Raw genomic sequence first — 56924 nt, forward strand, 5'->3', positions numbered from 1 at the left:
GTGTCACTTTCGCTTTGGCAGCAATGTCTTGCCCGATTGCAGGATGAGTTACCAGCCACAGAGTTCAGTATGTGGATACGCCCGTTGCAGGCGGAACTGAGCGATAACACGCTGGCTTTGTATGCGCCAAACCGTTTTGTACTCGACTGGGTAAGGGATAAATACCTCAATAACATCAATGGACTGTTGAATAATTTTTGCGGCGCAGATGCCCCGCAACTGCGTTTTGAGGTGGGAACAAAACCCGTGACTCAGACGCTAAAGACGCCTGTTAATCATGTTGTTGCGCCGGCGTATGTTGCGCAAGTACAGCCACAACGCGCTGCGCCTGCGGCTCGACCGGGTTGGGACAATGTACCGGCCCCGGCGGAGCCAACCTATCGCTCCAACGTCAACGTTAAACATACCTTTGATAACTTCGTCGAAGGTAAATCCAACCAGCTGGCGCGCGCGGCGGCACGTCAGGTCGCGGACAACCCAGGCGGCGCCTATAACCCGTTATTCCTTTATGGCGGTACCGGTTTAGGTAAAACGCACCTGTTGCATGCAGTGGGTAACGGCATTATGGCGCGCAAGCCCAATGCAAAAGTGGTGTATATGCACTCCGAGCGTTTTGTACAGGACATGGTAAAAGCCCTGCAAAACAATGCGATCGAAGAGTTTAAACGCTACTACCGCTCCGTTGACGCGTTGCTGATTGACGATATTCAATTCTTCGCCAATAAAGAACGATCCCAGGAAGAGTTTTTCCACACCTTTAACGCCTTGCTGGAAGGTAATCAGCAGATCATTTTGACGTCGGATCGTTATCCAAAAGAGATCAATGGCGTTGAAGATCGTCTGAAATCCCGCTTCGGTTGGGGGTTGACGGTGGCGATCGAACCGCCGGAACTGGAAACGCGCGTCGCGATCCTGATGAAAAAAGCGGACGAAAACGACATTCGTTTGCCAGGCGAAGTGGCGTTCTTTATCGCCAAGCGTCTACGCTCTAACGTACGTGAACTGGAAGGCGCGCTGAACCGGGTTATCGCCAACGCGAATTTTACCGGCCGCGCTATCACCATCGATTTTGTGCGAGAAGCGCTGCGCGATCTGCTGGCGTTGCAGGAAAAACTGGTCACCATCGACAATATTCAAAAGACGGTGGCGGAGTATTACAAAATCAAAATTGCGGATCTGCTTTCTAAGCGTCGATCTCGCTCGGTAGCGCGTCCGCGTCAGATGGCTATGGCGCTGGCAAAAGAGCTTACTAACCACAGTCTGCCGGAAATTGGCGACGCGTTTGGTGGGCGTGACCATACTACCGTTCTTCATGCCTGCCGTAAGATTGAGCAGTTGCGTGAAGAAAGCCATGATATTAAAGAAGATTTCTCCAATTTAATCAGAACATTATCTTCGTGACGCTATGAAATTTACCGTTGAACGTGAACATTTATTAAAACCGCTTCAGCAGGTCAGCGGCCCGCTGGGTGGTCGTCCTACGCTGCCAATTCTCGGTAATCTGTTGCTGCAGGTTGCAGACGGTACGCTTTCTCTGACCGGCACCGACCTTGAAATGGAAATGGTGGCGCGCGTTGCGTTAATTCAGCCTCATGACGCAGGCGCAACCACCGTCCCGGCGCGGAAATTCTTTGATATCTGCCGTGGTTTGCCGGAAGGGGCTGAAATTGCCGTCCAGCTGGAAGGCGATCGGATGCTGGTGCGTTCAGGCCGCAGCCGCTTCTCGCTTTCCACATTGCCTGCAACCGACTTCCCTAACCTGGATGACTGGCAGAGCGAAGTCGAATTCACGTTGCCGCAGGCGACGATGAAGCGTCTGATTGAAGCGACCCAGTTTTCCATGGCGCATCAGGACGTTCGCTATTACTTAAACGGTATGCTGTTTGAGACTGAAGGCGAAGAGCTGCGCACCGTGGCCACTGATGGTCACCGTCTGGCGGTCTGTTCCATGCCGGTCGGACAATCGCTGCCGAACCATTCGGTGATCGTGCCGCGTAAAGGCGTGATTGAACTGATGCGTATGCTCGATGGCGGCGATAACCCGCTGCGCGTGCAAATCGGCAGCAACAACATCCGTGCGCACGTCGGTGATTTTATCTTTACGTCTAAGCTGGTTGACGGCCGTTTCCCTGATTATCGCCGCGTATTGCCGAAGAATCCGGACAAACATCTGGAAGCGGGCTGCGATATTCTCAAACAGGCCTTTGCCCGTGCGGCGATCCTCTCGAACGAGAAATTCCGCGGCGTGCGTCTGTATGTGAGCGAAAACCAGCTCAAAATCACCGCCAACAACCCGGAACAGGAAGAAGCGGAAGAGATTCTGGATGTCACTTATCTGGGCACCGAAATGGAGATCGGTTTTAACGTCAGCTATGTGCTGGATGTGCTTAATGCGCTGAAGTGCGAAAACGTGCGCATTATGCTGACCGACTCGGTTTCCAGTGTGCAAATTGAAGATGCGGCGTCTCAAAGCGCAGCCTATGTTGTTATGCCAATGCGCTTGTAGTGTTGAAAGGGGCTGGTTTACTTGCCATTTCGCCTCCCGGCAGTGCTCAAAATGCTCACGTACTTCGTGTACGCTCCGCTTTTTGCGCGCTGGCGGCAGACGAACTGCCTGCGACACCCACGCCCCTGGAAAACGTACTGAAATATGTCACTGACGCGATTACTCATCAAAGATTTCCGCAATATCGAAAACGCGGATCTCGCTTTATCTCCCGGCTTTAATTTTCTGGTGGGCGCGAACGGCAGCGGCAAAACCAGTGTGCTGGAAGCCATCTATACACTCGGCCATGGCCGGGCGTTTCGCAGTTTGCAGATTGGCCGCGTGATTCGCCACGAGCAGGAATCGTTTGTTCTTCATGGTCGTTTGCAGGGTGAAGAGCGCGAGACCTCCATCGGCCTGACCAAAGACAAGCAGGGTGACAGTAAAGTCCGCATTGACGGCACTGACGGCCACAAGGTCGCTGAACTGGCGCACCTGATGCCGATGCAGTTGATTACGCCAGAGGGGTTTACTTTACTCAATGGCGGCCCCAAATACAGAAGAGCGTTCCTGGACTGGGGATGCTTTCATAATGAGACCGGATTCTTCACCGCCTGGAGCAATCTCAAGCGTTTGCTTAAACAACGCAATGCGGCGTTGCGCCAGGTGAGTCGATATGAACAACTGCGTCCGTGGGATAAAGAGCTGATCCCGCTGGCGGAACAAATCAGCACCTGGCGCGCGGAGTACAGCGCCGGTATCGCTGCCGATATGGCGGATACCTGTCAGCAATTTTTACCCGAATTTTCTCTCTCTTTCTCTTTTCAGCGAGGCTGGGAAAAAGAGACGGATTATGCCGAGGTGCTGGAGCGGGGCTTTGAACGCGACCGCATGTTGACCTATACCGCGCACGGGCCGCATAAAGCGGACTTCCGCATTCGCGCCGACGGTGCGCCGGTTGAAGATACCTTATCGCGTGGGCAGCTAAAGCTGCTGATGTGCGCCTTACGTCTGGCGCAAGGGGAGTTTCTGACCCGTGAAAGCGGGCGGCGCTGCCTCTACCTGATAGATGATTTTGCCTCTGAACTTGATGATGCGCGTCGTGGGCTGCTGGCCAGCCGCTTAAAAGCGACGCAATCTCAGGTCTTTGTCAGCGCAATCAGCGCTGAACACGTTCTTGACATGTCGGACAAAAATTCGAAGATGTTCACCGTGGAAAAGGGTAAAATAACGGATTAACCCAAGATAAAATGAGCGAGAAACGTTGATGTCGAATTCTTATGACTCCTCCAGTATCAAAGTCCTGAAAGGACTGGATGCGGTGCGTAAGCGCCCGGGTATGTATATCGGCGACACGGATGACGGCACCGGTCTGCACCACATGGTATTCGAGGTGGTAGATAACGCTATCGACGAAGCGCTCGCGGGTCACTGTAAAGATATCGTGGTGACGATTCACGCTGACAACTCCGTGTCCGTTACCGATGATGGCCGTGGTATCCCAACCGGTATTCACCCGGAAGAGGGCGTATCTGCAGCTGAAGTTATCATGACCGTTCTGCACGCAGGCGGTAAATTCGATGATAACTCGTATAAAGTGTCCGGCGGTCTGCACGGCGTAGGGGTTTCCGTCGTAAACGCCCTGTCGCAGAAACTGGAACTGCTGATTCGCCGTGAAGGTAAAGTTCATCAGCAAACTTACGTACACGGTGTACCGCAAGCACCGCTGGCGGTGACCGGTGAGACTGAAATGACCGGAACCCAGGTTCGTTTCTGGCCAAGCCATGAAACCTTTACCAACGTCGTTGAATTTGAATACGACATTCTGGCCAAGCGCCTGCGTGAACTCTCCTTCCTGAACTCCGGCGTTTCTATTCGTCTGCGCGATAAGCGTGACGGTAAAGAAGACCATTTCCACTACGAAGGCGGCATCAAGGCGTTTGTTGAGTATCTCAACAAAAACAAAACGCCGATCCACCCGAATATCTTCTACTTCTCCACCGAAAAAGACGGTATTGGCGTTGAAGTGGCGCTGCAGTGGAACGATGGCTTCCAGGAAAACATCTACTGCTTTACTAACAACATTCCGCAGCGTGATGGCGGTACTCACCTTGCAGGCTTCCGTGCGGCGATGACCCGTACTCTGAACGCCTACATGGACAAAGAGGGTTACAGCAAGAAAGCCAAAGTTAGCGCCACCGGTGACGATGCCCGTGAAGGCCTGATTGCCGTTGTTTCCGTTAAAGTACCGGATCCGAAATTCTCCTCACAGACCAAAGATAAACTGGTTTCTTCTGAGGTGAAAACAGCGGTTGAACAGCAGATGAACGAACTGCTGAGCGAATACCTGCTGGAAAACCCGTCTGATGCGAAAATCGTCGTCGGTAAAATTATCGATGCGGCGCGTGCGCGTGAAGCGGCACGTCGTGCGCGTGAAATGACCCGCCGTAAAGGCGCGCTGGACTTAGCCGGTCTGCCGGGCAAACTGGCGGACTGCCAGGAACGCGACCCTGCCCACTCTGAACTGTACCTGGTGGAAGGGGACTCTGCGGGCGGCTCTGCGAAGCAGGGGCGTAACCGTAAGAACCAGGCGATTCTGCCGCTGAAGGGTAAAATCCTTAACGTTGAGAAAGCACGTTTCGACAAGATGCTCTCTTCTCAGGAAGTGGCAACGCTGATTACCGCGCTCGGTTGCGGCATTGGTCGCGACGAGTACAACCCGGATAAACTGCGCTATCACAGCATCATCATCATGACCGATGCGGACGTCGATGGTTCACACATCCGTACGCTGCTGTTGACCTTCTTCTACCGTCAGATGCCGGAAATCGTTGAACGTGGTCACGTCTACATTGCACAGCCACCGCTGTACAAAGTGAAGAAAGGCAAGCAGGAACAGTACATCAAAGACGATGAGGCGATGGATCAATACCAGATCTCTATCGCCCTTGATGGTGCCACGCTGCACACCAACGCCCACGCTCCGGCACTGGCGGGTGAAGCACTGGAAAAACTGGTTTCTGAGTACAACGCCACACAGAAAATGATTGGTCGTATGGAGCGCCGCTACCCACGCTCACTGCTGAAAGAGCTGGTCTACCAACCGACGCTGGCCGAAGCCGATCTGGCTGATGAAGCTAAAGTCACGGCCTGGGTTTCCCAGCTGGTTAACGTGCTGAATGAAAATGAAATGCACGGCAGCACCTGGAATAGCCTTGTGCGTAAAGACGCTGAGCTGAACCTGTTCGAACCGGTTATCCGCGTGCGTACCCACGGTGTCGATACCGACTATCCGCTGGAACATGAGTTTGTGACCGGTGGTGAATATCGCCGTCTTTGCACGCTGGGTGAGAAACTGCGTGGTCTGATTGAAGATGATGCGTTTATCGAACGTGGCGAGCGTCGTCAGCCGGTTGCCAGCTTCGAGCAGGCGCTGGACTGGTTGGTGAAAGAGTCCCGTCGTGGACTGTCCATTCAGCGTTATAAAGGTCTGGGCGAAATGAACCCGGACCAGCTGTGGGAAACCACCATGGATCCAGAAAGCCGTCGTATGCTGCGTGTAACGGTGAAAGATGCGATTGCCGCTGACCAACTGTTCACTACGCTGATGGGCGACGCCGTTGAACCGCGTCGTGCGTTTATCGAAGAAAACGCCCTGAAAGCGGCGAACATCGATATCTAATTACGTTTCAAATAAAAATCCCTGCTATAAAGGCAGGGATTTTTTTTGCGCTCAGGTCGCTACGCGCATTACTTTTTCGGCGGTAAAAAATCTTCCCGAATTGGTGTAAAAATATCCAACAATTTCCCTGCCTTCAAACAAACGCAACCATGCATAATATGAGGGCGTTTATACAATGTATCTCCCTGCGTCACTACCTGTGTCTCCTCTCCGATAGTAAATTCAAACTCACCGGCAAGCACATAAGTAAGCTGTTCATGGGGATGACTGTGCAACGGCCCAATAGCGCCTTCATCGAATTCCACTTCTACAGCCATCAGGGAACCATTATGGGCAAGGAGTTGCCGGGAAACGCCTTCTCCTACGTTGTCCTTCACCGTATTACTGTGTAACACGAACATTGAGTTTCCTCTCTCAGTATTGGTTATGCTAAAGGCATTAAATGAGCGGCAAAATCATTATGCGATACCGCCTATCGCATGGGTAAAGGGGAAGACAGAGACAATCCAGGAACACTGCTCACTCGATAGCCCTAATGTTTTCATCATCACAGGCGCAGCAGCACCGAGTGTACTTCTTGCCAGAGAGTTGGTAATGGTGCCCAACATACAAGGACGATGATATACCATCGCAGATTTTTAATTTTCATTGTTGGTCTTATATATACATCTGATGATTTTAAGACGCAGCAGACTTAAAAAATGAAACGATGTTTTGTATGCATAAGACTAAAATTTAATGTGAATTTCTGTGAGGAAATTCACATTTGCATGAAGCAAGAAAATGCGCAGGATATCTTGTGTATTGAAAAGTGAATAAATCGCACCGCTTTTACCATATTTTTCATCTGGTTGTATTTTTTAATGAAGAAGATTAATAATCAAATTTTAAAAATGGTGAAATGTATATAATTTTAATAAATGTAACACGCCAAAATATAGATAATTAATATTAAATTCCATGAGGGGGGCCGTGTTAATGGTTTTTCTAGATTAACGCTAAATGTTTTATTATCTGAAAATAGGTATGGTTGGTGGTCTAACATTTATTATAGAAATAATTCGGAGAGTCATGTGCAGTGGCAATGGCTAAACCAGCCAATTAAAGCTGTAGGCGTAGACGGCAATGAGGATTGTTTTGCTGTTATTCAGCCCCTTTTCGTTGCTGTTTTTTGAGCGGAATCGCGTTAGCATGAGGACGGACTCATTTAATCCGGGGAACTCATGGCTATCAAACTCATTGCTATCGATATGGATGGCACACTTCTGCTGCCCGATCACACCATTTCACCTGCGGTCAAAACGGCAATTGCGGCTGCGCGTGCCCGAGGCGTTAACGTGGTGTTGACGACTGGCCGACCGTTTGCGGGCGTCCACAGCTATCTGAAAGAGCTTCACATGGAACAGCCCGGCGATTACTGCATAACCTATAACGGTGCGCTGGTGCAGAAAGCGAGCGATGGCAGTACCGTTGCGCAAACGGCGTTGAGCTATGACGACTATCGTTATCTTGAGCAACTCTCCCGTGACGTCGGTTCCCACTTTCATGCGCTGGATCGCAACACGCTGTATACCGCTAACCGCGATATCAGCTATTACACGGTCCATGAATCTTTTGTCGCGACCATCCCTCTGGTGTTCTGTGAAGCGGAGAAAATGGATCCGGCAACGCAGTTCCTGAAAGTGATGATGATTGATGAACCCGCCATCCTCGATAAAGCGATTGCCCGCATTCCGGCAGACGTAAAAGAGAAATACACCGTGCTGAAAAGTGCGCCGTACTTCCTCGAAATTCTGGATAAACGCGTAAATAAAGGCACGGGTGTGAAATCGCTGGCCGATGCTCTGGGTATTAAACACGATGAGATAATGGCCATTGGCGATCAGGAAAACGACATTGCGATGATCGAATTCGCCGGCATGGGCGTGGCGATGGATAACGCGATTTCGTCGGTAAAAGAGGTGGCTAACTTCGTCACCAAATCCAACCTGGACGATGGCGTGGCGTACGCTATTGAGAAGTTTGTGCTGAATTAATCATTCATTGCCTGATGGCACAGCTATCCTCCGGCAAAAAACGCTTCCTGACCCGCATCTGCTGCGGGTTTAGGTCTATATCTCCGCTGCTGTATTGCCTGTCTGCTGATCCTGATTCTGTGGGATATGTGCGACGCCGCTTTGCATAATCCATTTTCTGGTTAATGCCGAGGTTAACATTCGGCTTTTGATAATCTTACCGTAGAGCTTCATTCGCAGTGTTCGGGTGGCGCTTCGATAGGCGTCATTCAGATTCTCGGTATCCCGCATAAAGACGGATTTCAGGATCTCCGCGCTGTCCAGCGCGTAGCTGATTCCCTCCAGCGAACTGGCGCTGATAAATCCTGCCGCTTCACCAATCAAAAACGCATTGTCTTTTCCGCAGACAAAATCTGCCCAACGCGAGGGGAACAGCACCGTGCATTTTTCGCTTTTTAGCGGTTGGCCAAACTGAAAATGGAAAGCTTCCATCTTTGCTTTCAGCGCGTTAAAGCGCGCCTGACCGTCTTTCATCGGGTAGGCGCCGCCAAAGATAAAATAACCGTCTTTGCTGATACTCCATGAGTAGCAGTCCGTGGCGTCGTTATCAAAAATGCAGGCGTAAAATGGCTCAGGGTGTTTTTCAGCGAACCATTGCTGAAGCGCGACGTATTTACGGATCTGATGCTCAGGATACAGATGGCGGCGAACCAGTGAATTTGCCCCGTCGGCGCCAACCAGATAGCGGGCGGTAATGTGTTGCTCCCAGCCGTCGGCGCGAAAAATCACGTGCCACGTGTCGCCTTCTTGCCAGATTTTCCGGCACAGACTGTCGTGGTAAACCGCGACCTCATCAGGGATGAGTGATTTCATCCATAAATCAAATGCGTGGCGGTTGATATTGATGTAACTGCGTTGATAGTTACGCGTCAGTGCGGCTGCCACATCCACTGTTTTAACGCTGAAAATCTGCGGGTTGGCGATCACATCGACCGGTAAGGTAATGCCATCGCGAATAAATGAACGCTGGGCATCCGGAGCCAGCAGGCCGCCGCAGGGTTTGGTGAAACCTTCCGTTCCGCACTGGCGCTTTTTATCCAGCGCAATGACACGCATCTTTCCACTCAAATGCCGCGCCAGCGCCGATCCTGCCGGGCCTAAACCGATAATTGCCACGTCAAAGTGTTCCATCTTTTTTACCCGCCGTCATTGAGATGGAGGCATGCTAAAACCTGAAAGTGAAGCCCTTGTGAAGTATGATGGCCGGAATTGTCTCGCATCAGGGTTTATGCAATGAAACAAATCACCTTTGCGCCACGTCATCACCAGCTTACCAATATCAATACCTGGACTCCGGATAGCCAGTGGCTGGTGTTCGATGTACGCCCGTCGGGAGCCTCTTTTACCGGGGAAACCATCGAGCGGGTAAACGTTGAAACCGGGGCCGTCGAGGTGATTTATCGCGCCACGCAAGGGGCGCATGTGGGTGTGGTGACCGTTCATCCGCAAGAGAATAAATATGTGTTTATTCATGGGCCTGAGAATCCAGATTCCGCATGGCACTACGATTTTCACCATCGTCGGGGGGTCATTGCGCATCAGGGGAGAGTTGCTAACCTGGACGCGATGGATATCACCGCCCCATACACGCCCGGCGCGCTGCGCGGTGGTAGCCATGTGCATGTCTTCAGCCCGAACGGCGAGTTCGTCAGCTTCACCTATAACGATCACGTCCTGCATGAGCGAGACCCGGCGCAGGATCTGCGCAACGTCGGTGTCGCGGCGCCATGGGGACCGGTCACGGTGTCGGGTCAGAATCCCCGTGAATACAGCGGTAGCCACTGGTGTGTGCTGGTCAGTCAAACGACACCCACCCCGAGCCCTGGCAGCGATGAGATTACTCGTGCCTACGAAGAGGGCTGGGTCGGGGATCATGCGCTGGCCTTTATCGGCGATACGTTGTCGGTGAAAGGCGAAAAGGTGCCGGAGCTGTTTCTCGTCGACCTGCCGCGTGAAGAAAGCGACTGGAAACAGGCGGGAGAGACGCCTCTGGCAGGAACAGAATCATTGATGCCCGCACCGCCAGTCGGCGTGACCCAGCGTCGTCTGACGTTTACTCAGGGGCGCGCTTATCCCGGACTGGTGAATGCGCCGCGTCACTGGGTGCGCAGCAATCCGCAGGCCACGGAGATTGCATTTTTGATGCGTGACGAGCACGGTGTTGTTCAGCTCTGGCTGATTGCTGCGCAGGGGGGAGAGCCGCGTCAGCTTACCCATCATGCAACGGATATTCAGTCGGCGTTTAACTGGCATCCGTCGGGAAAATGGTTGGGGTATGTGCTGGAGAACAGAATTGCCTGCTGCGACGCGCACAGCGGAGATGTATGCTTCCTGACGTCGGAGCATGGTAATCCGCCTTCTGCGGATGCCGTTGTTTTCTCACCGGATGGGCGGCAAATTGCGTGGATGGAAGACGTACAGGGTTTCCGTCAGCTGTGGGTGACGGAAACCGGGCGTTAAATCAGGGCGTGGACATTTCTGCCGGGGGGATAACGGAGTTCGTTATCTGCGTTCTCTCCTCGCTTCTTTCGACGCGGGATCTGACAGAGTTATCTTTGCGGAAGAGATCCCATGGCAGGAGTAAGGTGTCCATCACGGCGGTGAACGGCATGTCGAGTATTGCCAGAGACTTTGTACCCCAGTTTGTATCACTCTCACTGATCATCGTAGCGCTGGCGCGTGTGCCAGGATAAGTCCCTTCCTTGCCGCCAGTATGTGACATTACGCTTGAGCAACCACCCAGTAAAACCATTCCGCCGCACATCACCAGCGGTAACAACACATTTTTTATCATGATTCATTCATCTGTTGATCAACGGTGTTTGCATGCTGAGTTATAGCGTTCCATTGCCTGGAATAATACCCTCAGCATGTCGCACTGTGGTGCTTATCGCACTTTAACGATCCGTGCTTCCCCCCAGTCTATGCCATAGACAGCAAACTGCAAAAAAAGTCCTCTTTAAGCGCTTGAAAAGTTCGTATCAGGACCCATTTTTAAGTCAAGGACAAACGAAGAGCATGCCTGAGGGGTGTTCTGTCCGCCTGGCCTGTCCATGATGGAAGGTCTCATATTCTCGCTGATTTCAGGAGCTATTGATTATGCGTAATTTTGATTTATCCCCGCTGTACCGTTCCGCTATTGGGTTTGACCGTTTGTTTAACCTGCTTGAAAACAACCAGAGCCAGAGTAATGGCGGCTACCCTCCGTATAACGTTGAGCTGGTGGATGAAAACCATTACCGCATTGCGATTGCCGTGGCGGGGTTTGCGGAAAGCGAGCTGGAAATTACTGCCCAGGATAATCTGCTGGTGGTGAAAGGTGCTCATGCTGATGAGCAAAAAGAACGTACTTACCTTTATCAGGGCATTGCCGAGCGCAACTTTGAACGCAAGTTCCAGTTAGCGGAGAACATTCATGTTCGTGGCGCAAACCTGGTGAACGGTCTGCTGTATATCGAACTTGAGCGTGTGATTCCGGAAGCGAATAAACCACGCCGTATCGAAATCAATTAATTCTGTCGGGCCGCGTTGCGCGGCCTGTTATCCCCATGCTCGCCGTCAGGGAGCATATGCAAATCTGCGGATTTGCAGGTACTGCTATGCCCTAAACAATTCGCATTGCAGGAAGGTGGCAAGTGAGTGAATCTCCGGGAGCGTACAAAAGTACGTGACGGGAGTGAGCGAGCGCAGCCAGCGCATCTGCAACGTGAAGTGTGACGGGAATACTCGCTTCTTAGAAGGAGAAATGATTATGCGTAACTACGATTTATCCCCGCTGCTGCGTCAATGGATCGGTTTTGACAAACTGGCCAACGCCTTGCAAAACACCGGTGAAAGCCAGAGCTTCCCACCCTATAACATCGAAAAAAGCGACGATAACCACTATCGCATTACCCTTGCGTTGGCCGGTTTCCGTCAGGAAGATCTGGATATTCAACTGGAAGGCACGCGCCTGACGGTGAAAGGCAGCCCGGAGCAGCCGGAAAAAGAGACCAAATGGTTGCATCAGGGGCTGGTCACTCAGCCGTTCAGTTTGAGCTTTACGCTGGCTGAACATATGGAAGTCTCTGGTGCGACGTTTACCAACGGATTACTGCACATTGATTTAACACGCAATGTGCCAGAAACCCTCGCCCCGCAGCGTATCGAGATTCAGGAACGACCTGCGTTAAATAGCTAATTTACTGTTTGCCCTTGCCCCGCCAGAAATGACGGGGCTTTTTTGTGCTTTACCACCCATACATACCGCCTGTACTCTGCGAAAATCTGGTTAAAATAATAATGTTATTCACAGGGAAACGAAGATGAGTGAGATAGCATTAACGGTTAGCGTTCTGGCGTTGGCGGCGGTTGTTGGATTATGGATCGGCAACATCAGAGTTCGTGGGGTGGGGCTGGGCATTGGAGGCGTGCTGTTTGGCGGGATTCTTGTCGGGCATTATGCTGACCTGCTAGGCATCTCCCTTGGTGGCGAGATGCTGCATTTTATTCAGGAATTTGGCCTGATCCTCTTCGTTTACACCATTGGTATTCAGGTCGGTCCTGGTTTTTTTGCGTCGCTGCGCGTCTCAGGTTTACGTCTGAATCTCTTTGCTGTTCTGATTGTCATCATTGGCGGTCTGCTCACCGCTATTCTGCATAAAGTGTTTGCGATCCCGTTACCGGTGGTATTGGGTATCTTCTCTGGTGCGGTAACCAACACCCCGGCATTGGGGGCTGGTCAGCAAATTCTGCGCGATCTGGGCACACCGGCGGCAGTGGTGGATCAGATGGGGATGAGCTATGCCATGGCGTATCCTTTCGGTATTTGCGGCATCTTACTCTCGATGTGGCTGATTCGAATGATTTTTCGCGTCAATGTCGAGGAGGAGGCGCAACAGCATGAATCCACGCTCTCCCGCGGCCACTCGCTCATCCAGACCATGAACATCCGTGTTGAGAACCCGAATCTCAACAGTATGGCGATTCAGGATGTGCCCATCCTCAATAGCGACAAAATCATCTGTTCACGACTTAAACGCGATGAAACGCTGATGGTGCCCTCACCAGGGACGATTATTCAGGTTGGCGATCTGCTGCATCTGGTGGGGCAGTCAGGGGATCTGCACAATGCGCAGGTGGTGATTGGCCAGGAGGTGGACACCTCGCTTTCTACTCGCGGCACGGAGTTGCGTGTTGAACGTGTGGTCGTTACCAATGAAAAAGTGCTCGGAAAGCGCATTCGCGATCTGCGCCTAAAAGAGAACTATGATGTGGTTATCTCGCGGCTTAACCGGGCGGGTATTGAGCTGGTGGCAAGCGGTGAGATGAGTCTGCAGTTTGGCGACATTCTCAACCTGGTCGGACGGCCCTCTGCCATTGAAGCGGTAGCCAATGTCGTGGGCAACGCACAGCAAAAACTGCAACAGGTACAGATGCTGCCCGTATTCATTGGTATCGGGTTGGGCGTGCTGCTTGGGTCAATCCCGCTGTTTATACCGGGGTTCCCGGTGGCGTTAAAGCTGGGGCTGGCGGGCGGACCGCTGATCATGGCGCTGATTCTGGGGCGTATCGGCAGCATTGGTAAGCTGTACTGGTTTATGCCGCCGAGCGCCAACCTGGCGCTGCGCGAGCTGGGTATCGTGCTGTTTCTTGCCGTGGTGGGGCTGAAGTCTGGCGGTGATTTTGTCGATACCCTGATGCAAGGCGAGGGCCTAAGCTGGATTGGTTATGGCATTGTCATTACCGCTATCCCTCTCATCACGGTAGGGCTGCTGGCGCGTATCTTCGCAAAAATGAACTACCTGACGTTGTGCGGGATGCTGGCCGGGTCGATGACCGATCCGCCTGCGCTGGCGTTTGCCAATAACCTGCATGCCACCAGTGGGGCGGCGGCGCTCTCGTATGCGACGGTATACCCGCTGGTGATGTTCCTGCGTATTATCACCCCGCAGCTACTGGCGGTGATTTTCTGGGGATTAGGCTAGAGGGATTAATCCTGCTGACCGGCATCCTATGGGTGCCGGTTATGATGTTTCAACACCGCTGACGGCGCATAACCCCTGCTTTGCTGAGAGCATATCCCCACCTGACCCACGCAATCCCCTTCCTGCTTTCGTCGCGATAAGGCCAACTCAAGCCGGAGATCGTGACCCTTTCCGCACATATCCGTGGAGCCTGCAACCGCGTCCGGTGGCACGAGACTGCGTACGCAAAGTGTGAACGTTAAGGGGAAAAAGCCGACGTTCTGATGCACTATTGTTATTTCCTTCTCTGATCCTCTGAATAGGGAATGTCATTAAAAGGAGCCCTGATGAAGATTTCTCGCCTTGGAGAAGCGCCGGATTACCGCTTCTCGCTGGCAAACGAGCGTACCTTTCTGGCGTGGATCCGCACCGCGCTGGGTTTTCTGGCGGCGGGTGTTGGTCTTGACCAGTTGGCGCCGGATTTTGCCACGCCAGTCATTCGTGAACTGCTGGCGTTGCTACTGTGTTTGTTCGCGGGCGGTCTGGCGATTTACGGCTACCTGCGATGGTTGCGTAATGAAAAGGCGATGCGTCTGAAAGAGGACCTGCCGTACACCCACAGTTTGCTGATTATCAGTCTGATTTTGATGATCGTCGCGGTGATCGTTATGGCGCTGGTACTGTATGGCTGATAGCCGTAAAGCGCGCCGCATTGCCGATCCGGGACTTCAGCCGGAGCGCACGTCGCTGGCCTGGTTCCGCACGCTGCTGGGCTATGGCGCGCTAATGGCGCTGGCGTTGAAACATCACTGGCATCAGGCGGGATTCTTGTTCTGGGTTTCTATTGGCGTGCTGGCGATTGTGGCGATCATTCTCTGGCGCTATACCCGCAGTCGTAACCTGATGGACGTCGCCCATTACGATTTTTCTCAATCTCGCGCGGTGCGTGACAAATTTATGATCTCCCTCGCGGTGTTATCCCTCGCAATACTGTTTGCTGTAACACACGTTCGCCAACTTATCGTATTTATCGGGGATTTTGCATGACAGAGTGTGAGGACATGGATGTTAGTGAGGGAATTATTAAGGTGGTGGTAGATCACCAGGAATGTCAGCACCCGAATGATTTATATCGCAATGTACAACTAGCAGGCGTTCGTTCTGTGCAGTTTATTCCCCTGGTTGAACGCGATGAAAAAGGCTATCCGACCGCTGAATCCGTTACATCGGAAGACTGGGGGCGGTTTTTAAATACGGTATTTGATATATGGGTACGGGAAGATGTTAACCGGATATCCATTCAGCTGTTTGATAAAATCTTAAGGCAGTGGTGTGGTCTTTCTGATGCGGTGAATTTACAGGATATTTCGCATATCGGCGCAGATTGTCGGAACTGTTACGTATTGCACTTCTGTGCTGGTGAATGCCTGAAATATCGTGATAGCAGCGAAAAAAGCGCGCTTTGTGCCGGTTATAAAACCTTTTTTAACGACTCTTCGCCGTACATGCGGGTTATGCGCGATCTTATTAAACAGCATCGCTCACCGATGGAACTGATGGCGATGCTGCGTCAAACTTAGCGACCTTTAGCCAGGTACTGCGCCATTTCGGCTTCCGGTACCATTCCGCCGCCCGTCGCCCATACCAGATGTGTGGCGTGGTTTAACTGCTCAGCAGTGAACCCGTGCATCTGTTGGTATGCGGCTGAACCACATACGCGCTGAGGTCCGGACATTCCCGCCAGTGCAGACGGCTCCAGGCGAATGCCTTCTTCCTGCGCCAGCCAACTCAGCATGTCATACATGGTTTGATCGTCAAGGGTATACAGCCCGTCCAGAAAACGCTCCATCGCCCGGCCAACAAAACCCGATGCACGCCCCACCGCCAGCCCGTCCGCCGCCGTCAGGTTATCGATGCCAATCTCCTGAACGGAAATAGCGTCGTGCAGGCCAGTGTAAACGCCGAGCAGCATGCAAGGGGAGTGGGTCGGTTCGGCGAAGAAACAGTGAACGTTATCGCCGAACGCCAGTTTCAGGCCAAAAGCCACGCCGCCAGGGCCGCCGCCGACGCCGCACGGCAGATAAACAAACAGCGGGTGATCGGCATCCACTACGCGACCCTGCTGTGCGAACTGCGCTTTCAGGCGCTGTCCGGCTACCGCGTAGCCCAGGAACAACGTGCGGGAGTTTTCATCGTCGATAAAGAAGCAGTTTGGATCGGACTCCGCCGCCTTACGCCCTTGCTCCACCGCCACGCCGTAATCTTCTTCGTACTCGACCACCGTCACACCGTGGCTGCGCAGTTTGGCCTTTTTCCACGCACGGGCATCGGCAGACATGTGTACGGTGACCTTAAAGCCGATGCAGGCGCTCATGATGCCGATCGACAAGCCCAGGTTACCGGTCGAACCCACCGCGATGCTGTACTGACTGAAGAACTGTTTGAATTCAGGCGAGAGCAGCACGCTGTAGTCATCTTCAGTGGTTAGCAGCCCGGCGGCCAGCGCCAGTTTTTCTGCGTGGGTCAGCACTTCATAGATGCCGCCACGGGCCTTAATCGAGCCGGAGATGGGTAGGTGGCTGTCTTTTTTCAGCAGAATTTCACCGCAGATAGACTGCCCGTACTCTTTTTCCAGCCGTTTTTGCATCGCAGGAACAGCGGCCAGTTCGGATTCAATAATCCCGCCGGTGGCGGCGGTTTCCGGGAAGGCTTTCGCCAGATACGGCGCAAAGCGGGTCAGGCGAGCATGGGCGTCCTGAACATCCTGCTCCGTCAGGCCGACATACGGTAAACCTTCTGCCAGAGAGGTCGTGGCCGGGTTAAACCAGGTCGTTTCTTTGAGAGCGACCAGATCCTCCACCAAAGGATACTGGGCGATGAGATTTTGAATGTTTTCCATAGTACGTCTCTTTACGCTTAGATAATAAAGGAAAGCAGGAATGTGCAAGCCAGTGCAATAACCGACGCGATAAATGTCGCGGTCGTATAGTATTTAAACGTCTCATTCAGGGTGGCGCCGCAGTATTGCTTCACCAGCCAGAAGAGGGAATCTGTCACGATCGTGCAGCCAATTGCGCCAGAACCGATGGCAATAGCGATGATCTCTGGACTCACGTTGGGATAGAGCGGCAGCATCGGCGCGACAATCGCCGTTGCACCCATCATCGCGACCGTTGCCGAACCGACCGCAGCGTGCAGAATAAGCGCCACCAGCCAGGCCAGCAGGATGGGGTGCATATGCATATTGGAGAGGATCACCGCGAGGGTATCCGCCAGGCCGCTGCTCTTCAGGATGGCGTTGAACGCGCCGCCCGCACCGATAATCAGCAGAATGTTAGCAATGGAACCAAAACCGTTTTCGGTATGGGTGAGCAGCGTACCCATGCCGATATGCTGACGCAAACCGAGAATGTAATACGCCACGAAAACCGCGATAAACATGGCAGTAATCGGGTTGCCGATAAACTCCAGCAGGGTGTACAGCGTACTGCCTTTCGCCATGTTCAGTTCAGCGACGGTTTTCGCCAGCATCAGACCAATCGGCAGCAGGACGGTAAACAGCGTTGCGCTCAGTGACGGCAGCGTTTTTTCGTCACGGACTTTAAGGTCAGAAAACTCAGCGGGTACTGCTTTAAACGGAAGACGGTTGCCGAGTAACTTTAGGAACAGCGGTCCGCCGATAAGCGAGGCCATCAGCCCTACCAGCAACCCATAGACAATGACGGAACCCAGATCGGCGCCCAGTTTGTTGGCGACGAACAGCGCGGCCGGATGCGGCGGCACCACGCAGTGTACGGCCATTAGGGCGGTACATAACGGGATCGCCAGTTTCAGCAATGAGGTGTTGGTTTTTTTGGCGATGGAGAACGCCAGCGGAATTAACAGCACCACCCCCACTTCCACAAACAGCGTGATACCGCAGATCAGCCCCACCAGCACCATAATGACGTCGGCGGAGAGCCAGCGACAGCGCTGGAGCGTTAAGCCAATGCGTTCTGCCGCACCGGAAACTTCCATCATTTTGCCAAGAATGGTTCCCAGACCGATAACGGCGGCGAGGAAACCCAGCGTGCCACCGATACCACTCTCAATGGCGTTGACCATCTCCAGCGGGCCCATATCCATCATCGTGCCCACAAAGAAGCTGGCTAACAGCAGCGCCAGAAACGGGTGGAATTTGAACTTCACGATGGTCAAAACGATTAACACGATGCTGATTAGCAGCGTGCTCACAACCCAGATTTGAGAGTGCATATCTCACCTTGCCCTGTGATTAACGTGGTTATATTGGACAAAAAAACGGCGTAGGCTGACAAACGATATAATTCCCACTTAACATGAGCTAAATTGAATCAAAATGGTGATATGCGTCTAAAAATGACTGTTTTATGCAGTATGGTTCACGCTGATTCATCTTTGTGCTGATTTTTTCAGCGTATTTTTTTACACTGCGGGAAATAATCAGAGGCTCAGAGGTGGTTATGGATCCCCTTCGCGAAGTCAGAAATCGTCTACTCAACGGCTGGCAGCTATCAAAGCTCTACACTTTTGAAGTGGCGGCGAGACATCAGTCTTTTGCGCTGGCCGCAGATGAACTGTCATTAAGTCCCAGCGCCGTCAGCCACCGAATTAACCAGCTTGAAGACGAATTGGGTATTCAGCTGTTTGTTCGCTCACACCGGAAAGTGGAATTAACGCACGAAGGGAAGCGGGTGTTCTGGGCGCTGAAATCGTCGCTGGATACGCTGAATCAGGAGATCCTCGACATTAAAAACCAGGAGCTCTCCGGTACGCTCACGGTTTACTCGCGGCCTTCCATCGCCCAGTGCTGGCTGGTGCCCGCATTAGGTGATTTCACGCGCCGCTACCCGTCTATTTCGCTGACCATATTGACCGGTAACGACAACGTGAATCTCCAGCGCGCGGGTATTGATCTGGCGATCTACTTTGACGACGCCCCCTCTGCGCAACTGACGCACCATTTCCTGATGGATGAGGCAATCCTGCCTGTATGCAGTCCGGACTATGCCCGGCGTTTTGACCTGCAGGGTGCGTTGGTTAATCTGCGTCACTGTACGCTTCTGCACGATCGTCAGGCGTGGAGCAACGACTCCGGAACGGATGAATGGCACAGTTGGGCGCAACACTTTGGGGTTGATTTGCCGTTATCATCGGGGATTGGCTTCGATCGTTCGGATTTGGCGGTGATTGCCGCAATGAACCATATTGGTGTCGCGATGGGGCGTCAGCGGCTGGTGCAAAAACGACTCGACAGCGGGGAGCTTGTCGCGCCTTTCGGCGAGATGGCGCTGAAATGTCACCAGCATTACTACATGACCACGCTGCCTGGCCGGCAGTGGCCGAAAATAGAGGCCTTTATCGGCTGGCTGCAAGAGCAGGTGTGATGAGATTTATTACGCTTGCACCCTACACCAGGTGGCGAGGATTATGCTAAATACGTGATATCCCTCCCGGTTAATGACTGAGGACAACCGTGTTAAAACCACTCATCTCTCTCCTGTTGCTCGCCAGCGCTGTCGTGTGCGCCGCTGAACGGCCGCTCATGGCTTCGCATTATGCGCAGCTATTGGGGGCAGGAATGGATGTCGACTGGGCGCGAACCGACAGAGGCATCCGTGAATTTGATCCATTGGTGGTCCGCGATTTCAGGACAAAGGGATTAACCCACGTGCGTATCCGGGTCGCGGGTGAGCCGACGGAAGCGCGGTTGATTCACCTGCGTAAACTGGTTGAAGCCTGTAACCAGTATGACGTGATCCCCATTATTGCGTATCAGGCCGATGAGTATAAAAACGATCCCAGCGCCGGAAACGAAAAAGAGGTGGAAAACTGGTGGATTGCCGTAGCGCACTATTTCGCGCAAAGTTCGCCGTTGCTGGGTTTTGACTTAATCTATGAACCGGCGGAGAAACTCAACCGTAGTCAGGCTTCACTCAATCGGGTGTATGACAAAACCCTCCGCGCGATCCACGCCATTGACCCGCAGCGCATGATCTTTATTGCCCCACGCATGCGTGCCGCACCGGAGGCGTTGTCGGGTCTTAAACTGCCGCCGGGCAGTCAAAACTATGTGCTGGCACAGTGGCATATCTTTCCGTGGGGGCCGTTAAAGAGTAATGGCAAATACCCCTGGACCTCCGGCACATCGGCGGAAAAAGTCGCCATCCGCGCGCGGATAAACGCCGCCATACATTGGCAGCAGAAAACCGGTCATGCCAGTTGGGTCGGGGGCTGGTCGCCGGGAGAAACCATCAAAAATGCGCCATCGCCTTCACAGCTCGCCTTTGCCCGTTTTATGGCCTGTGAGCTGAAGAAAGCGAAAATTCCGTATGCTATCAACGCGGATACGCAGTTTTATGATGGGGAAGAGGGAGCGTGGCGGCCAGCGCTGGAACCGTTGCTGACCGCGATGATATCGCCGAAGTGTGAACAGCCCGGCGATAAGCCGGGCCATCATCTGATTAAACCGCCTGCTCCTGATGGGATACACGAGACGCCAGTGGGAGCCAGCACAGTAAAATCAACAGCCCCATAAAGGTCATCAACATCCCGAGGCTGGCTTGCCCGGTTTGCGGCATCATCGCGGAGAGCCACGCCAGCACGCCAGAGCCGATGTTTTGCAAGCCACCTACCAGTGCACCGGCTGTTCCGGCCAGGAACGGGAAAGGTTCCATCGCCCCGCTGGTTGCCAGCGGAAACAACATGCCTGCGCCGAAGAAGAACAGCGCAGCCGGGATCAACAGCGTCCAGACGTTCATCACGCCGAACCAGCCAGGGACCCACATCATCACGCCTGCCAGCAGGCAGCTGATCACCGATTGCCACATCAGCGTGGAGAAGCGTTTATTGGGACGACCGGCAAACCATGCGCCGAAAAACGCCGCCGGGATCGGCAGAATAAACAAGACGCTCACCACCATGCTGCTTAAACCTAATACGGCACCCATCAGTACACCGGAGCAGGCCTCGAAGACGGCAATCCCGGCCAGGCCGCCGATCAGCATCAGTAAATAACAGGTAAACGCGCCGTTGCTGAACAGGGTTTTGTAGCTGGTGATAAGCCGTGTGCGCGGTGCGCCCGTCGGACGGGTTTCCGGCATCCAGCGTGCCATGCTAACGGTGACACCTGCGCAGAGGACCAGCAGAAAGATGTAACAGGCGCGCCAGTTCCACATAGTGTCCAGCAGACCGCCGATCAGCGGAGCCATCAACGGGCTGACCAAAATCCCCATATTCAGCAAGCTGTTGGCGTGGCGCAGTTGTGTGCCCTCATACAGATCGCGCGGTAAGGTACGCGCCATCACCCCGCCAACGCCGGTCCCCATGCCCTGCATCGCACTGGCGGCAATCAGCACCGTCAGGCTGTGGGTGGTGATGGCGACCAGCGTGGCCAGCATAAAGATGGACATGCCGACGAGGATCACCGGGCGACGCCCGACACGGTCGGAAAGTGGGCCGTAAACCAGCTGTGACAGACCGTACGTCAGCAGGTAGGCGGCCATCACGCTTTGTACGGCCCCTTCGCGGACATTCAGTTCACGCGCCATATCGGCAATTGCCGGGATATAGATGGTTTGCGCCATCTGACCCACTGCGACAAGTAATACCAACATCAACAACAAATTGACGCTTTTCTGCCTTTTCATTTCGCTGATTACTTTTTAAAAAGAGAAAAAAATAAGAATAAGTGGCTATGTATTGCCATAAATGCGAGTGAAATCTACCACACCAGTAAAAGAAGGCCAGATAGACGACTGGAATGGTGTGTCGGCGAACGGCAGGATATGTAAACAAAAAACGGCAACAAATGTTGCCGGATTGCATCAAGCAAGGCGAAGCAGCATGGCGCCAGCGGCAATACCGCCTGCGGCGACGAGACGCAACCCGACGACCCGCTCTTTGAGCAATAGCCACGCGATAAGCGCGCCGAACAAAATAGAGGTCTCGCGCAGCGCGGCGACCACCGCCAGGGGGGATTGTGTCATCGCCCACAGCGCCAGTCCGTAAGAGCCCATGGTGCCGATGCCGCCAAAAATCCCCTTCTTCCAGTGCTGCACCAGGTAGCGTGCGGCCTCCTGGCGTCGGGCAATCATCGCCCAACTCAACAGGCAGGAGCCATTGAGGAAGAATGTCCACAAGGTGTATCCCAGCGCGGTTTCCGACAGTCGTACGCCCGTCCCGTCCACCAGCGTATATCCGGCAATAAAACAGGCGTTAATCAGGGCCAGAACCACGCCCTGCCGGGAACTGGCGTGGCCGTTGAAGGCCATACCGAGGATGGCAATGCAGATCACCACAATACCGACCCAGGCCAGTGAGGAGAGGCTGTCGCCGAGAAACAGTACGCTGATTATCGCGACCAGCAGCGGAGCGGAACCGCGCATTAAGGGATAGGTTTGGCTCATATCCGAAACCTGATAGGTTTTGGCGACCAGAACGGTATAGACCACCTGTAACACGGTAGAGGCGGCTAAAAAGGGGATGCTGGCAACGGCAGGCGGCGGGGCAAAAGGTAAACAAACCAGCGCCATTAATGCCGCAGAACCGCTGACGCCAATCGCCGAGTAGAGCTTGTCGTTTCCTGCTTTCACGATGGCGTTCCAGCTGGCGTGCAGCAGCGCGGCGAACAGCAAAATGCAGAAAACGGAAAGGGTCATGGCGACAGGTGTCTTAAGGGATGTAATAAAAATGTAACATACTCTTGAGGTACACGCACCAGGCAGAGGGTGAAAGGGGAGCGGTTGTCCGCTCCCCTTTGGTGCGGCTTGAATCTGAATTACTTGAGGTATTTCAGAACAGCATCAAGCAGTTGCAGTGCAGCAACAATGAGTTTCAGGATAAGAATAGCGATATCCACGAGGCTCATACGCGTCTCCTGTGGTGAAGGAGCACTGCCAGCTGACGTACCTTTCCGCTGCCTGTTGCCAGCTGTTGCGCACGCGATCTCTCTTGCGAGAAATGTTGTGCTTGTTGACGTAACACAGTGTGCTCACATGGGGTTAAGGCGCTGACGGCACCACCCGTTTCAGCCAGGGCTTTGTTGCGCCGGTTTACGATGCGGCCCCGCATAACACATTGCGTACAGTGATATTATAGATGAATTACTGTATAAATAAACAGTAATTTTTAGACAAAACACCCTCTCTGTACCATACTCAAAAGCGTCAAAATTCGTGCCGAAATTGCGTGTTTTTCGTGGAATGCGTATACTTCTGGTGTTGACATAACACAGTGTGCTTTGCGGTTACCAGCCGTATAACGCTGATAAAAACCTCGCTTCGGCGGGGTTTTTTGTTTTTACATCGTTATCAGTGATAACGTGATCGCTGACGCATTTTTGCACAGATGAAATTTTTTCCATTGTCACATCTAAAAAGCTGTGCTTGTATAAATCCTGTTAATCAATAAACAGACAAGGTCCCTAATGAACCCTTCCATGCTAACCGCGACCCTACTAAAAACTGCGCAACCTGCCGCAGTGGTCGTCGTGCGTGTGGTGGTGGTCGTCGGCAATGCGCCGTAGGGTCCGGAACACACGATTCCAAAACCCCGCCGGCGCAAACCGGGCGGGGTTTTTCGTTTAAGAGCCCCTCCCGGAGCCTCGGCCCAGAATAAAAGGACTGGAGCATGGCAAGTTCGGGTACAACATCCACACGTAAGCGCTTTACGGGCGCAGAGTTGATCGTTCATTTACTGGAACGCCAGGGTATCACCGTGGTGGCCGGGATCCCGGGCGGTTCGATTCTCCCCGTCTACGACGCCTTAAGCCAAAGCACGCAAATCCGTCATATCCTGGCGCGTCACGAACAAGGCGCGGGGTTTATTGCGCAGGGTATGGCGCGAACTGATGGCAAACCCGCTGTTTGTATGGCCTGTAGCGGACCGGGGGCGACGAACCTGGTCACCGCCATTGCCGATGCGCGTCTCGACTCCATTCCGTTGGTGTGTATTACCGGTCAGGTACCGGCCTCCATGATTGGTACCGACGCTTTCCAGGAAGTGGACACCTACGGCATTTCTATCCCCATCACCAAGCACAACTATCTGGTCAGAGATATTCACGAATTGCCGCAGGTGATGAGTGATGCTTTTCGCATTGCCCAGTCGGGACGCCCGGGGCCGGTGTGGATAGACATTCCTAAGGATGTGCAGACCGCCACGATCGAGCTGGAAGCACTGCCGCCTGCGGCAGAGAAATCGCCCTCGCCGGAATTCAGCGCTGAAAGTATTCGTGACGCCGCCGCGATGATTAATGCGGCAAAACGCCCGGTGCTGTATCTCGGCGGCGGTGTCATCAATGCACCTGCCCGTGTGCGCGAACTGGCGGAAAAAGCGCAGTTACCGACCACCATGACCTTAATGGCGCTGGGTATGTTGCCAAAAGCGCACCCGCTGTCGTTAGGCATGCTGGGTATGCATGGCGCACGCAGCACCAACTTTATCCTGCAAGAGGCGGATTTGCTGATTGTTCTGGGCGCGCGTTTTGATGACCGGGCGATTGGTAAAACGGAGCAGTTCTGCCCGAACGCCAACATTATTCATGTCGATATCGACCGCGCGGAGCTGGGGAAAATCAAGCAGGCGCATGTGGCGATTCAGGCCGATGTGGATGATGTTCTGGCCCAGTTGATCCCATTCATTGACGTGCAACCGCGTGAGGAGTGGCACCGGACGGTGGCGGATTTGCAGCGTGAATTTCCGGGGGCGATCCCGCAAGAGAGCGATCCGCTCAGCCATTATGGGCTGATTAATGCCGTGGCTGCCTGCGTGGACGACTGCGCGATTGTCACCACCGATGTGGGGCAGCATCAGATGTGGACGGCGCAGGCGTATCCGCTCAACCGTCCTCGCCAGTGGCTGACCTCTGGTGGACTGGGCACCATGGGCTTTGGCCTGCCGGCGGCGATTGGCGCCGCGCTGGCGAACCCTGACCGTAAGGTATTATGTTTCTCCGGCGATGGTAGCCTGATGATGAATATTCAGGAGATGGCGACCGCCAGCGAAAATCAGCTGGATGTGAAAATCATTCTGATGAACAACGAAGCGCTGGGTCTGGTCCATCAGCAGCAGAGTCTGTTTTACAAGCAGGGCGTCTTCGCCGCCACCTACCCAGGGATGATCAACTTTATGCAGATTGCTGCCGGATTTGGTCTGGAAACCTGTGATTTAAATAACGAAGCTGACCCGCAGGCGGCGTTGCAGGCGATTATCTCCCGTCCGGGACCGGCGCTGATTCATGTGCGTATTGATGCGGAACAAAAAGTGTATCCGATGGTGCCGCCGGGCGCGGCAAATACAGAGATGGTGGGGGAATAAACCATGCAGAAACAGTCACATGAAAACGTCATTCTGGAACTCACCGTGCGTAACCATCCGGGGGTAATGACCCACGTCTGCGGCCTGTTTGCCCGTCGCGCCTTTAACGTGGAGGGCATCCTCTGTTTGCCGATCCAGAACAGCGACCAAAGCCGTATCTGGCTCCTGGTCAATGACGATCAACGTCTTGAACAGATGATTAGCCAGATTGATAAACTGGAAGATGTCGCGAAAGTGGTGCGTAACCAGTCAGATCCGACCATGTTTACTAAGATTGCCGTCTTTTTCGAGTAATGTTAATCACCCTCTGAATCTGGGGTGATCACTTTGACGGAACCGTTCCGGCAGTGGGTTGCATAATCTGCCGGTAACGGGCGATCGCTTATCAATACATCGAAGGTAGACAGTGGGCCAATGCTGGCAGGAGCGACCTCATCAAACAGGGCGTGGCGCGTCAGCAATATTTTACGCAGTCCGCGTTCCATCGCTTTACGCTTGGTGGCAAGGTCATCCGGGTTAAACCAGCTAACGCCAAAATGCTCATGCACGCCGCTGGCGGAGATAAATACTTTACGTGGGTTGAGCGAGTCGAGTGCTGAAGGGTTGCTGGCATCGTAAAACGCGTCACTCTTGGCCCGATAAGTTCCACCGCAAAGGATTGCCGTGGCGTTGGGCTTTTCATTCAGCGCTATAAACACGCGGTGCGAGTAGCAAATTCCGGTAAATGTAATGTCGTCAGGGATCATGCTGATCACCAGCGGCATTTCCGGGCCGTTATCAAAAAACACCAAATCGTTTTCATTCACCAACCCGGCAGCCAGGATGGCAACGGCTAAATCATCATGGTGGTGAGTCTTTTTCACCGGGAGTGGTGCGTGAGTTAAGGTCGCGGGTTTATTCACCATGACGATATAGCCGCCGAGCAGCGTCAGTGGTAACGGTTCGTCGTCCTGGCTGAGATCCCGGCGAATGGTCATCACAGAAACTTCCAGCATCCGCGCGGCGTCTTTCAGATGGATTCGGTCGGTCTTCTTTAGCAGTTCCATCAAACGTCGAATACGTTCTTTTTGCTTCGTTTCCATGCGCTTCCTCCACGAACGATGTTGTGAATGTTCTTTAAGTAACATTTGTGTGTTTCTGAGAACATCACATTGCTGCATTACTATACTTCTGGTGCCCTGGAAATAAAAGTCCGTTTTTTCACGTTTTCTTGATTGTAAACAGTTAAATTTCAGTGGATTGAAATGGTTTTGATGATTCTGTGTGCAATAAAGAGGTAACGTTGCGTTTAATTAATAAACAATAAAAGGATCCTCCAACCGCGATCGTAGTCACAAATGATACTTAAATAACATGATAATGTTACTTTAATATCATTCTTGAGCGATTGTTTCTGAGAGGAAGTAAAATGGATATTGCGGTTATCGGTTCCAACATGGTGGATCTCATCACTTACACCAACCAGATGCCCAAAGAAGGGGAGACGCTGGAAGCACCGGCATTCAAAATTGGCTGCGGCGGGAAAGGGGCGAATCAGGCTGTTGCGGCCGCTAAGCTCAATTCAAAAGTGCTGATGCTGACTAAAGTTGGGGACGATATTTTTGCGGATAACACCATCCGTAATCTGGAATCCTGGGGCATCAATACCACTTATGTGGAAAAAGTACCGTGTACCAGCAGCGGTGTGGCGCCTATCTTTGTGAATGCCAACTCCAGTAACAGTATTTTGATTATTAAAGGCGCGAACAAGTTTCTCTCACCGGAAGATATCGACCGCGCCGCAGAAGACCTGAAAAAATGCAAACTGATCGTCCTGCAACTTGAGGTTCAGCTTGAGACGGTTTACCACGCGATAGAGTTTGGTAAGAAGCACGGTATTGAAGTGTTATTAAATCCAGCTCCGGCATTACGCGAATTAGACATGTCTTATGCCTGTAAATGTGATTTCTTTGTGCCTAATGAAACCGAACTGGAAATATTAACTGGCATGCCGGTCGATACTTACGATCATATTTGTGCTGCTGCCCGCAGCCTGATTGATAAAGGACTGAACAACATCATTATTACCATGGGTGAAAAAGGGGCGTTATGGATGACGCGTGACCAGGAAGTCCATGTTCCGGCGTTCAAAGTGAATGCTATCGATACCAGCGGTGCAGGCGACGCCTTTATTGGTTGTTTTGCACATTATTATGTCCAGGGCGGTGATGTTGAAGCCGCGATGAAGAAAGCCGTCCTCTTTGCCGCCTTTAGCGTTACCGGAAAAGGCACTCAGTCATCTTATCCGAGCATTGAACAATTTAATGAGTTCCTGACGTTAAACAAATAACTCTTCTGCACTGTAAAAGGTAGCACTATGAACGATAAAAACATCATTCAGATGCCCGATGGGTATCTGAATAAGACCCCTCTGTTCCAGTTTATTTTGTTATCCTGTTTATTCCCATTGTGGGGATGCGCAGCCGCATTAAATGATATTCTGATTACACAATTTAAAAGTGTATTTTCACTCAGTAATTTTGCTTCGGCATTAGTACAAAGCGCGTTTTATGGTGGTTATTTTTTAATTGCGATACCGGCATCCCTGGTCATTAAAAAGACCAGTTATAAAGTGGCGATATTAATCGGTCTGACACTGTATATCGTTGGCTGTACGCTCTTTTTCCCGGCATCACACATGGCAACCTACACCATGTTCCTGGCGGCGATTTTTGCGATTGCGATTGGTCTTAGCTTCCTCGAAACCGCTGCGAACACCTACAGTTCGATGATCGGTCCGAAAGCGTACGCCACGCTGCGTCTGAATATCAGCCAGACCTTCTATCCGATTGGCGCGGCCTCCGGCATTTTACTGGGCAAATACCTGATCTTTTCCGAAGGTGATAGCCTGAAAAAACAGATGGCGGGGATGAACGCCGAACAGATCCATAATTTTAAACTGTTGATGCTGGAAAACACCCTTGAGCCGTACAAGTACATGATTATGGTTCTGGTGGTGGTGATGGTGTTATTCCTGCTGACCCGCTTTCCGACCTGTAAAGTGGCGCAAACCGCCAGCCATAAACGCCCGTCAGCGGTAGATACGCTACGCTATTTGGCCAAAAATTCCCGCTTCCGTCGCGGGATCGTGGCGCAGTTCCTGTATGTCGGCATGCAGGTGGCGGTCTGGTCGTTCACCATCCGTCTGGCGCTGGACCTGGGGGATATCAATGAACGCGATGCCTCCAACTTTATGGTCTATAGCTTCGCATGCTTCTTTATCGGCAAATTTATCGCCAACATACTGATGACGCGCTTTAACCCGGAAAAAGTGTTGATTCTGTATTCCATCATCGGCGCGTTGTTCCTCGCCTACGTGGCGCTGGCACCCAGCTTTAGCGCGGTGTACGTTGCGGTGCTGGTGAGCGTGCTGTTTGGTCCCTGCTGGGCGACCATTTACGCCGGAACGCTGGATACGGTGGATAACGAACACACCGAAATGGCTGGCGCAGTGATTGTGATGGCGATTGTGGGGGCGGCGGTCGTTCCGGCGATTCAGGGTTATGTGGCGGATATGTTCCACTCGCTGCAACTCTCGTTCCTCGTCTCAATGCTGTGTTTCGTTTATGTCGGTATCTATTTTTGGCGTGAATGCAAAGTGCGCAGCAACCTGGTTGAAGCGACCGCCTCCTGAGGAGAAAAACGATGACAACACGTATGACTTTGTGGCGGGAACTCTTTGGCGAACACCCACGCGTCCTGCTGGAAAATGGTGATTTCACGGTAACGGCGTTTCGCTACCCTAGCGGGGTGGAAGGGCTGCGGGTACAAAATAGCCGTGGCCATCTGGTTATTCTTCCCTGGATGGGGCAGATGATTTGGGATGCACAATTTGACGGTCATGACCTGACCATGCGTAACATGTTCAGCCAGCCGAAACCCGCCACAGAAGTGGTGGCCACCTACGGTTGCTTTGCTTTCCACTCCGGGCTGCTGGCGAATGGCTGTCCGTCGGCGGAAGATACCCACCCGCTGCATGGCGAGATGTCCTGTGCTGCCATGGATGACGTGTGGCTGGAACTGGACGGTGACAGCCTGTGTGTGACGGGACGCTACGAATATGTGATGGGATTCGGTCACCATTATCAGGCTCAGCCTGCGGTGAAAATGCGTAAGGCCAGCGCGCTGTTTGATATTCAGATGACGGTTACCAACCTGGCCTCGGTGGCAATGCCGCTGCAGTACATGTGCCACATGAACTATGCCTATGTGCCAGAAGCCACTTTCAGCCAAAACATCCCGGATGAGGCGCTGAAGCTGCGTGAGTCGATTCCCGCGCATGTGAAGCCTACTGAGCCGTGGCTGGCATTCAATCAGCGTATTCTACAGGGGGAAGCCTCGCTGGCGACGCTCAATGAACCCGCCTTTTACGATCCGGAAATTGTCTTCTTCGCAGACAAGCTTGATACGTATACGGATCACCCAGAATTCAGCATGATTGCACCAGATGGCACCACATTCGTCACCCGTTTTGCCAGTTCGGAGCTTAATTACGTTACCCGCTGGATCCTCTATAACGGCGATCAGCAGGTCGCGGCGTTTGCTCTGCCTGCCACGTGTCGACCAGAGGGCTTCCTGGCGGCGCAGCAAAATGGCACGTTACTTTACCTCCCGCCACAACAAACCCGTAGCTTTACGGTGACGACCGGCATCGCCTGAAACATTGGGTATCGCTCAAGGCTTGAACAGCAACGCGCGGGTACACAAAATCATTCAAGCTGCATCAAGGCGGCAAGTCTGAGACAAATTCGTAGGAACGAATTTGAACAGCCGGAGGCTGCCTTCGGTGTGGGACATGGATGTCCCACATTAATCCCCAGGAGCTTACTCAAGTAAGTGACTGGGGTGAGCAGATGTAGCCAACGCAGAGGCAGCTTGAAGGATGAAGTGTATGTCGTTAAGGTAAGCGCGTTTTTTTATACTTGCCAGGACAGAACCATGATCACCGTTGCCCTTATTGACGATCACCTGATCGTTCGCTCCGGCTTTGCACAGTTGCTGGGGCTGGAGCCTGATTTGCAGGTTGTCGCCGAGTTCGGATCGGGACGAGAGGCGCTGGCGGGACTGCCGGGGCGCGGCGTGCAGGTCTGTATTTGCGACATTTCCATGCCGGATATCTCCGGGCTGGAGTTGTTAAGCCAACTGCCAAAAGGGATGGCGACCATCATGCTCTCTGTTCACGACAGCCCGGCGCTGGTGGAGCAGGCGTTGAACGCAGGTGCCCGTGGTTTCCTCTCCAAACGCTGTAGCCCTGATGAACTGATTTCTGCGGTCCATACGGTGGCGACAGGCGGTTGTTATTTGACGCCGGATATCGCGGTAAAGCTGGCGGCAGGGCGTCAGGATCCGCTGACCAAACGCGAACGTCAGGTGGCGGAAAAACTGGCGCAGGGTATGGCGGTCAAAGAGATTGCCGCTGAACTGGGGCTGTCGCCGAAAACAGTACACGTGCATCGCGCCAATCTGATGGAAAAACTGGGCGTCAGCAATGACGTTGAACTGGCTCGCCGTATGTTTGATGGCTGGTGATGAGCACCTTTTTCTCCCGGTTAATTACCGTTATCGCCTGTTTTTTTATCTTCTCCGCCGCGTGGTTTTGCCTGTGGAGCATCAGCCTGCATCTGGTTGAGCGCCCGGAAATGGCGGTGCTGTTGTTTCCATTTGGTCTGCGTCTGGGGTTAATGCTGCAATGTCCGCGCGGCTACTGGCCGGTATTGCTGGGCGCAGAATGGCTACTTGCCTACTGGCTGGCGCAGGAAGTGGCGCTTGCTCATCTTCCCCTTTTGATGATCGGAAGCGTGCTGACGCTGCTTCCGGTGGCGTTAATCTCCCGCTATCGCCATCAACGCGACTGGCGCACGTTGCTTTTGCAAAGCGCGGCACTTACGGCTGCGGCATTGTTACAGTCTTTACCGTGGATGGGGCAAGGCGAAGCGGCCTTTACCGCGCTGTTGTTGACGCTCACCGGCGGACTGACGTTGGCCCCCATTTGCCTGGTGTTCTGGCATTACCTCACCAGCACCACCTGGCTGCCGCTCGGTCCGGCACTGGTTTCGCAGCCGGTAAACTGGCGCGGTCGCCATCTGGTCTGGTATCTGCTGTTGTTCACCGTCAGTCTGTGGCTGCAGCTTGGGCTGCCGGACGAACTTTCCCGTTTTACGCCGTTTTGTCTGGCGCTGCCGATTATCGCGCTGGCCTGGCACTATGGCTGGCAGGGGGCGCTGATCGCGACCCTGATGAACGCCATCGCGCTGATTGCCAGCCAGACCTGGCACGATCACCCGGTGGATTTATTGCTCTCATTGCTGGCGCAGAGCCTGACCGGGCTGCTACTTGGTACCGGGATCCAACGCCTGCGCGAGCTTAACCAGTCGCTGCAAAACGAGCTGGCGCGTAATCACCGCCTGGCGGAACGCCTGCTGGAAACCGAAGAGAGCGTACGCCGAGACGTGGCGCGTGAGCTGCACGACGATATCGGTCAGACCATCACCGCGATCCGCACCCAGGCCGGTATCGTGCAACGACTGGCTCCGGAAAATGCGGGCGTGAAGCAGAGCGGAGCGCATATCGAACAGTTATCGTTGGGCGTGTATGACGCGGTGCGCCGCCTGTTAGGGCGCTTGCGCCCCCGCCAACTGGACGATCTGACGCTGGAGCAGGCCATTCGTTCGCTGATGCGTGAAATGGAGCTGGAAAGCCGCGGTATCGTCAGTCATCTCGACTGGAAAATAGACGAATCAATGCTCAGTGAAGGTCTGCGGGTGACCCTGTTTCGGGTGTGTCAGGAGGGGCTAAACAACATTGTGAAGCATGCCAGTGCCAGTGCGGTGACGCTCCAGGGCTGGCAGCAGGACGACCGCCTGATGCTGGTGATTGAGGACGACGGTTGTGGGCTGCCGCCAGGCTCTGGTCAGCTGGGTTTTGGTCTGACCGGAATGCGTGAGCGTGTGACGGCGTTGGGGGGAATGCTGGCGATTTCCTGCACCCACGGCACGCGCGTGAGCGTCTCATTGCCCGTGCGCTATGTGTAAGGAGAGGGAATGCTGACGTTTCTGAAAGCCCCGGTGAATGCGCCGTTACTTAACGATAAATGCGAAATCGACGCCCGTTACCGCTACTGGCGGCGACATATTCTGACCACCATCTGGCTCGGTTACGCGTTGTTCTACTTCACCCGTAAAAGTTTTAACGCCGCGGTGCCGGAAATCCTCGCCAGCGGCGTATTGACCCGCAGCGACATTGGTCTGCTGGCCACGCTGTTTTACATCACTTACGGGCTGTCGAAATTTGTCTCCGGTATCGTCAGCGACCGCTCCAACGCCCGCTATTTTATGGGGATGGGGCTTATCGCCACCGGGGTGGTGAACATTTTGTTCGGTTTCTCCACCTCGCTGTGGGCGTTTGCCCTGCTGTGGGCGCTGAATGCCTTCTTCCAGGGCTGGGGCTCGCCGGTGTGCGCCCGTTTGCTGACGGCGTGGTACTCGCGCACTGAACGCGGTGGCTGGTGGGCGCTGTGGAACACGGCGCACAACGTCGGCGGCGCGCTCATTCCTATCGTGATGGCCGCTGCCGCCCTGCATTATGGCTGGCGCGCCGGGATGATGATTGCCGGGTTACTGGCGATTGCGGTGGGCATTTTTCTCTGCTGGCGACTGCGCGACAGACCGCAGGCCATCGGTTTACCGCCCGTAGGTGACTGGCGGCACGACGCGCTGGAAATCGCCCAGCAGCAGGAGGGGGCGGGGCTGACCCGTAAAGAGATCCTCACCAAATATGTCTTGCTGAACCCTTACATCTGGCTCCTTTCGCTCTGTTATGTGCTGGTGTACGTCGTGCGCGCTGCGATCAACGACTGGGGCAACCTGTACATGTCGGAGACGCTGGGGGTTGACCTGGTGACCGCCAACACGGCCGTGACCATGTTCGAGCTGGGTGGGTTTATTGGCGCGCTGGTGGCGGGCTGGGGCTCGGATAAACTGTTCAATGGCAACCGTGGGCCCATGAACCTGATCTTCGCTGCGGGCATTTTGCTTTCCGTTGGCTCACTGTGGCTAATGCCGTTTGCCAGTTACGTGATGCAGGCCGCCTGCTTCTTCACCACCGGCTTCTTCGTCTTTGGGCCGCAGATGCTGATCGGTATGGCGGCGGCCGAGTGTTCGCACAAAGAGGCGGCGGGGGCGGCCACCGGATTTGTCGGATTGTTTGCCTATCTTGGCGCATCGCTCTCCGGCTGGCCGCTGGCGCAGGTGATGGAAACCTGGCACTGGACCGGGTTTTTTGTGGTGATCGCCATTGCCGCCGGGATATCCGCGCTTCTGTTGTTGCCTTTTCTGAATGCTCAGGCGCCGCACGAGGTCAATGAAGCGTGACGCACCTCACCTTTTTATGCCGAGTCGGGCAAAACTAGGAAATTTTCCCGGTTCCGCCTGGACGCTGTCTCAGGCCGGGTTGGCTGCTGATTTTTACAATGACTGCCATAAAGCAGGTATAAAAATCAGGAGATATCCATCCCATGCTGGCCTTCCTAAACCAGGTGCGTAAACCGACCCTCGATCTACCGCTCGATGTGCGGCGCAAAATGTGGTTCAAACCGTTCATGCAGTCCTACCTGGTGGTCTTCATTGGCTACCTGACCATGTATCTGATCCGCAAAAACTTCAACATTGCGCAGAACGACATGATCTCCACCTACGGGTTGAGCATGACGCAACTGGGGATGATTGGGCTGGGTTTTTCGATCACCTACGGGGTGGGTAAAACGCTGGTCTCCTATTACGCCGACGGCAAAAACACCAAGCAATTCCTGCCGTTTATGCTGATCCTCTCCGCTATCTGCATGCTCGGCTTCAGCGCCAGCATGGGTACCGGCTCTACCAGCCTGTTCCTGATGATCGCGTTTTATGCCCTGAGCGGTTTCTTCCAGAGTACCGGCGGTTCGTGCAGCTATTCCACCATCACCAAATGGACGCCGCGCCGTAAGCGTGGCTCTTATCTTGGCATGTGGAACATTTCCCACAACCTTGGCGGCGCGGGCGCGGCGGGCGTGGCGCTGTTCGGTGCGAACGTCCTGTTCGACGGTCATGTGATCGGCATGTTTATCTTCCCGTCGATTATTGCGCTGATTGTGGGCTTTATCGGCCTGCGCTATGGCAGCGACTCCCCGGAATCTTACGGCCTCGGTAAAGCGGAAGAGCTGTTCGGTGAAGAGATCAGCGAAGAGGACAAAGAGACTGAAGAAAATGAGATGACCAAATGGCAGATCTTTGTTGAATATGTGCTGAAAAACAAAGTGATCTGGCTGCTGTGCTTCTCCAACATCTTCCTGTACGTGGTGCGCATCGGTATCGATCAGTGGTCCACCGTGTATGCCTTCCAGGAGCTGAAACTCTCCAAAGAGGTGGCGATTCAGGGCTTTACCCTGTTTGAAGTGGGCGCGCTGGTGGGTACGCTGCTGTGGGGTTGGCTGTCTGATCTGGCGAACGGGCGTCGTGCGCTGGTGGCCTGCGTTGCGCTGGCGCTGATCATTGGCACGCTGGGCGTCTACCAGCATGCCAGCAACCAATACGTTTATCTGGCTTCCCTGTTTGCCCTTGGTTTCCTGGTGTTTGGTCCACAGTTGTTAATCGGCGTCGCGGCGGTCGGTTTTGTACCGAAAAAAGCGATCGGCGCCGCCGATGGTATTAAAGGCACCTTTGCGTATCTGATTGGCGACAGCTTCGCCAAACTGGGACTGGGGATGATTGCTGATGGCACGCCGGTCTTCGGCCTGACTGGCTGGGCGGGCACCTTCGCTGCGCTGGATACGGCCGCCATCGGCTGTATCTGCCTGATGGCCATCGTGGCCGTATTTGAAGAACGTAAAATCCGCCGTGAGAAGAAAATCCGAGAATTGAAAGTAGCTTAAGTGTGTATTTGGTAACGCTTTGCCCGGCTTAATGCCGGGCTTTTTTATGCCTGAAGTGAGTCAGTCTCCAGGGATGTAAATGCAAATTTTTCGCCGTCAAAAAGCCCCTGGCTGGTGAGTTTTAATGCGGGGATGACCGGCAAAGAGAGAAACGCCATCTGGATAAACGGTTCGTCGGGCAGTGAACCGCACTCGCGACCCGCCGCCTTGAGCGCATCAATCTGCTCCGCCAGCGATTCCGCGGTGTCGGTGCTCATCAGACCGGCAATCGGTAGCGCTAAATGGCTCTGTACGTGCCCGCGACGAACTACACATAACCCGCCGCCATCGGCGATCGCCTGATTCACCGCGAGGGCCATCTCTTCGGCGCTGCGACCAATCACCACAATATTATGGCTGTCATGGCTGACGGTTGCCGCCAGAGCCCCTTCACGCAGACCAAATCCGCCCAGTAAACCGCAGGCAGCGGGGAGCTGGCGACCATAGCGCTCAAGGACGGCGATATAGCAGATATCATCGCGATCGAAGCCATCCGGGGTACACAGACTGGTGCTGGCCTGAGTAATTAATTCGTTAGGGATAACATCAATGACCCGATAGCGTTTTCCGGGCGTGAAATGCAACGGGAAGTCAGCGGCGGATACCGGTTGCCGCGCAATGGTGTTGCCATACGGTGGCGTGGTTCGCGCCAGTCTTGCGGGTTCTTCTGCTTTCAGGGCATCGGCGTTGATGGGCTCTCCTTTGACAAACACCTGCTGTACCGTCACGTGACGGGCATCGCTGAGCAGAACGATATCCGCCTGTTTACCGGGAGCCAGTAGGCCAAGATGGTGCAGGCCAAAATGCCGCGCGGCTGACCAACTGGCAACGCGGTAAGCAACGTGAAGCGGTACGTTATGTTGTAAAATCAGTTGCCGAATAAGTGCGTCAATATGTCCTTCGTGAGCAATTTCCCACGGGTTGCGATCGTCAGTACAAAGCATGCACTGCGGGCTGTTCATCTCATTGATCAGCGGCGCCAGCGCGTTGAGGTTGCGGGCGGCGGAACCTTCACGAATCAGCAACGCCATCCCCAGCTGCAGTTTGCGGCGGCCCTCCTCCAGACGATAGCTCTCGTGGCAATTCTCGATTCCTGCGGCAATGTAGGCGTTAAGCGCTTTACCGCTAAGTCCCGGGCAGTGACCATCCAGCGTCAGGTGGCGAAAGGCATCCAGTTTATCGAGAAGCGCATTCTGTCCGGCAATGACGCCAGGATAGTCCATCACTTCCGCCAGCCCGGTCACCAGAGGGTGATCGCGCCAGGCGAGCATTTGCTCGAGGGTGAAAGAGGCGCCGTTCACATCACATCCCGCCAGTGCCGGAACGCAGGAACTGACCTGAAGGTACTGATTTTGCTTTGCCTGTTCCGCGCAGCGGACAAACCAGGAAAATCCGGTTTCACCCATTACATTGACGATTTCGTGCGGATCGCAGATGACCGTGGTGAGTCCGCGCGGCAGCGTCGCCGATTCAAAGGTCACGGGCGTCATCATGCTGGATTCAATATGCAGGTGTGAATCGATAAAACCAGGCACCGCCGTTGCGCCGTGGGCATCCACACGATGCAATGCCGGGGCATCGATATATTCCGGGCCGATGCCCGCGATATGCTGTCCTTTAATAACAATCGGCCCTGCCATTTCTCCGCCGTTGATGAGGTCGAGAAGCAGGACATTATCAATAATATAATCGGCGACGGCTTCGCCACGAGAAACCGCCAACAATTCCTGCTGTTCCTGGCGGCTAATGTAATGAAACTTATAGCTAATAAAAGTATTCATATTTTTCTCATTTTGATTTTATCAATTTGATTGTTATTTATCATTAAGAAACACCAAATGATTATTTAAAGTTTATCGGCTTACGCACAATTGCAATGTGATAATTATCACTGAATTAAGTATGGAAGATGTTTAAAAAAGAGACAGGTTAATATTCTCGTTAATGGATGAAAAAAATGAATAATGGGATCAGTGATGACATAAGAGAGGATTCAGGTGGCCTTTCGCGATTCTTTAAAATTCACCAGCACGGTACAACCGTACGTACTGAAATGATCGCCGGTATGACGACATTTTTAACGATGGTGTACATTGTTTTCGTTAACCCTCAAATATTGGGGGCCGCACAGATGGACCCCAAAGTGGTGTTTGTGACGACCTGTCTGATTGCCGGTATCGGCAGTATTGCGATGGGGGTGATTGCCAATCTGCCCGTCGCGCTGGCGCCCGCAATGGGGCTGAATGCGTTTTTCGCGTTTGTGGTCGTTGGGGCGATGGGCGTGAGTTGGCAAACCGGTATGGGCGCAATATTTTGGGGGGCCGTGGGACTGTTTTTGCTCACGCTCTTTCGCATTCGTTACTGGATGATTTCTAACATTCCTGTCAGTTTACGTATTGGTATCACCAGCGGTATTGGATTATTTATCGCGATGATGGGGTTAAAAAACGCAGGCGTCATTGTTGCGAATAAAGACACGCTGGTGGCGATCGGTAACTTAAGCTCACATACAGTATTACTGGGTATTTTAGGGTTTTTTATTATTACCATCCTGTCATCCCGACATTTTCATGCCGCCGTGCTGGTTTCAATCGTGGTGACATCCTGTTGTGGATTATTTTTCGGTGATGTCCACTTTAACGGCGTATATTCTGTTCCGCCCAATATCAGCGATGTGATGGGCGAGGTAGATTTGAGCGGTGCATTATCGCTTAATTTGGCCGGTATCATTTTTTCCTTCATGCTAATCAATTTATTTGATTCATCAGGGACGTTAATTGGTGTAACGGATAAAGCAGGCTTAATTGATCAAGACGGTAAATTTCCTAACATGAATAAGGCGCTGTACGTCGACAGCCTGAGTTCGGTCGCTGGGGCGTTTATCGGCACCTCTTCCGTTACCGCCTATATAGAAAGTACCTCTGGCGTGGCGGTGGGTGGACGTACGGGCCTGACGGCGGTGGTGGTGGGGATATTATTCCTGTTGGTGATGTTCTTTTCACCGCTGGTAGGGATGGTTCCCGCCTATGCGACGGCAGGGGCGCTTATTTTTGTTGGCGTACTGATGACCTCGAGCCTGTCTCGCGTTAACTGGGACGACTTTACCGAATCGGTTCCCGCGTTTATCACGACGGTGATGATGCCGTTTACCTTTTCCATCACCGAGGGGATTGCGCTGGGTTTCATGTCGTACTGCATTATGAAAGTGTTTACCGGGCGCTGGCGTGAGCTAAACCTCTGTGTCATTGCCGTGGCGGTGCTTTTTGCGTTGAAAATCATTCTGGTGGATTAGTATTCACAGACGGTTTCCAGATATCATGAGTGCTGATAAAGCAGGAGAACTCATGGTCTGGATAATGCTGGCCACACTGGCGGTGGTGTTTGTTATCGGTTTTCGGGTACTCACGTCCGGGTCCCGACGGGCGATTCGCCGTCTGAGCGAGCGTCTTGGTATTGATGTGGTGCCGGTGGAATCGATGATCGATCAAATGGGCAAAACGCAAGGCGAGGCGTTTTTACAGTATCTGCATCGCCCCGATGAATCGCATTTACAAAATGCCGCACAGGTGCTGCTGATCTGGCAGAACGTGATTGTAGACGGCAGCGATCAGAGCCTGCAGCAGTGGCACCGTTTACTGCAAAAAGCCCGGCTGGCGGCACCGATTACCGATGCGCAGGTGCGCCTTGCGCTGGGTTTTCTGCGCGAAATGGAGCCCGATACGCAGGAGATTAACGCCTTTCAGATGCGCTACAACGCGTATTTTCAGCCTGAAGACGGCGTTCACTGGCTGCACTGATATCAATATTCGTGATGATGATTATCCTAAATCGTCATTATTTTTATACCCCCCGCGCATGATGCTCCTCGTTACGCTTACGACGAGGTTCATCATGCACCAAGCGATTCACCAAAACGCAATGACCTGGTCCGCACGGTACCGAATCCGATGATTAACGGACATCAGGAGTGGAGCATCGGCTGCAAGCGTGTAAATAGTGTGATGAGATAGATTGATTTAATAGCTAATAGGCTATAATTTACCTATAGCTTATTGGCTATGAGGGATCGCTAATGTGGGATGTTGAAACAACGGACGCTTTCGACAGGTGGTTTGACGAACAGACTGAAGCACTCAAGGAAGACATGCTCGCTGCTATGATGATTTTGTCCGAATATGGCCCCCAATTGGGAAGACCGTTTGCGGATACGGTGAACGACTCTGCTTTTTCGAATATGAAAGAGTTACGCGTTCAGCATCAAGGTAGCCCAATTCGGGCGTTCTTCGCGTTTGATCCTTCTCGTCATGGCATCGTGTTGTGCGCTGGAGATAAAACGGGGTTAAACGAGAAGAAATTCTATAAGGATATGATTAAGTTTGCAGATGCTGAGTACAGAAAACATCTTAATAAGTAAGGAAAAATTATGGCTACCCTCAAAGAGTTGATGGCTAAACAAACCCCGGAAAGTCAGGCGCGTATTGCTGAAAAAGTCGAGGAGATGCACCAGGCTATTGCGTTAAATATGTTAAGGGAAGAACTTAACATGTCCCAGGCAGAACTGGCCGCGGCAATGGGCGTTAAGCAGCCAACCATTGCAAAAATGGAACAGGCTGAAAATGATCCTCGTCTCTCTACGTTGAAACGTTACGTAGCAGCGCTGGGTGGCGAGTTAAGTATTGATGTTAAGTTGCCCACCGGTAAGAGAGTTGCGTTCCATATTTAATGAGCCGGGATGACTTATAATTTCGGTGTAAGGCGTTTTAGTTGCTAAAACGTTAATTGGGTCACATTTAAAATGTTACACTGCGTAACTTTTCTACAAAAAATCGACGCAGGTAACAAAATGAGTGAATGTATAGCTGAAAAATCCCGCGCTGGAGAAATGGCCCGAGCTAACTGGTCTGCGGTATTTGCTGTGGCGTTCTGCGTCGCCTGTCTGATCACCGTGGAATTTCTGCCCGTTAGTCTGCTGACGCCGATGGCGCAGGATCTGGGGATCTCTGAGGGGGTTGCCGGTCAGTCGGTGACCGTAACCGCCTTTGTCGCTATGTTTGCCAGCCTGTTTGTTACCCAAATTATCCAGGCGACCGACCGTCGCTACGTGGTGATCTTGTTTGCCGTCCTGCTGACGCTTTCGTGCCTGCTGGTCTCGTTTGCCAATTCCTTTACATTACTGCTCATGGGGCGAGCTTGCCTCGGACTGGCGCTTGGCGGGTTCTGGGCGATGTCTGCGTCGCTCACTATGCGACTGGTTCCGGCACGTACGGTACCGAAAGCGCTGTCGGTGATTTTCGGCGCGGTCTCCATTGCGCTGGTGATTGCTGCGCCATTGGGCAGTTTTTTAGGCGGCGTTATCGGCTGGCGCAACGTCTTTAACGCGGCGGCGGTGATGGGGGGGCTGTGTATTCTCTGGTTGCTGAAAGCGTTGCCTTCTCTGCCTGGCGAACCGTCTCACCAAAAGCAAAACATGCTTAGCCTGCTGCAACGTCCAGGGGTGATGGTTGGAATGATTGCCATCTTCATGTCGTTTGCTGGCCAGTTCGCGTTCTTTACCTACATTCGCCCGCTGTATATGAATCTGGCGGGCTTTGACGTTGATGGTCTGACGCTGGTGCTGTTGAGTTTTGGTATTGCCAGCTTTGTCGGCACGTCGATCTCTTCCGTTATCCTCAAACGCTCGGTCAAACTGGCGCTGGCCGGTGCGCCGCTGGTGCTGGCAGTGAGCGCGTTGGTGCTGACATTATGGGGAAGCGACAAAGGGGTCGCCGCAGGGATCGCCATCATCTGGGGACTGGCGTTTGCGCTGGTACCGGTAGGGTGGTCAACGTGGATCACGCGTACGCTTGCCGATCAGGCGGAAAAAGCCGGATCTATTCAGGTCGCGGTGATCCAGCTAGCGAATACGTGTGGCGCAGCGGCAGGGGGCTACGCACTCGATAACCTGGGTTTACTGTCACCGTTGGTGCTATCCGGTATTTTGATGCTGCTGACGGCGCTTTTGGTCGCCTCGAAAGTGCGCATAAGTGCGCATTCTCATTAAAAATATCCCGTGAGCCCTCTGGTGCGATATCTGCCCAGAGGGGTTGTTGGACGTTAATCTACGTGTTTAATCAGCATAATCAGTCCCCCTCCTGCCAGCGCGACAACGGCCAGAACAGGCAGGATAGGCAGATACTGGTTCCCCACCACGCTGAACAGAATCGCGCCTAATACCGGCCCCAAAATTTGCGCGCCGGTATTCGCGAAGTTCAGGATACCGAGGTCTTTTGCCGAGTTATCGGGATTAGGCAATACCTCCAGATTCAATGCTTGATCGACAGAGAAGAAAATTCCTGACCCAATGCCTGCGACGATTCCGTACCAGATCATCGCGGCGGGATGCTCGTAAATAAACGGGATCACTGTACCGGCGGCAATCAATACTGCGGCGAGAAACACCGGTTTTTTGCGGGTGCGCAGTTTGTCGGAAATCGGGCCGGAAATAGGGGCAAAGACTAATGCAGTTATCATCGTGGCTACCCCGGCCAGGGAGATATACTTCCCGGCATCAGCGCTATTGAGCCCCATTCCGCTGGTCAGAAAAAAGAGCTGATAAACGCTAAACGCGGTAATGGTGATGGCAATCAGCATCTTGCCAAACAGCGCCAGGTAAAAGTCACGCGCATTACGAACCGGAAAAATAAAGTACTGAACGAAGTTGCTGCGATCGATTTTTTGTCGTGGCATACCGAGGCTGGATTGCTCTTTGATAATGATCGCCGCAACCGGGCCGGAAAGCAGCATAGCCACCGCAAGGACGTAATAACCGGTATTGACCAGCACCGGGTTGCTATCGCTAAGAAAGAATCCGCCAACCACCGGACCACCGTACTGACCGATGATAAAACCCGCCGCATAAATGGAGGAGATTAATCCCCGGTGTTTTGGCGCAATGCGATCGGCGATGATGGCAATCAGCGGCGCGACGACAAAGTTAATAAAGGTCTGTAATAAACACCAGAGAACGATAAAAATCCAAAGCTGCTCTTTGGTCTCAATCATTCCCAGACCCACCATCACTAATGCGGTCAGGAGCGAACCGGATAAAATCCACGGCGTCCGGCGGCCCCAGCGGGAGCGCGTAAGGTCAGACAGCGCGCCGATAACAATAGTGGTAATCGTTGAAGTGACCGCACCGAGTGTGCCCAGCAGAGCAAGAAAGTGATTAACCTCTGACCCCCCTCCGATAATTTTACTGAGCTTAGCCGGATTCAGAACGGAATTGAGTCCCATGAACGGGGCCAGCCACAGCAGTGCGCCGATTCCGACGGCGAGACCTAAAAGTATTGGGGGGTTCGGCTGTGTTTCATTACTAACTGACGCAGACCACCCACCCAAATTAATGGTTTTGACGGTGCTATTCGTGTTCATTAGAGTAAACCTTATATCTTTAAAGGTAATGTTTATTAAAATTCTTGAGGCGACTTTTTAAAATTTAAGTGCTACTGGAACGACTGCTTTTATCCGGAATGAGATTTGTATAATTATTTCTGTATCGGCGAGGGGAGACCCCGCAGTGGCGACGAAAAATTTTTGAGAAGTAAAAGGCATCGTTATATCCGCTTAATTGTGCAATGTCAGATATAGACAGTACGGTATTTTGCAGCATATTTTTGGCGCGATATATCCGCTGTTCTTCTTTCCATTCATTAATGGTCTGCCCGGTTTCTTTGCGGAACAGATGAGACAGACGAGACGGTGACAAACAGACCTGTGCGGCCAGGTCGGAGATGCTCAAATCCTCCGTGATATGCCGGTTCAGATAGAGGCACACCTCTTCTATTCTGATGTCGCGCGTTTTCTTACCCCTATCTTCCTGTAGTTGATAGCAATTCAGAATGATACGTTCGAGAACGTTCATCGATATTGCCTCTGACAGCGCATCGCCTTCAGAAAAGAACGTAATCGCCTCGGTGAACAGCGTCTTCATTAATTCACAGTCGTGTTCATTTTTTAGCGTAAGTTTGCCGGGTTCACCCTCGTTGCCTTGCCAGGTTAGCCAATTATGCCAATAAGGGCGGGGAATGAAGTAAATCCAAAAGTGATCCCAGCAATCGCTGTTTTCATCCCGCCCATAATGATGCGGTACGCCGGGTGGAAAAATAAGTAAATCATTTTTTTCACAGGTAATAAATGTGCCTTTTTTGGTTTTTATCCACGCTTTTCCCCTCACGGTAATATTAATAATATACCCTTCCATTCCGTCCGGACGGTCTATCGGGGTATCGAGAGGACCGCTACGGATAACCGGTGTGAATCCAGCCACCAGATACGCATCAAAGGTAAAACACATACACTACCTCGCGAAAATTACCGTAATTTCACAAACAACCGCATGCCCCAGGCATCAATTTCAACGCGTTCTCCCTGATGATACCGCTTCCCGGTCAGCGGTTCCGTCACTTCGGCCTCAGTACTGATTGTTGTAGGCGTGGAACAATAATTGAAAATAAATTGCACCGCCTCACCGCGACTGTTGGTGGCGCGGCGAACCACCAGCGGCCACTGATACACTGGCGTGGCGGAGACCAGTGCCATATCAGAGGTGAGCGTACTAAACAGGTCAAATATCACTTTGCTGGAGGGGAGGAATCCGACATAAAGCGCTTGCCCTTTACCATAATTCGACAGCGTAGCGGCAGCATATTTTCCCCAGACCGGGTGGTCATAGCGCAGCAGAACGGCGGTCTGTTCTGTATCCGGCGTGAGCAGCTCCATCCACATTTCAGGGCGTTCATCAGGTGCGCAAATCAGCGCCTGAGTTTCGGATAGTAGTCCCACGTTTTCTGGAATGACGAACTGGCTGTAGCTGGAACCGCAGCATTTATTTAGTATCGCGGGCTGGGTTTCTGCGCGCACCCTGACATTCTCATCACAAAATCCGGATTTAAATCCAATCAGCGCTTTGCCGCCGTTTTCAACAAACTGATTGATACACTCAAGCTGTTCATCGGTTGCACAGTAGAGCGCCGGGATAACGACGACCTTGTATTTACTATTCTGTGGGTCGAGGGCGTTGATGATATCTACGGCAACATTATTGTCATAAAGCGCATCCCAGAACCGTCGCAGAATATCGTTGTAGACGTAATGACCATGGTTGTTCAGCCCGGGCTGCGAAGTATCGGGTTTAAACCAGTTCATGGCTTCCATCGCATCATTGCTGACCAGGATCGCCACATCATTTTCCACGCGCAGTTCGTCGAGAACGCCGGACAACTGAGCCATCTCCTGACCGATAGTTATCGCCTCCTGGTAAGTGGGGCCAGGGGCGAAATCATGGCTGATAAGCCCTTTCCAGTAGGTTTCATAGGAGTTGTGGATGGAATGCCAGTGCCAGTAAGCAACCATGCTGGCACCGCTGGCGATATGACTAAATGCCTGCAGGCGCAATTGGCCAGGCCAGGGCGTCCATTTGGCAAAGCCCTGGGCCTGCGTCTCCATGACATAATAATTGCGCCCATTTTTCAGGTTTCTCGCCACATCGCCGCTGAAGGCTATTTCCCTCCCGCTAAGATGATCCTGACCAGGATGATAAACGTCAATGCTGACAACGCTCATTGCCTGCGCGGCAGAAAAGTGGTTGACCTGTGGCTGAAGCCCAAATGAATAACCGCGCCATTCAAAATCGAAGTTTTGCGTGACAAACTGCTCTGGCCGCGCGTATTCCTGCACGATATCGGCCTGCCAGGCCAGATAGTCTGCGACCTTCTCCCGACGAAAGCGGGCAAAAGCGCAACCGAGGCTGGCATTGATAGTGCTGTTGATAGGGGGAAAATCTTCCCAGCAATCAATGCGATTACTCCAGTACTCAAGGCCGAAGGCATCGTTCATCTGGCGAATATCTGGAAACTGTTTTTTCAGCGATGCGATAAAAGCTGCCTGAATATATTCGCCGGTATTGTCATAATGTTTTGTTTCATTATCAACCTGATAACCAATAATAGCGGGATGATGGCGAACATGATTAAGCAAGGCGCGAATGACATTTTCGGCATGCTGAAGAAAATGAGGGTTAATGATATCCATAATCTGCCGACGGCCATATTTTTCATGCCCGCCTGGCGTAGTGACCAGCGCATCCGGATGCTTACGCGCCAGCCAGCTAGGGATGGCGTAGGTTGGTGTGCCGATAATGACGGAAATACTCGCGCGGTGCATGGCGTCGAGCACGCGATCGATATGGTAGAAATTAAACGTATTCTCTTCAGGCTCCAGCGTGCTCCAGGTGGACTCCGCAATTCTGACAACATTAATGCCAGCGGCAACCATCATCTCAATATCTTTTTCCAGGCGTTCCTCACGAATGTACTCATCGTAATAGGCCACACCATAATAAAGACCTGCCATTTAAGCTTTCTCCGTGATTTCGTTATTCGCCAATCCTGGTGACTGGAATAGGGTTAATATATTCCGGCTATAGCGAAAAAAGCTTAATGATCCCGCTGTCTTTCCTGAACAAATCGGTTGAGCGATGCAAAGTGTGATCGGCATTGCAGGATGCCAACTTATGCTAAGTCGTGCTGCTTTTTGCATGACAATCTCGGGGGTTGTATACCCCCGATGATTTTTTGATCAGAACCACGCTTCCCACATCGCGCCGATGTTGAAATCGCCCAGCGTTTCGTCATCCGTATCGTTCACGTGCGCGGTGCGGTCGTTGTCCATCTTGCCGCCGTTGCCTTCGTTGCCCAGACGACCAATGGCGGATGCGCCGTTATAGGAACCGTCAACGGCAACGAATTTCTGAGCGCCGCTCTGGAAGTGCGCGCCGTAACGCGCATAGCCGCTGAATTTTACGCCGAATGGGATGGCCATATCCGGCGACTGCGCGCGCTAACAGCGACGTCATTAAGTGATCCTGCGCATGTACCATAATTAATGTCATGGGTTGCCGGGCTTCCCCGGCATCCTGTTAGATCAATTTAGTTTGCATGTGGTGAGCCTGACGGGCGTAGCCATCAGCCTCACAAAGCAGGCTTTTCGCCTCATTAATGTCGCCAGCGCGCGCGGCATGCGATGCTTCGAAGCACAGGCTGCGGGACTGTCCGGCATTGACGATAACTTCCATTACTGCTTCTTCTAATGCAATCATTGTGAATATCTCTTAATCGAATCCGTTGTGTTCGGCGGTATTCGCAAACCATTTGCCGCTCTGTTTAATGGTGCGTTGTTGAGTCTCTAAATCTAACTGCACAAAACCGTAGCGGTTTTTATAGCCGTTCAACCATGACCAGTTATCAATAAAGGTCCACATGTGGTAGCCAAGGCAATTGCAGCCTTCGCTAATCCCTTTGTGTAGCCACTTCAAGTGTTCACTGACAAATTCAATGCGGTAATGGTCGTTAATGTGGCCATTCTCGATAAAGCGCTGCTCGTTCTCGACCCCCATGCCGTTTTCAGAAATAAAGCAACGCGGGTTGCCGTAATGATCGCGCAGGTTGGTAATAATATCGTAAATACCCGGTTCATAAATTTCCCAGCCGCGGTAGGGATTCATTTTACGCCCCGGCATTTCGTAGTAATCAAATAATGTTTCCGGCATAAAGGGGGCGTCAGGATTGACGGCAGAATCCCGGCACTTCACACGGCGTGGCTGGTAGTAATTGATCCCCAGCAGGTCAATCTTGCCATCGGCAATCAGTTCTTTGTCGCCAGGCTGACATGCGGGTAGCTGATCATACTCTTTCAACAATGCGATCAAGTCGGCGGGATATTCCCCTTTTAGTACCGGATCAAGGAAGCTACGGTTAAACAGCAAATCCGCATGATGTGCGGCTTTAACGTCTGCCGGATGCGCCGAGCGCGGGTAAGACGGCGTTAAGTTGAGCACCACGCCAATTTCACCGTCGTGGCTTCCGGCACGATAAGCGCGAACCGCTAACGAATGTGCCAGCACTGTATGATACGCCACGGTAGCCGCGCGTCTGAAATCCACCACGTTGGGGTAATGGAAGTCATATAAATAACCCCCTTCGACCGGGACAATCGGCTCGTTGAAGGTAAACCAGTGCTTAACCCGGTTGCCGAACAGATCGAAACAGATTTGTGCATAGCGACAAAAAGCCGCCACCACATCACGGTTTTCCCACCCGCCTTTCTCCTGCATCACCATCGGCATATCAAAGTGGAACAGCGTAATAAACGGCGTGATGCCTTGCGCCAGTAACTCGTCGATCACATGACTGTAGAACTCAACGGCTTCGGGATTGACCTCGCCGGTACCGTCGGGAATGAGACGCGACCAGCTCAGCGAGGTACGGAAACTGTTATGTTTTAGCTGTTTTAGCAGTGCGATGTCCTGTTTCCAGTGCTGATAAAATCCAGAGGTATTTTCTGGACCAATTCCTTGATGGAAACGACCTGGCTGGCGCGCAAACCACACATCCCATGTGGTCTGGCTTTTACCGCCGTTCAGGCTGTCGCCTTCGGTTTGCAGCGCCGAGCAGGCACTGCCCCACCAAAAGTTTTCAGGAAAACGGTATCGCATTGTTTTTTCTCCTTGGTCAGCAACAAATGTCTGTTCCAAAGAGAATAGGTGAATTTAGAAAAAAGAAACCGGTTACAGCGCCCGTTTTCAAGGTATCGCGGGTGAAATAAACAGCGCAGTGCTGCGTGCTACATATCCGGGCATTCAACCTTGCCCAACGCTTCCCAGTAGTTGTTCTGGTTATTTCGCTCGATGGCGATAATTGCCTCCCGGATATGCTGCTGATTTTCTTCACCTGACATAATACTTTTTTCCCATGCTTCATCCGACAGTGAGGCCTGCGGCGTACAGATTTTGCGTAAGTCGTTCAGTACCGTCGTCTTTTCATTCGCCGTCTGGAGCCCGCCGTAAGCCGAGTTGGCCTGCGCAATACCCGGCAATACGAGCAGGGCGGTCACGAGCGGTAACATGGTTCGTTTCATAGTCATCATCCTTTTATTTATGCGCATCATCACTAGAGTAAGTGTAGACAGTTCCGTGCTCTCTCATCAGCCTGTGCTACCTTCAATAATGCGTTCAACCATAAGTTGTAGTTTTTCAGAGGGATAAAATGCAGATACAGATTACCGATACGGTGACCGAAGATGACCAGAATGCGCTCTTTAAGGGGCTGCGAGCCTATAACGCACAGTATATTAAAACCACGAGTTTCGGCGAACTTGCCGTCTACTGGCGGGATTCGCAAGGTGAGATGCAGGGTGGATTAATTGCGAAAATCAAGGGCGACTGGCTGAGCATTGAGTATTTGTGGGTGAGTGAATCCTTACGTAAAGCGGGTTATGGCAGCAAGCTGATGCAGGCGGCGGAGCAAACTGCGCAGGCGCGGGGTTGCCTGCATGCACTGGTAGATACCTTCAGCTTCCAGGCGCTGCCGTTTTACCAGAAGCACGGCTATACACAGCAAATGACGTTGCCGGACTTCCCGGAAAAAGGCATTTCCCGCCACTATTTGTCGAAAACATTTTGATGACCGGATGGCGGAGCCAGAAGAAAAACGGGATTTCTGCCATGCGGTATTTTCCCGTTATGCCTTTTTCTTCTTATTGATGCTTTTTCGATTTTTAATCCGCCGCGCCTCTCCCGTTATAGTCATTTCATTACTCATTAGGCGGTTATTTAAAAAGGATAAAAACGTGAAATTGACGATACCTCATGTCTGGACAGGCACGGCAGTATTGCTGGCGGGATTACTGCTGGCAGGCTGCGATCAACAAAGCAGCGACACAAAACACATTAAGGTGGGCGTGATTAACGGTGCCGAGCAGGATGTGGCAGAAGTCGCCAAAAAAGTGGCAAAAGAGAAGTACGGTCTGGAGGTCGAGCTGATCGGCTTTAGCGGTTCGTTGCTGTCGAACGACGCCACTAACCACGGCGAACTGGATGCTAACGTTTTCCAGCATCGCCCGTTCCTCGAGCAGGATAATAAGGCGCACAACTACACGCTGGTGGCGGTGGGCAATACGTTTGTCTTCCCGATGGCGGGCTACTCGAAAAAAATTAAGACCGTTGATCAACTGAAAGAGGGGGCAACGGTGGCGATCCCGAATGACCCCACCAACCTCGGTCGCGCGCTGTTACTGCTGCAAAAAGAAAAGCTGATCACGTTGAAAGCGGGGAAAGGGCTGCTGCCAACGGCGCTGGATATCACCGACAATCCGCGTCACCTGAACATTATGGAACTGGAAGGCGCACAGTTACCGCGTGTCCTGGATGATGCAAAAGTCGATGTGGCGATCATCAGCACCACCTACATTCAGCAGACCGGGCTGTCTCCGGTGCATGACAGTGTGTTCATTGAAGATAAAAACTCGCCGTATGTGAACATTCTGGTGGCGCGGGAAGACAATAAAGACGCCGAAAACGTGAAAGAATTTCTTCAATCCTATCAGTCGCCTGAAGTTGCTAAAGCGGCAGAGAAAATCTTTAACGGCGGCGCGGTACCGGGCTGGTGATGCTCACCCGTTGCCGCGCCGGATGACATCAGACCCCTCTGGCGCGGCGGCGGGAGTCCATTGAAATCAGTACCACCGAGGAGAGGATCAGCAGCGTACCCAGCCAGTCCGGCAGGGTGAACGTGATCCCCAGCAACAGCAGTGAGAGCAATGCGCTGCTCAATGGCTCTGCGCAGCTCAGAATACTGGCCCTCGGCCCGCCAATCATCTGCGCACCTTTCAGGTACAGGCTGAACGTCAGCGACGTGCCGATCACCACCAGATAGAAAAACGCCAGAATCAGACTGCCATTCACCACGAAGTGGGTGCCCTCTCCAGCGTAAAACGGTAACAGGATCACCCCGCCGATTAACATACTCCAGCCGACAATCGGTAACGTGCCGTACCGCCCAATCAGCGTCGAAGGGTAGGTCGTGTAAAACGCGGCGGCAAAGGCCGAGGCGATCCCCCAGAACAGCGCAGAAGGTGAAATAGACAGCGACGTTGGGTTGCCGTGAGTCACCAGTAAAAAGGTGCCAATCAGCGAGGTGAGAATAGCGGTCAGTACCAGAACACCGGGTCGCGCTTTACGCACCAGCGCGAACCACGCCACGATAATCGTCGGTGACAAAAATTGCAGCACCGTGGCGGTGGCGGCGTTGGATTTCTCGATAGTGAGCAGGAAGGTAAGCTGTACGGTGAGCGCGCCGGCGATGGAGAAGATCAGCAGACTCAGGGCGTCTTTGCGATTCCTGAGGATGGAAAACACCTTATCGCCATGCACAAAGGAGAGCATGAGGAGAATCAGTCCGGCGAATATCAGACGCGTCATCGTCAGAAACTGCGATGACATCTGGCTTTGCTCCATGATGTACTGCGCGCACACCCCTGAACTGCCCCACAATACGGCGGCGATCAGGACGTTCATCATCCCTCTTCTGGTGGAACTCATTATTTCCTCTGCGTGTTGTTTTGTCTTTTTTATGTGCAGGCATCATAGCAGAGATAATGTGCAAGGCGTCACCGGTAACAGCGTGGATCTGCTGTCTGAATAATTCGATGGCAAACCAGCCGCAGAACGGGAAAAATAGCCTGACGGCGACCGGACTTATACTCGGGGAGTGCACATGTTCCGCCTTGAAGATCTCACGTTATTTGTCCGTGCTGCGGCGTTAAACAGTTTTAGCGACGCCGCGCGAGAAGCTGGCGTGCAGCCTGCTCAGGTCAGTTCTGCCATCAAGCGGCTGGAATCCATATTGAACATTCGCTTGTTCGCCCGCTCGACCCGCAGCCTGCGCCTGACACCGGAAGGCGAGATCTGGCTGCCCTACGCCCGCCAGATGCTGGAGGCGATGTACGCGGGGCTGCAAAAAATCCACACGTCGGAAGATGAGATTTCCGGGACGCTGCAAATTGCCGTGCCGTCCGACCTCGGGCGAAACCTGCTGTTGCCTGTTTTTCAGTCCTTCCGCCGCCGCCATCCCGCGCTACGGTTGCGGATATTTTTCTCCGATCAGATTGCCGATGTGTTCAAAGACCCCGTTGATGTCGCGTTTCGTTATGGGCACACCGAAGACGCCTCGTATATCGCGCTGCCTGTTGCGCCCGGCAATCGCCGCGTGCTGGTGGCCTCACCAGACTGGATTGCGCAGCATGGCGAACCGCACAGCCCGGAAGATTTGGCGCAGCGCAATGCGTTGACGTTCGTACTGCGTGGACGTCTTCATGACCGCTGGACGTTCATCCGCAACGGCGAAGTCAGTAGTGTGCAGGTGAATGGCGTCATGATGAGCGATGATGCCGAAGTCATCCGGCGGCTGGCGATTGCAGGAGAAGGGGTCGCGTACAAGTCCTGGCTGGACGTCTGTGACGATGTACGAGAGGGAAAGTTGCAGGTACTGATGCCGGAATATCAGGGCGAGAGCGCGCCATTAAACATGATCTGCCCGCACCGCAAACAGCTCTCCGCCGCCGTGCGCTTGCTGCATGAAGCGGTAAAAGCGCGCTGTGACGCGCTGGAGCCGTTACTTCCCTGAACCCGAACCCGACGCGAAATGTTGACCGTACCAAAAGTGTTCAGGGATGCGCTTTTGGTACAGTCGGTGAACGCCGCCGGTTACGCGTCCTGATCCATACTGTCTTTACTTTGAATCATCCGGAGCGCCAGATAAAGGTCGGGGGCAAATATAATATTACTCTCGTCCATCATCGGTCGGTGTTCAGTAAACCAGCGTGTTAATTCCGTTTTCCTGCCCGCCAGCACTAACATGATGTTCCGGGTCTGGAGTTCATTGATTAACTCATCAATGGTGGCTAATACGCTGATATCCGGATGGGTAAAGCACGCAACGGCGTCAATCACCACCCATTTGGGATCAAACGTGGCGCCATCAACCAGATTCAGTATCCGCCGTTTAAAATAGGCCGCATTAAAATAGGTCAGAGGTGAATTAAAGCGATACATCATGACCCCAGGGACCATTTTGATATCGTTGGTATTACCCAGGGAATGGATCATTCCATTTTCATCTGTCCCGAGCAGTTGCTCAGTCGGACGAAATACGGTGCGCAAAAATTGCAGCAAACCCAGTAATACAGCAAGCCCGATTCCCTGAATAACGCCAATCAGTAACACACAGACAAACGTAAAGCAGGCCAGACGGAAGGCCGGTTTATTTCGTTTTCTCAGTCCCCATAGCCCACGTAAATCGATCAACGACCATGACGCAAAAATTAAAACGACCCCCAGGGCGGAGACCGGGATGTATTTTAAGGGTTCAGTGAAGAACAAGACGATAACCGCAATCACCAGCGCGGCGATAATAGACACCAGCTGGCTTTTACCGCCGTTGGCGTCATTTACTGCGGTGCGGGAGTCTGCGCCGCTAATAGCAAATCCCTGCGATAAACCGGACATGATGTTCGCAATGCCGAGGGCTCTGAATTCAACGTCGGCGTTAATCCCATAGCCGTTTTTGGCCGCAAAGCTGCGCGCTGTCAGCATCAGGCTGACAAAACTGACTAACGCCAGGTTTAGCGCCGGGATCACTAAATCACGCATTAAACCGGGCTGGAATGTTCCCCAGTGGACAACGGGCAGACCCGACTGAAAGTTATCGCCGCCGATGGTGGCAACACCAAGCTGTTGTGCCGGGGTACACCACATCAGTATTGTCATCAATATGATGGCAATTAAAGGGGCTGGCCACTGGCTGCGGAACTTCTTGATAGTAATGAGGATGGCGAACGTTAAAAGTGAAATCGCGGCGGTTAATAAATGGCTGTCCGGGATCCGGCCCGGTAAGGCGATAATTTTCTCAATCACCTGCTCCTGATTGAGCGTAATTCCCAGCACTTTTCCCAGTTGCCCCACGATAATGGTGATAGCAACACCGTTAAGTAAACCGGTCAGGATCGGGTGTGAAAGCAGGTCGGCAATGGCGCCAAGACGAAACTGGCTGGCAAGAATACACCACACGCCCATCATCAGTGTCATGACGATCGTTAGCTGCCAGTGAAGTTCAGGGTTTCCGGCGGCCAGAGGAATAACGACGGCCGCGATAACAGCGCAGGTGGTGGCATCGGGGCCGACAATCAGCTGTCGGGAAGAACCAAACAGCGCATAGGCAATCATCGGTAAAATGCAGGAATACAGCCCGACGACAGCCCCCACACCGGCCAGCTCGGCATACGCAATGGCAACGGGAAGCGCCACCGCGGCGACGGATAACCCAGCTCTAATATCCTGTTTTAGCCAGCTTTTTTCGTAATCTAATAAATTCTTTAAGCCTGGCATGTAATTTAAAAGAATATATTTGAGCATAGTATTCTCCGGATACGGGTTAACTGCTCTACCGCATTTAGCGGACATATCATGCAATGTGAAATGCAACGCGTCGCTGATAGATTATGGATGCCAGCGACGTCACGCTCCAGCGGGAGCATGACTAACTAAGATCCGGCGGGAGGCATTGTAACAGAAGCGGCAGAACGCTGAGTAGGCGCGCCTTGGTGTATAGGTGCTATGGCGTGACGGGGGAGCGAGGGTCACCTCAGGGCGCAGCGGCTGGGTGACCCGTTGAACGACTGCAATTAGTGCGCGAACGACATCGCCCCTTCAATCTCTTTCAGCTTACGTTGCGCCGCTTTCAACTCTGCAAGCAGCGTTTGCTCTTGTCCGCTCCCGGTCATCAGAACAAGACATCCCCCCGCGACTTTTACCGTCACCTGCTGTCCGGTATCAAATCCCGCGTCTCGTAACCACTTCCCTGAAAGCGTCAGGCTGGGTGTGCTTTTATTCGTTCCCTGCGGGCGATATCCCACAATGAGCGTGCGATCGGTTTTTGCAATCGGGGTGTCTGGGGTAGAATGCGGATCAGCCATAATCAACTCCTTGATAGTTGGTGAGGTTAGCTCTCGTCTGGTATTGCGAGTACCCGGCGAGGGCGTTTCAAGCTCAGGTTGTCGTATAGTAAGGTACGTACCTGAATGATGATATCTTGCTCTCGTAGGTACGTATATGTCAACAGCCAAACGTGACCCAAATCAGTCCAAATCCGGAAAAGCACCGACTTTTCAGATTCGCATTACGCCGGAGTTAAAGGCTCAGTTTGAAGAGGCGGCTAAGAGGGAAGGGATGAGTTTGGGGAATTGGCTTAAAACCTTGGGTAGAAATGAATTAGAGCGATTATCAAAAAAATAAGGATTATTTATGACAATATTACAAGAGCAAATTAATGAGGCCCGTGTTCATGTCCATACGGACTCATATCCAATGTCGATTGGAGAGCTTGTCAATTTATATGAGGATGGGGAATTAGATATACATCCAGAATTTCAAAGGGTTTACAGATGGACAGATGAACAAAAAAGTAAACTAATTGAATCAATTCTTCTTGGCATTCCATTACCATCTATTTTTGTTGCACAACGAAGTGATGGTATATGGGATGTAGTTGATGGGTTGCAGAGACTTTCGACAATCCTTTCCTTTCAGGGAAAATTGCGCGATGAGAGAAATAACTTATGCGATCCTCTAACTCTTAGCGCAACAAAATATTTACCGGGATTAAAGGGCATGAAATGGGATAGTCCAGATGATCTCGATCATGAAATAGATATTGAGGTAAAACGAATATTCAAGAGGGAAAAAATAGACATTAAAATTATTAAAAAAGAAAGCGAGGGGGATACTAAATTTGAATTGTTTCAAAGATTAAACACTGGTGGTACAAAACTTTCAGACCAAGAGGTTAGAAATTGTATGCTTTTGATGGTTAATAATCAAGCATACTATTGGCTGAAAGATCTTTCGACTTATCCGGATTTTAATATGTCGTTGCCTCTAACTGAGAAGCAAGAAGAAGAGAGCTATGGTTTGGAATTAGCTTTTAGATATATTGTTCATCGCCATAATAATGATGATATAAAAAAAGCTCATACGGACGTTGGGCCATATTTAGATGCAGAGCTTAATGCGATTTTCAAAGTCGGAAGTGAATTCGACTATGCATCAGAAAGAGTTATTTTTCATAAAACATTCTCACTTTTAGCTTCGGCTTTGGGTGATGATGCATTTAAAAAATTTAATCATAATAAAGAAAAATATGAAGGCGCAATATCATTGCCTGTTTTTGAAGCTATAAGCTTCGGTGTGTCTAAAGCGGTTGAACTGAATTTATTTAATGATACTGATTTAATTGATAAAATTAAGGAGAATACAAAATCGTTAACAAGCAATGATAGGTTTATTCAAATATTGGACCGAAGAGTAAGACCTCTTGATCGCATGGTTTCGATGAACCAATTGGGCATGGAATTGTTTTCATGAATATACGGTCAATCTATGAACTTGAAAGTTATTTGGATAATGATTTGGCTTGGCGGAAAAAAGAATTTACAACTCTAAAGTTTATGATTAAGGATGCTCGCAATCATGAGGCGAAAATACTGAAGAAAACTGCTATAACTTTGCTCTACTCACATTGGGAGGGTTACTTAAAAAATTCATCCCAAGCATATTTATGCTATTTGAATCATTTATCACCTAAGTATTGTGATTTGAGAGAGAATTTCGTGCAATTAAGTTTGGCTGAAAAATTTTCCTCTGGATTTTCTTTGAAAAAATATAATTCCCAAAGAGATATTTATAAATATATAACTGGTAGTCTCCAGGAATGCTTAAACATTGATGAAAAGAGAGTCGTTGATACGGAGTCGAATCTTAAATACCAAGTATTATGTAATTTAATGGGACAGATTGGATTAGATATTCGTTTATTTGAGCTTAAAGAGAATTTTATTGATACGATTATGCTCAAATACAGAAATGCTATTGCTCATGGTGATAGAGTACAAGATGACGAAGTAGATCTCGCGTATGATCAGCTAGAGACTGAACTATTAGATATGATTATGACATATCAGAACCTTATTAAAAATGCGGCCGTGACAAAATCATTCCTAAAAGTAGATAACTCCTCATAAGTGGGGTTACTTAAATGGAATCTCTTTAATAGCCGCGACTGTTAAATGCCGTAATCTTATTCTCTCATTAAGATAGTTAGTTGTTTGCTCAGAAAGTAAAAGATCTAATAATTTAATGCATTTTTCTATAGAGTTATCTTTAGGTGACAAGATAATAAGATGATTTTCAACCGCGACAGGGTGGATGCAGTTTATTAAAGTTGCGGATGCTCTTATTTTATCTCTAGGGCTAGAGGTACGTTTAATTACTACAAATGGAGGTGTTGTAAGTCTCCCTCTGAATTTTCTTCTCTCTTTTATTTCATCTATAATAACTCCTGTTGGAGCATTTTTTTGATGAAGATAAGGAGCGTCAACACCTTCATCAGGATCCCGATAAGCAACGAGTGGCCCTGTAGATATGTTATAATAATCCTCAAGCTTTTCGCCACTCTGACTGTTTATGTTCCAGTCTATAGATGTTTTTCTTGCG

54 protein-coding genes, 3 pseudogenes and 1 other annotated feature (1 of these 58 running past the window's edge) are annotated in these 56924 nt (G+C 52.1%); of the genes and pseudogenes, 35 read left to right on the top strand and 22 right to left on the bottom strand.

Features of this window, described 5'->3' with window-relative positions; translation table 11 throughout:
* The 4 genes from dnaA (at position 1) to gyrB (ending at position 6167) form a co-directional block, all read left to right on the top strand.
* Positions 1-1401 (top strand): chromosomal replication initiator protein DnaA, encoded by a 1401-nt coding sequence (gene dnaA, locus P2W74_RS00005; protein ID WP_276293407.1) that lies wholly within the window; start codon positions 1-3, stop codon positions 1399-1401.
* Positions 1402-1405: 4 nt separating this feature from the next.
* Entirely contained in the window at positions 1406-2506 is a 1101-nt protein-coding gene (gene dnaN / locus P2W74_RS00010) for a DNA polymerase III subunit beta (RefSeq protein ID WP_276293408.1), read from the top strand.
* A 144-nt stretch (positions 2507-2650) separates the two neighbouring features.
* Positions 2651-3724, top strand: a complete 1074-nt coding sequence (gene recF / locus P2W74_RS00015) for a DNA replication/repair protein RecF (RefSeq protein WP_276293409.1) — start codon at positions 2651-2653, stop codon at positions 3722-3724.
* 28 nt (positions 3725-3752) lie between these two features.
* Positions 3753-6167, top strand: a complete 2415-nt coding sequence (gyrB, locus tag P2W74_RS00020) for a DNA topoisomerase (ATP-hydrolyzing) subunit B (RefSeq protein WP_276293410.1) — start codon at positions 3753-3755, stop codon at positions 6165-6167.
* A gap of 68 nt (positions 6168-6235) precedes the next feature.
* Here gyrB and P2W74_RS00025 read toward each other — a convergent pair whose 3' ends face one another.
* Entirely contained in the window at positions 6236-6568 is a 333-nt protein-coding gene (locus P2W74_RS00025) for a cupin domain-containing protein (protein ID WP_276293411.1), read from the bottom strand.
* Positions 6569-7390: 822 nt separating this feature from the next.
* Between P2W74_RS00025 and yidA the strand changes: the two genes are divergently transcribed.
* Entirely contained in the window at positions 7391-8203 is an 813-nt protein-coding gene (gene yidA, locus P2W74_RS00030; RefSeq protein WP_276293412.1) for a sugar-phosphatase, read from the top strand.
* A gap of 75 nt (positions 8204-8278) precedes the next feature.
* Here the strand turns inward: yidA and cbrA are convergent, their stop codons facing one another.
* Positions 8279-9373 (bottom strand): colicin M resistance lipid reductase CbrA, encoded by a 1095-nt coding sequence (cbrA, locus tag P2W74_RS00035; protein ID WP_276293413.1) that lies wholly within the window; start codon positions 9371-9373, stop codon positions 8279-8281.
* Between the two features lie 102 nt (positions 9374-9475).
* Here cbrA and P2W74_RS00040 point away from each other — a divergent pair, with 102 nt between their 5' ends.
* The gene (locus P2W74_RS00040; protein ID WP_276293414.1) at positions 9476-10702 is read left to right on the top strand and encodes a DUF3748 domain-containing protein; all 1227 of its coding nucleotides are present in this window, start codon (positions 9476-9478) and stop codon (positions 10700-10702) included.
* Between the two features lies 1 nt (position 10703).
* On the opposite strand, the gene P2W74_RS00045 is transcribed toward P2W74_RS00040, so the two are convergent.
* Positions 10704-11036 carry a YceK/YidQ family lipoprotein gene (locus tag P2W74_RS00045; RefSeq protein WP_192614045.1) on the bottom strand — a complete coding sequence of 111 codons (333 nt, stop codon included), beginning with the start codon at positions 11034-11036 and terminating at the stop codon, positions 10704-10706.
* Between the two features lie 239 nt (positions 11037-11275).
* Positions 11276-11348 (top strand) — a sequence feature (ROSE (Repression Of Heat Shock gene Expression) occurs in the 5'-region of heat shock genes and acts as an RNA thermometer to modulate expression.).
* Between P2W74_RS00045 and ibpA the strand changes: the two genes are divergently transcribed.
* The 6 genes from ibpA to P2W74_RS00075 all read left to right on the top strand — a co-directional run bounded on the left by ibpA (position 11342) and on the right by P2W74_RS00075 (position 15767).
* The gene (gene ibpA / locus P2W74_RS00050; protein ID WP_001532742.1) at positions 11342-11755 is read left to right on the top strand and encodes a small heat shock chaperone IbpA; all 414 of its coding nucleotides are present in this window, start codon (positions 11342-11344) and stop codon (positions 11753-11755) included. (Overlaps the previous feature by 7 nt.)
* A gap of 238 nt (positions 11756-11993) precedes the next feature.
* Positions 11994-12422, top strand: coding sequence for a small heat shock chaperone IbpB (gene ibpB / locus P2W74_RS00055; RefSeq protein ID WP_276293415.1), 429 nt, complete (start codon positions 11994-11996; stop codon positions 12420-12422).
* 124 nt (positions 12423-12546) lie between these two features.
* Positions 12547-14208 carry a putative transporter gene (locus tag P2W74_RS00060; protein WP_276293416.1) on the top strand — a complete coding sequence of 554 codons (1662 nt, stop codon included), beginning with the start codon at positions 12547-12549 and terminating at the stop codon, positions 14206-14208.
* A 326-nt stretch (positions 14209-14534) separates the two neighbouring features.
* A complete protein-coding gene (locus P2W74_RS00065; RefSeq protein WP_276293417.1) occupies positions 14535-14879 on the top strand; it encodes a YidH family protein in 345 nt (114 codons plus the stop codon).
* The gene (locus P2W74_RS00070; protein WP_276293418.1) at positions 14872-15234 is read left to right on the top strand and encodes a DUF202 domain-containing protein; all 363 of its coding nucleotides are present in this window, start codon (positions 14872-14874) and stop codon (positions 15232-15234) included. The genes P2W74_RS00065 and P2W74_RS00070 overlap by 8 nt, the downstream gene beginning before the upstream one ends.
* Positions 15231-15767 carry a radical SAM protein gene (locus P2W74_RS00075; RefSeq protein WP_276293419.1) on the top strand — a complete coding sequence of 179 codons (537 nt, stop codon included), beginning with the start codon at positions 15231-15233 and terminating at the stop codon, positions 15765-15767. Before P2W74_RS00070 ends, P2W74_RS00075 begins: the two co-directional genes overlap by 4 nt.
* Here P2W74_RS00075 and dsdA read toward each other — a convergent pair.
* Both dsdA and dsdX read right to left on the bottom strand, forming a co-directional pair.
* Positions 15764-17086 (bottom strand): D-serine ammonia-lyase, encoded by a 1323-nt coding sequence (gene dsdA / locus P2W74_RS00080; protein ID WP_276293420.1) that lies wholly within the window; start codon positions 17084-17086, stop codon positions 15764-15766. The two genes, P2W74_RS00075 and dsdA, sit on opposite strands and share 4 nt — an antisense overlap.
* Before the next feature lie 17 nt (positions 17087-17103).
* Positions 17104-18441: a D-serine transporter DsdX gene (dsdX, locus tag P2W74_RS00085; protein WP_276293421.1), complete on the bottom strand. Its 1338-nt coding sequence runs from the start codon at positions 18439-18441 to the stop codon at positions 17104-17106.
* A gap of 227 nt (positions 18442-18668) precedes the next feature.
* Here dsdX and dsdC point away from each other — a divergent pair, with 227 nt between their 5' ends.
* Together dsdC and P2W74_RS00095 are read left to right on the top strand one after the other, a co-directional pair.
* Entirely contained in the window at positions 18669-19592 is a 924-nt protein-coding gene (gene dsdC / locus P2W74_RS00090) for a DNA-binding transcriptional regulator DsdC (protein WP_276293422.1), read from the top strand.
* A gap of 89 nt (positions 19593-19681) precedes the next feature.
* A complete protein-coding gene (locus P2W74_RS00095) occupies positions 19682-20743 on the top strand; it encodes a cellulase family glycosylhydrolase (protein WP_276293423.1) in 1062 nt (353 codons plus the stop codon).
* Here P2W74_RS00095 and emrD read toward each other — a convergent pair.
* The 4 genes and pseudogenes from emrD to P2W74_RS00115 all read right to left on the bottom strand — a co-directional run.
* Positions 20670-21854, bottom strand: coding sequence for a multidrug efflux MFS transporter EmrD (emrD, locus tag P2W74_RS00100; protein WP_276293424.1), 1185 nt, complete (start codon positions 21852-21854; stop codon positions 20670-20672). The two genes, P2W74_RS00095 and emrD, sit on opposite strands and share 74 nt — an antisense overlap.
* Before the next feature lie 177 nt (positions 21855-22031).
* A complete protein-coding gene (locus tag P2W74_RS00105; protein WP_276295267.1) occupies positions 22032-22892 on the bottom strand; it encodes a DMT family transporter in 861 nt (286 codons plus the stop codon).
* 92 nt (positions 22893-22984) lie between these two features.
* Positions 22985-23074 carry a type I toxin-antitoxin system toxin TisB gene (gene tisB / locus P2W74_RS00110; protein ID WP_000060506.1) on the bottom strand — a complete coding sequence of 30 codons (90 nt, stop codon included), beginning with the start codon at positions 23072-23074 and terminating at the stop codon, positions 22985-22987.
* Positions 23071-23182, bottom strand: a pseudogene (locus tag P2W74_RS00115) (hypothetical protein); the annotation flags it as partial. The gene tisB and the pseudogene P2W74_RS00115, both read right to left, overlap by 4 nt.
* Before the next feature lie 450 nt (positions 23183-23632).
* Between P2W74_RS00115 and ivbL the strand changes: the two are divergent.
* The 3 genes from ivbL to ilvN all read left to right on the top strand — a co-directional run bounded on the left by ivbL (position 23633) and on the right by ilvN (position 25818).
* The gene (ivbL, locus tag P2W74_RS00120) at positions 23633-23731 is read left to right on the top strand and encodes an ilvB operon leader peptide IvbL (RefSeq protein WP_047460165.1); all 99 of its coding nucleotides are present in this window, start codon (positions 23633-23635) and stop codon (positions 23729-23731) included.
* A gap of 104 nt (positions 23732-23835) precedes the next feature.
* Positions 23836-25524, top strand: coding sequence for an acetolactate synthase large subunit (gene ilvB / locus P2W74_RS00125; protein WP_276293425.1), 1689 nt, complete (start codon positions 23836-23838; stop codon positions 25522-25524).
* Between the two features lie 3 nt (positions 25525-25527).
* Positions 25528-25818 carry an acetolactate synthase small subunit gene (ilvN, locus tag P2W74_RS00130; RefSeq protein WP_276293426.1) on the top strand — a complete coding sequence of 97 codons (291 nt, stop codon included), beginning with the start codon at positions 25528-25530 and terminating at the stop codon, positions 25816-25818.
* A 2-nt stretch (positions 25819-25820) separates the two neighbouring features.
* On the opposite strand, the gene P2W74_RS00135 is transcribed toward ilvN, so the two are convergent.
* Entirely contained in the window at positions 25821-26606 is a 786-nt protein-coding gene (locus tag P2W74_RS00135) for a DeoR family transcriptional regulator (protein ID WP_276293427.1), read from the bottom strand.
* A gap of 326 nt (positions 26607-26932) precedes the next feature.
* On the opposite strand from P2W74_RS00135, the gene rbsK reads away from it, so the two are divergent.
* The 7 genes from rbsK (at position 26933) to uhpT (ending at position 35467) form a co-directional block, all read left to right on the top strand.
* A complete protein-coding gene (gene rbsK / locus P2W74_RS00140) occupies positions 26933-27853 on the top strand; it encodes a ribokinase (protein ID WP_276293428.1) in 921 nt (306 codons plus the stop codon).
* 27 nt (positions 27854-27880) lie between these two features.
* On the top strand, positions 27881-29197 hold the full coding sequence (gene fucP, locus P2W74_RS00145) for an L-fucose:H+ symporter permease (protein WP_276293429.1): 1317 nt from the start codon (positions 27881-27883) through the stop codon (positions 29195-29197).
* An 11-nt stretch (positions 29198-29208) separates the two neighbouring features.
* On the top strand, positions 29209-30222 hold the full coding sequence (locus tag P2W74_RS00150; protein WP_276293430.1) for an aldose 1-epimerase family protein: 1014 nt from the start codon (positions 29209-29211) through the stop codon (positions 30220-30222).
* A gap of 279 nt (positions 30223-30501) precedes the next feature.
* The gene (gene uhpA, locus P2W74_RS00155) at positions 30502-31092 is read left to right on the top strand and encodes a transcriptional regulator UhpA (protein ID WP_203359529.1); all 591 of its coding nucleotides are present in this window, start codon (positions 30502-30504) and stop codon (positions 31090-31092) included.
* Positions 31092-32594, top strand: a complete 1503-nt coding sequence (uhpB, locus tag P2W74_RS00160) for a signal transduction histidine-protein kinase/phosphatase UhpB (RefSeq protein WP_276293431.1) — start codon at positions 31092-31094, stop codon at positions 32592-32594. Before uhpA ends, uhpB begins: the two co-directional genes overlap by 1 nt.
* Before the next feature lie 9 nt (positions 32595-32603).
* Entirely contained in the window at positions 32604-33932 is a 1329-nt protein-coding gene (gene uhpC / locus P2W74_RS00165) for an MFS transporter (protein WP_276293432.1), read from the top strand.
* A gap of 143 nt (positions 33933-34075) precedes the next feature.
* Positions 34076-35467, top strand: a complete 1392-nt coding sequence (gene uhpT, locus P2W74_RS00170; RefSeq protein WP_276293433.1) for a hexose-6-phosphate:phosphate antiporter — start codon at positions 34076-34078, stop codon at positions 35465-35467.
* A gap of 44 nt (positions 35468-35511) precedes the next feature.
* Here the strand turns inward: uhpT and adeD are convergent, their stop codons facing one another.
* Positions 35512-37287 (bottom strand): adenine deaminase, encoded by a 1776-nt coding sequence (gene adeD / locus P2W74_RS00175; protein ID WP_276293434.1) that lies wholly within the window; start codon positions 37285-37287, stop codon positions 35512-35514.
* Between the two features lie 176 nt (positions 37288-37463).
* Between adeD and P2W74_RS00180 the strand changes: the two genes are divergently transcribed.
* The 5 genes from P2W74_RS00180 (at position 37464) to nepI (ending at position 41546) form a co-directional block, all read left to right on the top strand.
* The gene (locus P2W74_RS00180; protein ID WP_276293435.1) at positions 37464-38798 is read left to right on the top strand and encodes an NCS2 family permease; all 1335 of its coding nucleotides are present in this window, start codon (positions 37464-37466) and stop codon (positions 38796-38798) included.
* A gap of 52 nt (positions 38799-38850) precedes the next feature.
* On the top strand, positions 38851-39303 hold the full coding sequence (locus P2W74_RS00185; protein WP_276293436.1) for a DUF1198 domain-containing protein: 453 nt from the start codon (positions 38851-38853) through the stop codon (positions 39301-39303).
* 275 nt (positions 39304-39578) lie between these two features.
* Positions 39579-39920 (top strand): type II toxin-antitoxin system RelE/ParE family toxin, encoded by a 342-nt coding sequence (locus P2W74_RS00190; RefSeq protein WP_276293437.1) that lies wholly within the window; start codon positions 39579-39581, stop codon positions 39918-39920.
* Between the two features lie 9 nt (positions 39921-39929).
* Positions 39930-40229 carry a helix-turn-helix domain-containing protein gene (locus P2W74_RS00195; RefSeq protein ID WP_276293438.1) on the top strand — a complete coding sequence of 100 codons (300 nt, stop codon included), beginning with the start codon at positions 39930-39932 and terminating at the stop codon, positions 40227-40229.
* Between the two features lie 120 nt (positions 40230-40349).
* Positions 40350-41546 carry a purine ribonucleoside efflux pump NepI gene (gene nepI, locus P2W74_RS00200; protein ID WP_276293439.1) on the top strand — a complete coding sequence of 399 codons (1197 nt, stop codon included), beginning with the start codon at positions 40350-40352 and terminating at the stop codon, positions 41544-41546.
* A 53-nt stretch (positions 41547-41599) separates the two neighbouring features.
* Here nepI and P2W74_RS00205 read toward each other — a convergent pair whose 3' ends face one another.
* The 7 genes and pseudogenes from P2W74_RS00205 to P2W74_RS00235 form a co-directional block, all read right to left on the bottom strand.
* Positions 41600-42916: an MFS transporter gene (locus tag P2W74_RS00205; protein WP_276293440.1), complete on the bottom strand. Its 1317-nt coding sequence runs from the start codon at positions 42914-42916 to the stop codon at positions 41600-41602.
* A gap of 64 nt (positions 42917-42980) precedes the next feature.
* Positions 42981-43838 (bottom strand): arabinose operon transcriptional regulator AraC, encoded by an 858-nt coding sequence (araC, locus tag P2W74_RS00210; RefSeq protein ID WP_276293441.1) that lies wholly within the window; start codon positions 43836-43838, stop codon positions 42981-42983.
* A gap of 17 nt (positions 43839-43855) precedes the next feature.
* Positions 43856-45895 carry a beta-galactosidase gene (locus tag P2W74_RS00215; RefSeq protein ID WP_276293442.1) on the bottom strand — a complete coding sequence of 680 codons (2040 nt, stop codon included), beginning with the start codon at positions 45893-45895 and terminating at the stop codon, positions 43856-43858.
* A gap of 317 nt (positions 45896-46212) precedes the next feature.
* Positions 46213-46378: pseudogene (locus tag P2W74_RS00220) on the bottom strand (carbohydrate porin); the annotation flags it as partial.
* A pseudogene (locus P2W74_RS00225) lies at positions 46368-46640 on the bottom strand (PTS lactose/cellobiose transporter subunit IIA); the annotation flags it as partial. The pseudogenes P2W74_RS00220 and P2W74_RS00225, both read right to left, overlap by 11 nt.
* A gap of 12 nt (positions 46641-46652) precedes the next feature.
* Entirely contained in the window at positions 46653-48035 is a 1383-nt protein-coding gene (locus tag P2W74_RS00230; RefSeq protein WP_276293443.1) for a glycoside hydrolase family 1 protein, read from the bottom strand.
* Between the two features lie 128 nt (positions 48036-48163).
* A complete protein-coding gene (locus P2W74_RS00235; RefSeq protein ID WP_276293444.1) occupies positions 48164-48457 on the bottom strand; it encodes a YicS family protein in 294 nt (97 codons plus the stop codon).
* Positions 48458-48585: 128 nt separating this feature from the next.
* On the opposite strand from P2W74_RS00235, the gene P2W74_RS00240 reads away from it, so the two are divergent.
* Positions 48586-49002: a GNAT family N-acetyltransferase gene (locus P2W74_RS00240; RefSeq protein ID WP_276293445.1), complete on the top strand. Its 417-nt coding sequence runs from the start codon at positions 48586-48588 to the stop codon at positions 49000-49002.
* Between the two features lie 166 nt (positions 49003-49168).
* Positions 49169-49987: a lipoprotein NlpA gene (gene nlpA, locus P2W74_RS00245; protein WP_276293446.1), complete on the top strand. Its 819-nt coding sequence runs from the start codon at positions 49169-49171 to the stop codon at positions 49985-49987.
* A 28-nt stretch (positions 49988-50015) separates the two neighbouring features.
* Here the strand turns inward: nlpA and P2W74_RS00250 are convergent, their stop codons facing one another.
* Positions 50016-50918: a carboxylate/amino acid/amine transporter gene (locus P2W74_RS00250; RefSeq protein ID WP_276293447.1), complete on the bottom strand. Its 903-nt coding sequence runs from the start codon at positions 50916-50918 to the stop codon at positions 50016-50018.
* Between the two features lie 175 nt (positions 50919-51093).
* On the opposite strand from P2W74_RS00250, the gene P2W74_RS00255 reads away from it, so the two are divergent.
* A complete protein-coding gene (locus P2W74_RS00255) occupies positions 51094-52002 on the top strand; it encodes a LysR family transcriptional regulator (RefSeq protein WP_276293448.1) in 909 nt (302 codons plus the stop codon).
* A gap of 80 nt (positions 52003-52082) precedes the next feature.
* Here P2W74_RS00255 and P2W74_RS00260 read toward each other — a convergent pair whose 3' ends face one another.
* Positions 52083-53789 (bottom strand): SulP family inorganic anion transporter, encoded by a 1707-nt coding sequence (locus P2W74_RS00260; RefSeq protein ID WP_276293449.1) that lies wholly within the window; start codon positions 53787-53789, stop codon positions 52083-52085.
* Between the two features lie 269 nt (positions 53790-54058).
* Positions 54059-54349 carry a SymE family type I addiction module toxin gene (locus P2W74_RS00265; protein WP_276293450.1) on the bottom strand — a complete coding sequence of 97 codons (291 nt, stop codon included), beginning with the start codon at positions 54347-54349 and terminating at the stop codon, positions 54059-54061.
* Positions 54350-54485: 136 nt separating this feature from the next.
* Here P2W74_RS00265 and P2W74_RS00270 point away from each other — a divergent pair, with 136 nt between their 5' ends.
* From P2W74_RS00270 to P2W74_RS00280, 3 genes are read left to right on the top strand one after another with little or no spacing between them, the layout of a single operon-like run.
* A complete protein-coding gene (locus P2W74_RS00270; protein WP_276293451.1) occupies positions 54486-54668 on the top strand; it encodes a toxin-antitoxin system HicB family antitoxin in 183 nt (60 codons plus the stop codon).
* Positions 54669-54677: 9 nt separating this feature from the next.
* Positions 54678-55796, top strand: coding sequence for a DUF262 domain-containing protein (locus tag P2W74_RS00275; protein ID WP_276293452.1), 1119 nt, complete (start codon positions 54678-54680; stop codon positions 55794-55796).
* Positions 55793-56452: an MAE_28990/MAE_18760 family HEPN-like nuclease gene (locus P2W74_RS00280; protein WP_276293453.1), complete on the top strand. Its 660-nt coding sequence runs from the start codon at positions 55793-55795 to the stop codon at positions 56450-56452. Before P2W74_RS00275 ends, P2W74_RS00280 begins: the two co-directional genes overlap by 4 nt.
* Positions 56453-56458: 6 nt before the next feature.
* On the opposite strand, the gene P2W74_RS00285 is transcribed toward P2W74_RS00280, so the two are convergent.
* Positions 56459-56924 carry the 3' portion of an N-6 DNA methylase gene (locus P2W74_RS00285; protein ID WP_276293454.1) on the bottom strand. The gene runs 809 nt beyond the window's last position, so the window shows 466 of its 1275 coding nt (coding positions 810-1275); its start codon lies beyond the right edge, outside the window — the gene reads right to left on this strand; it ends in the stop codon at positions 56459-56461.

This window comes from Citrobacter enshiensis, from assembly GCF_029338175.1.
In the GTDB taxonomy this organism is placed as follows: Bacteria; Pseudomonadota; Gammaproteobacteria; order Enterobacterales; family Enterobacteriaceae; genus Citrobacter_D; species Citrobacter_D enshiensis.

Bases quoted from the DNA above. Each gene is read 5' to 3' on its own strand.
- P2W74_RS00045 (WP_192614045.1), bottom strand. From the start codon at position 11,036: ATGATAAAAAATGTGTTGTTACCGCTGGTGATGTGCGGCGGAATGGTT.
- ibpB (WP_276293415.1), top strand. From the start codon at position 11,994: ATGCGTAACTACGATTTATCCCCGCTGCTGCGTCAATGGATCGGTTTT.
- P2W74_RS00040 (WP_276293414.1), top strand. From the start codon at position 9,476: ATGAAACAAATCACCTTTGCGCCACGTCATCACCAGCTTACCAATATC.
- P2W74_RS00025 (WP_276293411.1), bottom strand. From the start codon at position 6,568: ATGTTCGTGTTACACAGTAATACGGTGAAGGACAACGTAGGAGAAGGC.
- P2W74_RS00260 (WP_276293449.1), bottom strand. From the start codon at position 53,789: ATGCTCAAATATATTCTTTTAAATTACATGCCAGGCTTAAAGAATTTA.
- uhpC (WP_276293432.1), top strand. From the start codon at position 32,604: ATGCTGACGTTTCTGAAAGCCCCGGTGAATGCGCCGTTACTTAACGAT.
- P2W74_RS00250 (WP_276293447.1), bottom strand. From the start codon at position 50,918: ATGAGTTCCACCAGAAGAGGGATGATGAACGTCCTGATCGCCGCCGTA.
- P2W74_RS00280 (WP_276293453.1), top strand. From the start codon at position 55,793: ATGAATATACGGTCAATCTATGAACTTGAAAGTTATTTGGATAATGAT.
- P2W74_RS00150 (WP_276293430.1), top strand. From the start codon at position 29,209: ATGACAACACGTATGACTTTGTGGCGGGAACTCTTTGGCGAACACCCA.
- ilvB (WP_276293425.1), top strand. From the start codon at position 23,836: ATGGCAAGTTCGGGTACAACATCCACACGTAAGCGCTTTACGGGCGCA.
- P2W74_RS00235 (WP_276293444.1), bottom strand. From the start codon at position 48,457: ATGAAACGAACCATGTTACCGCTCGTGACCGCCCTGCTCGTATTGCCG.
- P2W74_RS00075 (WP_276293419.1), top strand. From the start codon at position 15,231: ATGACAGAGTGTGAGGACATGGATGTTAGTGAGGGAATTATTAAGGTG.
- yidA (WP_276293412.1), top strand. From the start codon at position 7,391: ATGGCTATCAAACTCATTGCTATCGATATGGATGGCACACTTCTGCTG.
- dsdA (WP_276293420.1), bottom strand. From the start codon at position 17,086: ATGGAAAACATTCAAAATCTCATCGCCCAGTATCCTTTGGTGGAGGAT.
- ibpA (WP_001532742.1), top strand. From the start codon at position 11,342: ATGCGTAATTTTGATTTATCCCCGCTGTACCGTTCCGCTATTGGGTTT.
- P2W74_RS00065 (WP_276293417.1), top strand. From the start codon at position 14,535: ATGAAGATTTCTCGCCTTGGAGAAGCGCCGGATTACCGCTTCTCGCTG.
- dsdX (WP_276293421.1), bottom strand. From the start codon at position 18,441: ATGCACTCTCAAATCTGGGTTGTGAGCACGCTGCTAATCAGCATCGTG.
- P2W74_RS00255 (WP_276293448.1), top strand. From the start codon at position 51,094: ATGTTCCGCCTTGAAGATCTCACGTTATTTGTCCGTGCTGCGGCGTTA.
- rbsK (WP_276293428.1), top strand. From the start codon at position 26,933: ATGGATATTGCGGTTATCGGTTCCAACATGGTGGATCTCATCACTTAC.
- recF (WP_276293409.1), top strand. From the start codon at position 2,651: ATGTCACTGACGCGATTACTCATCAAAGATTTCCGCAATATCGAAAAC.
- P2W74_RS00230 (WP_276293443.1), bottom strand. From the start codon at position 48,035: ATGCGATACCGTTTTCCTGAAAACTTTTGGTGGGGCAGTGCCTGCTCG.
- fucP (WP_276293429.1), top strand. From the start codon at position 27,881: ATGAACGATAAAAACATCATTCAGATGCCCGATGGGTATCTGAATAAG.
- emrD (WP_276293424.1), bottom strand. From the start codon at position 21,854: ATGAAAAGGCAGAAAAGCGTCAATTTGTTGTTGATGTTGGTATTACTT.
- ilvN (WP_276293426.1), top strand. From the start codon at position 25,528: ATGCAGAAACAGTCACATGAAAACGTCATTCTGGAACTCACCGTGCGT.
- P2W74_RS00180 (WP_276293435.1), top strand. From the start codon at position 37,464: ATGAATAATGGGATCAGTGATGACATAAGAGAGGATTCAGGTGGCCTT.
- P2W74_RS00190 (WP_276293437.1), top strand. From the start codon at position 39,579: ATGTGGGATGTTGAAACAACGGACGCTTTCGACAGGTGGTTTGACGAA.
- tisB (WP_000060506.1), bottom strand. From the start codon at position 23,074: ATGAGCCTCGTGGATATCGCTATTCTTATCCTGAAACTCATTGTTGCT.
- P2W74_RS00195 (WP_276293438.1), top strand. From the start codon at position 39,930: ATGGCTACCCTCAAAGAGTTGATGGCTAAACAAACCCCGGAAAGTCAG.
- uhpA (WP_203359529.1), top strand. From the start codon at position 30,502: ATGATCACCGTTGCCCTTATTGACGATCACCTGATCGTTCGCTCCGGC.
- P2W74_RS00185 (WP_276293436.1), top strand. From the start codon at position 38,851: ATGGTCTGGATAATGCTGGCCACACTGGCGGTGGTGTTTGTTATCGGT.
- adeD (WP_276293434.1), bottom strand. From the start codon at position 37,287: ATGAATACTTTTATTAGCTATAAGTTTCATTACATTAGCCGCCAGGAA.
- P2W74_RS00205 (WP_276293440.1), bottom strand. From the start codon at position 42,916: ATGAACACGAATAGCACCGTCAAAACCATTAATTTGGGTGGGTGGTCT.
- gyrB (WP_276293410.1), top strand. From the start codon at position 3,753: ATGTCGAATTCTTATGACTCCTCCAGTATCAAAGTCCTGAAAGGACTG.
- P2W74_RS00060 (WP_276293416.1), top strand. From the start codon at position 12,547: ATGAGTGAGATAGCATTAACGGTTAGCGTTCTGGCGTTGGCGGCGGTT.
- dnaN (WP_276293408.1), top strand. From the start codon at position 1,406: ATGAAATTTACCGTTGAACGTGAACATTTATTAAAACCGCTTCAGCAG.
- araC (WP_276293441.1), bottom strand. From the start codon at position 43,838: ATGTGTTTTACCTTTGATGCGTATCTGGTGGCTGGATTCACACCGGTT.
- cbrA (WP_276293413.1), bottom strand. From the start codon at position 9,373: ATGGAACACTTTGACGTGGCAATTATCGGTTTAGGCCCGGCAGGATCG.
- P2W74_RS00215 (WP_276293442.1), bottom strand. From the start codon at position 45,895: ATGGCAGGTCTTTATTATGGTGTGGCCTATTACGATGAGTACATTCGT.
- P2W74_RS00135 (WP_276293427.1), bottom strand. From the start codon at position 26,606: ATGGAAACGAAGCAAAAAGAACGTATTCGACGTTTGATGGAACTGCTA.
- P2W74_RS00275 (WP_276293452.1), top strand. From the start codon at position 54,678: ATGACAATATTACAAGAGCAAATTAATGAGGCCCGTGTTCATGTCCAT.
- dsdC (WP_276293422.1), top strand. From the start codon at position 18,669: ATGGATCCCCTTCGCGAAGTCAGAAATCGTCTACTCAACGGCTGGCAG.
- P2W74_RS00270 (WP_276293451.1), top strand. From the start codon at position 54,486: ATGTCAACAGCCAAACGTGACCCAAATCAGTCCAAATCCGGAAAAGCA.
- P2W74_RS00240 (WP_276293445.1), top strand. From the start codon at position 48,586: ATGCAGATACAGATTACCGATACGGTGACCGAAGATGACCAGAATGCG.
- uhpB (WP_276293431.1), top strand. From the start codon at position 31,092: ATGAGCACCTTTTTCTCCCGGTTAATTACCGTTATCGCCTGTTTTTTT.
- P2W74_RS00070 (WP_276293418.1), top strand. From the start codon at position 14,872: ATGGCTGATAGCCGTAAAGCGCGCCGCATTGCCGATCCGGGACTTCAG.
- uhpT (WP_276293433.1), top strand. From the start codon at position 34,076: ATGCTGGCCTTCCTAAACCAGGTGCGTAAACCGACCCTCGATCTACCG.
- P2W74_RS00265 (WP_276293450.1), bottom strand. From the start codon at position 54,349: ATGGCTGATCCGCATTCTACCCCAGACACCCCGATTGCAAAAACCGAT.
- ivbL (WP_047460165.1), top strand. From the start codon at position 23,633: ATGAACCCTTCCATGCTAACCGCGACCCTACTAAAAACTGCGCAACCT.
- nepI (WP_276293439.1), top strand. From the start codon at position 40,350: ATGAGTGAATGTATAGCTGAAAAATCCCGCGCTGGAGAAATGGCCCGA.